The sequence below is a fragment of the Xanthomonas sp. NCPPB 2864 genome (assembly GCF_056675615.1).
Map to the genome: position 1 here is coordinate 743361 of NZ_JBWWVS010000001.1, position 56534 is coordinate 799894.

Below are 56534 nucleotides of genomic sequence, written 5' to 3' on the forward strand. Positions count from 1 at the left end.
TCGGCCTTGTTGCTGTCTTCGTAATCGGCCTGCCAGTCCTTGGACAGCTGCTGGAAGGACACCAGCAGGTCGTAACCCTGCAGCGCGCAGGCGCGGGTGATCGAGCCCAGCATCGAATGGAAGAACGGGTTGATCAGCGAATCGTCGGCGGTAGGGTCTTCGAAGAACAGCAGTGCCAGCGTGCCGGCATTGCGCAGCCGCAGCGACGAGGCGTTCTTGTCGACCTTGTAGTTCAATTCCTTGGCGATGCGCAGGATGCGCTTGCGGGTTTCTTCGTTGACCATCGGGCTGCCGCGCAGTGCGCGCGATACGGTCGGCTGCGACACGCCGGCCAGGTAGGCGATATCCAGCGAGGTGGCTTTACCCTTGATGGTCATGGTCGGCACTGGCAGCACAGGTGGCCGGCATCATGCCACGCGCCCGCCGGCCCCGTGCCGGCATGCGCAACACTGGGCTGATTGGTTTACCATTCGCTTCCAATACCCCTTGCGAGAAGGTGGCCCGCGCCCCGCGCCGGCCCAGCGTGCGACATGAGCACTACCACCGCCCACCGCTGATTCCGGCCGCGCCAGTCCGCAGGGCGCCCGCGCCGCGTTCGTTCCGCCCCACCTCTCGCCATACCCTTATCCGAGCCTGTCCCGTAGCGGGCAGACCTCCCTTGCCGCCGCCGCGCTGCAGCCAGCACAGACCTCATCCTTGCCCATGATCAACATCACGCTCCCCGACGGCAGCCGCCGCGAATTCGAATCCCCCGTCTCGGTGATGCAGGTCGCCCAGTCGATCGGCGCCGGCCTGGCCAAGGCCACCATCGCCGGCCAGGTCGACGGCCAGCTGGTCGATGCCAGCGACGTCATCGACCACGATGCCAGCCTGCGCATCATCACCGCCAAGGACGCCGAAGGTGTGGAGATCATCCGCCACTCCTGCGCGCATCTGGTCGGGCATGCGGTCAAGCAGCTGTACCCGGAGGTCAAGATGGTGATCGGCCCGGTCATCGCCGAAGGCTTCTACTACGACATCTACAGCGAACGCCCGTTCACGCCGGACGACATGGCCGCGATCGAGCAGCGCATGCAGGAATTGATCGCGCAGGACTACGACGTGATCAAGAAGGTCACCCCGCGCGCTGAGGTGATCGAGGTATTCGCCCAGCGCGGCGAGGAGTACAAGCTGCGCCTGATCGAGGACATGTCCGACGACATCACCGCGATGGGCCTGTACTACCACCAGGAATACGTGGACATGTGCCGCGGCCCGCACGTGCCCAACACGCGCTTCCTCAAGGCCTTCAAGCTGACCCGTATTTCCGGCGCCTACTGGCGCGGCGATGCCAAGAACGAGCAGCTGCAGCGCATCTACGGCACCGCCTGGGCCGACAAGAAGCAGCTGGACGCCTACATCCTGCGCATGGAAGAAGCCGACAAGCGCGACCATCGCCGCATCGGCAAGCAGCAGGACCTGTTCCATCTGCAGGAAGAGGCGCCGGGCCTGGTGTTCTGGCATCCCAAGGGCTGGTCGCTGTGGCAGGTGGTCGAGCAGTACATGCGCAAGGTCTATCGCGACAGCGGCTACGGCGAAGTGCGCTGCCCGCAGATCCTGGACGTGTCGCTGTGGCAGAAATCCGGCCACTGGGACAACTACCAGGACGCGATGTTCTTCACCGAGTCGGAGAAGCGCACCTATGCGGTCAAGCCAATGAATTGCCCGGGCCACGTGCAGGTGTTCAATCAGGGCCTGCACAGCTACCGCGACCTGCCGATCCGCTACGGCGAGTTCGGCGCCTGCCACCGCAACGAGCCCTCCGGCGCGCTGCACGGCATCCTGCGCGTGCGCGGCTTCACCCAGGACGACGGCCACGTGTTCTGCCTGGAATCGCAGATCGAAGCCGAAGTCACCGCGTTCCATCAGCAGGCACTGGCGGTCTACACCGCGTTTGGCTTTGAGGACATCGAGATCAAGATCGCGCTGCGTCCGGAAAAGCGCCTGGGCGACGACGTCACCTGGGACAAGGCCGAAGCCGCGCTGCGCAGCGCGCTGGGCGTCTGCGGGGTGGAGTGGCAGGAGTTGCCGGGCGAGGGCGCCTTCTACGGCCCCAAGATCGAGTACCACCTCAAGGACGCGATCGGCCGTACCTGGCAGCTGGGCACCATGCAGGTCGATTTCATGATGCCGGGCCGCCTCGGCGCCGAGTACGTGGACGAGCACAGCCAGAAGAAGCATCCGGTCATGCTGCACCGGGCGATCGTCGGCTCGATGGAGCGTTTCATCGGCATCTTGATCGAACACCACGCCGGCGCCTTCCCCGCCTGGCTCGCCCCGGTCCAGGTCGTTGTCGCAAATATCACCGACGCCCAGGCAGACTATGTCGACTCGGTTCGGAAAACCCTTGCAAATCAAGGCTTCCGTGTGAGCGCCGATTTGCGTAACGAGAAGATCGGATATAAGATTCGCGAGCATACGCTGCAACGCGTGCCTTATCTGCTCGTGGTCGGTGACCGCGAGAAGGAAAACGGCGCCGTCGCCGTGCGGACACGCTCGGGAGAGGACCTCGGGACCATGACGGTCTCGGCCTTCATCGAACGTCTGCAGGCAGAGCAGGCAGCGTGAGCCAACCCCGGCCGGTCTGGATGATCCGGATGCGCCGGTTCGATTCCCCTGGGAGATTGCAATATCAGTACCCCTGACAACAAACAGAACCGCAAGAACCAAGAAATCCGTGTGCCGCGCGTCCGCGTGATAGGCAGTGACGGTGAGATGGTCGGCGTGTTGTCGCGCGACGAAGCGCTCGCCAAGGCCGAGGAAGAAGGCCTGGATCTGGTCGAAATCCAGCCGCAGGCCGATCCGCCGGTCTGCAAGATCATGGATTTCGGCAAGTTCAAGTTCGAGCAGCAGAAAAAGGCCAACGAGGCCAAGAAGAAGACCAAGCAGGTCGAGATCAAGGAACTCAAGTTCCGTCCGGTCACCGACGAGGGTGACTACCAGATCAAGCTGCGCAACATGCGCCGCTTCCTGGAAGAGGGCGACAAGGTCAAGGTCAATATCCGCTTCCGTGGCCGTGAAATGAGCCACCAGGAGCTGGGGCGCGAAATGGCGTCCCGGATCGAGGCCGACCTGGGCGACGACATCGTCATCGAGTCGCGTCCGCGCCTGGAAGGGCGCCAGATGGTCATGATGATCGCGCCGAAGAAGAAGATCTGATCCCGCGCCAGGGCAGGCTCGACGGGCCAGCCCTGGCCGGCGACAGCATCCATTTGCAAGAATTCCCGGCAACGGGCATACTGCGCGGCCTGGTTTTGCCGGGGCGCCGCGCAAGCGGTACAGGACCTGTCCGGATCGTGTTCGATCAAGGACTTACAAGCAGGCAAGGGCAAGGATGGAAAGCGTGGTCGCAAGACTGCCGCCCGGGTCAGTGACAAAACACCATCAAGGACATTGCAATGCCCAAGATCAAGACCAACCGGGCGGCGGCCAAGCGTTTCCGCAAGACCGCCTCCGGCAAGTACAAGTGCGGCCACGCAAACCGTAGCCATATCCTCACGAAGAAAGCGACCAAGCGGAAGCGCAACCTGCGGCAGACGAACCACGTCCGTGCCGAGGACGCTGGCCGTCTCGATCGTATGCTTCCCTACCTCTGAGGACTGACCCATGGCACGAGTAAAGCGTGGCGTACAGGCGCGTCGCCGCCACAAGAAAATTCTGACCCTGGCGAAGGGTTACTACAACGCTCGCCGCAAGGTCTTCCGCGTTGCCAAGCAGGCAGTCATCAAGGCGCAGCAGTACGCCTACATTGGCCGCAAGCAGAAGAAGCGTAACTTCCGTTCGTTGTGGATCACCCGCATCAATGCGGCTGCCCGCATCAACGGCTTGAGCTATAGCCGTTTCATGAATGGCCTGCTCAAGGCTGGCATCACCCTGGACCGCAAGGTGCTGGCTGATATCGCCGTGCACGACGCCGCCGGCTTTGCCGCGCTGGCGGAGAAGGCCAAGGGCGCGCTGGCGGCGTAAATGCAGGTCCCTCTGCAAGAGCCCGCACATCCATGTGCGGACTTTTGAAGGGATAGCGTCTCGAAGGGGTTTGCGCATTCGTGTACAGGCCTCCGGCGAGGGCAAGCAGATATGCAGGGGGAAGGGCGCGAGTCCTTCCCCTTTTGCGTTTTTAGATGGCCGGCATCGCTGACTGGATGCCGGGCTAGACCAGATTTGAGTGGCAATGCGTTCCGGTGCATCCGGAAACACCGTTCGGTTGACGCAGTTGAGGCGCGAGTGCAATGAGTGAGATTCAATCCCTGACCGAGCGTGCGCTGGCCGATGTCGCCGCCGCGCAGACGCCGGACCAACTGGAAGCCTTGCGCGTCGCATTGCTCGGCAAGAGCGGCAGCATCACCGCCCAGCTCAAGCAGCTCGGCACGCTGCCGGCCGATCAGCGAAAGGCCGCTGGCGAAGCGATCAACCTGTCGCGCGATGCGCTGACCGCGGCGTTGTCCGAGCGCAAGCACACGCTGGAAAACGCCGCGCTGGACGCACGTCTGGCCGGGGAGCGTATCGATGTCACCTTGCCGGGGCGTCGCAGCGAACGCGGTGGATTGCACCCGGTTACGCGCACGCTTGAGCGCATCGTCGAGATCTTTGCGCGCCTGGGCTATGAGTTGTCCGATGGTCCGGAGATCGAGGACGACTGGCACAACTTCGAAGCCCTGAACTTTCCGCCGCACCATCCGGCGCGCGCAATGCACGACACGTTCTATTTCGGCGATGGCCGCCTGTTGCGCACCCACACCTCCGGCGTGCAGGTGCGTTACATGGATGCGCACAAACCGCCGCTGCGCATGATCGCGGCCGGCAAGGTGTACCGCTCCGATTCGGACCAGACCCATTCGCCGATGTTCCATCAGGTCGAAGGCCTGCTGGTCGACGAACACTCCAACTTCGCCGATCTCAAGGGCACCTTGTCCGAGTTCGTGCGGGCGTTCTTCGAGCGCGATTTCGAGATGCGCTTCCGCCCCAGCTATTTCCCGTTCGTGGAACCGGGCGCGGAAGTGGACATCGCCTGGCAGCAGCCGGACGGCAGCACCCGCTGGCTGGAAGTGCTCGGCTGCGGCATGGTGCACCCCAACGTGCTGCGCAGCGTCGGCATCGACCCGGAGCGCTACACCGGCTTCGCGTTCGGCCTGGGCGTGGAGCGCTTTGCGATGCTGCGCTACGGCGTCAACGACCTGCGCGCATTCTTCGAAAACGACGTGCGTTTTCTCAGGCAGTTCGCCTGACGGCGGGGGATTGGGGATTCGGGATTGGGGATTCGCAACGGCGCCCCGGTCCGCCCCAGACTCCGTCGACGCGTTTTAGCTAATCCCCAATCCCGAATCCCCAATCCCGGCTCCTCATGAAATTCTCTGAAAATTGGCTGCGCAGCCACGTTCCCATCCAGGCGAGCCGCGACGAGCTTGCCGCGACGCTGACGGCGATCGGTCTGGAGGTCGAAGAGGTCACGCCACTGGGCGAGGCGCTGGGGCAGGTGGTGGTGGCGCGTATCGTCGAGGCGGTGCGTCATCCGGAAGCCGATCGTCTGCAGGTCTGCAGTGTCGACGCAGGGCAGGGCGAGTTGCTGCAGATCGTGTGTGGCGCGCCCAATGCGCGTGCCGGTCTGGTTGCACCGCTGGCGCTGGTCGGTGCGCAGGTCGGCGCGCTCACCATCACTGCGGCCAAGCTGCGCGGGGTGGCGTCCAACGGCATGCTGTGCTCGGCCAAGGAGCTGGGGCTGGACAGCGATGCGTCCGGCCTGTTCGAGCTGCCCGACGATGCGCCGGTGGGTCAGGCGCTGGCCGAGTACCTGGGCCTGCCCGATGCCAGCATCGAGATCAAGCTGACGCCCAATCGCGCCGACTGCTTCAGCGTGCGCGGCATCGCTTTCGATGTGGCGGCCGCCTGCGCCAGCGCAGTGGTGGCCTTTGAAGCCGGTGCGGTGGCGCCGGTGTCCACGCGCACGCTGGCGGTGGAATTGCATGCCGGCAACGCTGCGCCGCGCTATTGCGGACGGGTGATCGAAGGTATCGACCCGGCCGCAACAACGCCGGTGTGGCTGGCCGAGCGGCTGCGTCGCAGCGGCGTGCGTCCGGTCTCGCTGCTGGTGGACATCACCCAGTACGTGATGCTGGAACTTGGCCAGCCGATGCATGCGTTCGATCTGGACACCCTGCAAGGCCCGATCGGCGTGCGCCATTCGCGCAGCGGCGAGCAGCTGGCGTTGCTGGACGGGCGGCAGGTCACGCTGGACGACAGCTTCCTGACCATCACCGATGCCGACCGCCCGGTCGCATTGGCCGGCCTGATGGGCGGCCTGGATACCCGCGTCACCGACACCACGCGCAACGTGTTCCTGGAGTCGGCTTACTTCGATCCGGCCGCAATCATGGGGCGTGGCCGCAAGTTCGGTCTGCATACCGATGCCGGGCATCGTTTCGAGCGTGGTGTGGATCCGGCATTGCCGCCACAGGCGATCGAAGTGGCGACGCGGCTGGTGCTGGAACTGGCCGGTGGTGCGCCGGGCCCAGTGGTGCATGCGCAATTGCCGGAGCATCTGCCACAGCCGGTGCGCATCCTGCTGCGGCGTGCGCGGATTGCGCGCGTGCTCGGTATCCAGATTGACGATGCCGAGGTCGTGCGCATTCTGGGTGCGCTTGGCATGCAGCTGGAGGCGGTTGCCGAAGGCTGGCAGGTGATGGCGCCGAGCCGTCGCTTCGATATCGCCATCGAAGAGGATCTGATCGAGGAACTGGCGCGTATCCACGGGTACGACCGCGTGCCGACCACGCTGCCGGGCGGCGCAAGCCGGATTGCGATGCCGAGCGAAACCCAGCTCGATGAGCTCAGCGTGCGGCGCCAGCTGGTGGCGCGCGAGCTGCAGGAAACCATCAATTACGCCTTCGTCGACGCCACCTTGCTGGAGCGCTGGCAGCTGACCGACGGCCTGGTGCCGTTGGCCAATCCGCTCAGCGCCGAGCTGGCGATCATGCGTCCGCGCCTGTTGCCGGGCCTGGTGGCGACGCTGGGCCGCAATGCCGCCCGCCAGGCCGGGCGGGTGCGCCTGTTCGAGCTGGGCAAGGTGTTCGCGGCCGCGTCCGATGCCGGCGCCGCCCCGCAGGAGTCGCAGCATGTCGCCGCGGCCGTGTGCGGCGATGCCCTGGCGCTGCAGTGGGGCGAGCCCGCGCGCAAAGTGGACTTCCACGATCTGAAGGGCGACCTGATGGCGCTGGCCGCGGCCAGTGGCGCGGGGCTGGAGTTCCAGCCCTCTGCCCAGCCCTTCGGGCATCCGGGGCGCTCGGCCGACATCCATCGCGATGGCGTGTGCATCGGCTGGATCGGGCAGGTGCATCCGCGCCTGGCCAAGGCATTGGACATCGACGTGGATGTGATCGCGTTCGAACTGCAGCTGACGGCGTTGGTCAAGCGTGCGCTGCCGCGTGCCGGCGAGCTGTCGCGGTTCCCCTCGGTGCGTCGCGATCTGGCCTTCCTGGTCCCGGAAGAGGTGAGCTGGGCGGCGCTGTCGAGCAGCGTGCGCACCACCGTCGGGCCGTTGTTGCGCGAGGTGCAGCTGTTCGACCGCTACGTCGGGCAGGGGGTCGAGCCAGGTTTCAAGAGTCTGGCTATGGGCTTGATTTTGCAGGATAACTCGCGCACTCTCACCGACCGGGACGTCGACGCAGTCGTTGCCGATGTGGTGGCCGTGATCGAGCGCGAACACCGCGCCCGGATCCGGAGTTGAGGCGGTAACCAGGGGATTGGCATGGCATTGACGAAAGCGGAGATGGCCGAACGTCTGTTCGACGAGGTCGGTCTGAACAAGCGCGAGGCAAAGGAATTTGTCGACGCGTTCTTCGATGTGCTGCGCGATGCGCTGGAGCAGGGCCGTCAAGTGAAGCTGTCCGGTTTCGGCAACTTCGATCTGCGGCGCAAGAATCAACGGCCCGGTCGCAATCCCAAGACCGGCGAGGAAATTCCGATCTCGGCCCGCACGGTGGTGACTTTCCGTCCGGGCCAGAAGCTCAAGGAGCGGGTGGAGGCTTATGCTGGATCCGGGCAGTAATCGCGAACTACCGCCAATCCCGGCCAAGCGCTACTTCACCATCGGCGAAGTCAGCGAGCTGTGCGACGTCAAGCCGCATGTGCTGCGCTATTGGGAAACCGAGTTTCCGAGCCTGGAACCGGTCAAGCGGCGCGGCAACCGGCGCTACTACCAGCGCCACGACGTGCTGATGGTGCGCCAGATCCGTGGCCTGCTGTACGAGCAGGGTTACACCATCGGCGGCGCACGCCTGCGTCTTGAAGGCGATGGCGCCAAGAGCGAGTCGGCGCTGAGCAACCAGATCATCAAACAGGTGCGCATGGAGCTGGAAGAGGTTCTGCAACTGCTGCGCCGCTAGGAAAACGTTTCACAAAGCCGCTATAATCGCAGGCCGCCCTCGCGGCGGACGCAACATCTTCGGGGTATAGCGCAGCCTGGTAGCGCACTAGTCTGGGGGACTAGTGGTCGTCGGTTCGAATCCGGCTACCCCGACCAAACACGGAGCCCATGTCTTCACGGACATGGGCTTTTTTGTTGCGCCGCACAATGCGATCGGCGGTCTGTCATACGCCTGACACGATATGTCCATCGGCATACTGCACAGCAGCATGAAATGCCTGGCCGAGCCCGTTTGGTTGCGGTTCTGTTCGCTATGGACCTGGGTCACGCAATGTCGCTAAGTCCCCGAAAATGCTCCAAATCATTGGCGGCGGATTCGTACTTGGATCACGTTTTGTTAACGCTGCAACGACGAACTTGAATCAATAGGCCAACGCCGTCAAAAAAATGGCGAGCAGCGTCTTGCGATGCGTTGGTTCTATGCCATAGTGCACTGCAACACGTCACACCTGTCGTGATCCCAAGCGTCTTGGGATGAATTTCTCTGTCGTACGTTCTTGCTGGCGTGTTGGCCGGTTGAATGCTGCGCGAGGTCCTGTCCCACCCAACCGAGGCAGCCAGCCACACGCATGAAAAAACTGATCGGACGATTTTGCCAAGGCCTCAGCCTGGCGTTGATCTGCTCGATGGCACTGGGCGCATGCAGCACCGGTCCGAAGATGGCCGATTCGCTGCCGCTTCCGGATCCGCTCGCGATGTCCGCCGTGCAACCGGAGTATCGACTTGCCCCAGGCGACTTGCTGTTGTTCAAGGTGTTCCAGGTCGACGATCTGGAGCGGCAGGTCCGCATCGATCAGAACGGCCACATCTCGCTGCCGTTGATCGGCGACGTCAAGGCAGCCGGCCTGGGTGTCGGCGAGCTGGAAAAGCTGGTGGCAGAACGCTACGCCGCCGGTTATCTGCAGCAGCCGCAGGTGTCGGTGTTCGTGCAGGAATCCAATGGTCGCCGGGTCACGGTGACCGGTGCGGTCGACGAGCCGGGCATCTATCCGGTGATCGGCGCCAACCTGACCCTGCAGCAGGCCATCGCGCAGGCCAAGGGCGTCAGCACCGTGGCCAGCCGCGGCAACGTCATCGTGTTTCGCACCGTCAACGGTCAAAAGATGATCGCCAGATTCGATCTGACCCAGATCGAGAAGGGGGCCAACCCGGATCCTGAGATCTACGGCGGCGACATCGTTGTGGTGTACCGCTCCGACGCACGCGTCTGGCTGCGCACCATGCTGGAACTGACCCCCCTTGTGATGGTGTGGCGCGCTTACCGATGAGTATGAATTCAGACAATCGTTCTTCCCCGTCTCATCGTCACGGGCATCTCGAGCTGGCCGACGTTGGCTTGCTCGACTACTGGCGCGCGCTGGTCTCACAGCGCTGGTTGATCATTCTGATCACCGTCGGGGCAGTGGCACTGGCGTTTGGCGTCACCCTGCTGATGCCGGAAAAATACCGCGCCACCAGCACGCTGCAGATCGAGCGCGACTCGCTCAACGTGGTGAATGTCGACAACCTGATGCCGGTGGAATCGCCGCAGGATCGCGATTTCTACCAGACCCAGTACCAGCTGCTGCAGAGCCGCTCGCTGGCCCGTGCGGTGATCCGCGAAGCCAAGCTCGATCAGGAGCCGGCGTTCAAGCAGCAGGTCGACGAAGCGCTGGAAAAGGCTGCTGCCAAGAATCCGGAAGCCGGCAAGTCGGTCGACTCGCGCCAGGCCATCATCGAGCGCAGCCTGACCGATACGCTGCTGGCCGGGCTGGTGGTCGAGCCGATCCTCAATTCGCGCCTGGTCTACGTCAACTACGATTCGCCGGACCCGGTGCTGGCTGCCAAGATCGCCAACACCTATACCAAGGTCTTCATCGTCAGCACGCAGGAACGCCGCATCAAGGCATCCTCGTTCGCGACCAAGTTCCTGGCCGAGCGCCTGGAGCAGTTGCGCGACAAGGTGGAGGACTCAGAGAAGAATTTGGTCTCCTATTCCACCGACGAGCAGATCGTGTCGGTGGGCGACGACAAGCCATCGCTTCCGGCGCAGAACCTCAGCGACCTCAATGCGATGTTGGCATCGGCGCAGGACGCCCGCATCAAGGCCGAGGCAGCCTGGCGTCAGGTCAGCAGCGGTGACGCGATGTCGCTGCCGCAGGTGCTGAGCAATCCGCTGATCCAGAGCCTGCGCGGCGAGCAGATCCGCTTGAACACCGAATATCAGCAAAAGCTGTCGACCTTCAAGCCTGACTATCCGGAAATGCAGCGTCTGAAGGCGCAGATCGAAGAGTCGCGTCGCCAGATCAATGGCGAGGTCCTCAATATCCGCCAGTCGCTGAAGGCGACCTACGACGCATCGGTGCATCAGGAGCAGCTGCTCAACCAGCGCATCGCCGGGTTGCGTAACGATGAGCTCGATCTGCAGAGCCGCAGCATCCGCTACAACATGCTCAAGCGCGACGTCGATACCAACCGCCAGCTCTACGATGCGCTCCTGCAGCGCTACAAGGAGATCGGTGTGGCGAGCAACGTCGGCGCCAACAACGTGACCATCATCGATACCGCAGACGTGCCTACGTCTAAGACTTCGCCGAAACTTAAACTGAACCTCGCTTTGGGCTTCATCTTTGGCGTATTCCTGGGTGTGGCTGTGGCACTGGTGCGCTACTTCCTGCGTGGCACGGCCGCGCAGACGCGGTTGGACTGACATCGTCGTGTTGCACAACGATGGTTAATTGAAGTGACAACTGATTCAGCGTGGAAAAGGTTGGATCCCGTATGTTTCGGGCTCCTTCGTTTGAAAGTTTGTCTCTGTTGAAACAAAGGGCTGTCGTGCGATCTGGGGTCGGTAGGTATTACCGCGGTGATCGCCCGACGGAGATGATTGAAAGCTCGCGTGCGTTTCGTATGTTCCCCCGCATGCGCCGTATCGAGTTTGGAGGACATCCCCATGCTTTTGGCAGACTTGAGTAGCGCGACTTACACCACATCCTCGCCGCGATTGTTGTCCAAGTATTCGGCTGCGGCCGATCTGGTCCTGCGCGTCTTCGACCTCACCATGGTCGTGGTCTCCGGGCTAATCGCCTATCGCATCGTCTTCGGCTCCTGGGTGCCTGCGGCACCGTACCGGGTCGCCATCGCCACCACGCTGTTGTACTCGGTGATCTGCTTTGCGCTGTTCCCGTTGTATCGCAGCTGGCGCGGTCGCGGGCTGTTGAGCGAGCTGATGGTGCTGGGCGGTGCATTCGGCGGCGTGTTTGCGCTGTTCGCGGTACATGCGCTGATCGTGCAGGTCGGCGAGCAGGTCTCGCGCGGCTGGATCGGCCTGTGGTTCGTCGGTGGGCTGGCCTCGCTGGTGGCGGCCCGCACGGTGCTGCGCGGCTTCCTGAATCACCTGCGTACCCAGGGTGTGGATGTGCAGCGGGTGGTGGTGGTCGGTCTGCGTCACCCGGTGATGAAGATCAATCACTACCTCAGCCGCAACCCCTGGGTCGGCATGAACCTGGTCGGTTATTTCCGCACACCGTACGACATTGCCGTGACCGAGCAGCGTCAGTCGCTGCCGTGCCTGGGCGATCCGGACGCGCTGATCGAGTACCTGAAGGACAACCAGGTCGAGCAGGTGTGGATCTCGCTGCCGCTGGGCGAACGTGACCACATCAAGCAGTTGCTGCAGCGCCTGGATCGCTATCCGATCAACGTGAAGCTGGTGCCGGACCTGTTCGACTTCGGTCTGTTGAACCAGTCCGGCGAGCAGATTGGCAACGTGCCGGTGATCAACTTGCGCCAGGGCGGTGTGGACCGCGACAACTACTTCGTGGTCGCCAAGGCGCTGCAGGACAAGATCCTGGCCGTGGTTGCGCTGATGGGCCTGTGGCCTTTGATGGCTGCGATTGCGGTCGGTGTGAAGATGAGTTCGCCGGGCCCGGTGTTCTTCCGCCAGCGTCGTCATGGCCTGGGTGGGCGCGAGTTCTACATGTTCAAGTTCCGCTCGATGCGTGTGCATGACGACCATGGCACCACCATCCAGCAGGCGACCAGGAACGACACCCGTATCACCCGTTTCGGTGCGTTCCTACGCCGCAGCAGCCTGGACGAGTTGCCGCAGATCTTCAACGTGCTCGGTGGCAGCATGTCGATCGTGGGGCCGCGCCCGCATGCCGCGCAGCACAACACCCATTACGAAAAGCTGATCAATCACTATATGCAGCGCCATTACGTCAAGCCGGGCATCACCGGTTGGGCGCAGGTCAATGGATTCCGTGGTGAAACCCCGGAGCTGCGCACCATGAAGAAGCGCATCCAGTACGACCTGGACTACATCCGTCGTTGGTCGCTGTGGCTGGATATCCGCATCATCGTGCTGACCGCAGTGCGTGTGCTCGGACAGAAGACCGCGTACTGATGATGGCGGGGAGTGTGCGACCTGGCGCGCCGAGCGCCGCGGGCGGCTGCATCGCAGCCGCCCCTCTCAAGCAGGCGTCTGCATGCTGATCCGAATGAGCGACGAGGCCCGCGTTCGCTGGCACAACCTGCTGATCGAGCTGACGCTGCTGGTCGGCGTCGGTTACAACCTGCTGCTGGCGCTGATCAACGCGAACGTGTTCACCGTACGTCCGGTGATCACTTACGCAGTCGAGTTCATGGTCTACGCCGCGTGTTTCCTGCTCGGCCTGGGTTCGATGAGCCGCAAGCGCATTGCATTGATCATCAGCGGCCTGGGGCTGATCGTCACCTTGATGTTCGTGCGCTTCCTGGTGAACTGGCAGATCGATCCGAAGTTCTTCCGCGACGCGCTGGTGGTGTTTGCGTTCGTGGTGCTTGGTTCGGCTTACACCGGGTCGGTGCCCAAGCTGTTCGTGCGCATGACCATCATCGTGTCGTTGGTTGCGGCGTTCGAACTGGCGATGCCCAGCGCCTATGGCGATCTGGTCAACCCGAAGAGCTTCTTCGTCAACGCGCGCGGCATGAGCGCGGAAGGGTTCTGGAACGAAGACAGCAACCTGTTCGTCAGCGCCACGCGTCCGGGCGAGCGCAACTTCCTGCCGGGCTCCAATCTTCCCCGCGCCTCCTCGATGTTCATCGAGCCGGTGACGATGGGTAACTACATCTGCTTCTTTACCGCGATCGTGCTGGTGTTCTGGCGCTGGATGCGTCCGGCGATGCTGATCCTGTCGGTCGGTTTGATCGGTTTCATGGTCGTGGCCTCCGACGGCCGACTTGCGGCGGGCACCTGCGTGCTGATGGTGCTGCTGTCGCCGCTATTGAAACGCCTGGATCAACGGTTGGCGTTCCTGGTCTTCCTGCTCGTGATCATGACGGCGTGGTTGCTGGTGTGGATCACCGGGATCACGGCCTATCAGGACAACACGATGGGCCGGATCTTCTTCACCGTCAATTCGATGAACAACCTGTCCTTCAACTCGTGGATGGGCCTGGATTTTGCGCAGGCGTACCGTTACTTCGACAGCGGCATTGCCTACTTCATCGCATCGCAGTCGATCGTCGGCGTGCTTGCATTCCTGCTGTCGTACTCGTTCCTGTTGTTGATGCCGAGCAAGGAAGGGCAGTTGTTCAAGAACCTGGCGATCTTTGCGTTCGCGCTGAGCCTGCTGGTGTCCAACGGCTACTTCTCGATCAAGACGTCGGCATTGTGGTGGTTCGTGTGCGGCTGCCTGTGGCACATGCGGCCGACCTGGTCTGCTGCCAGCGCTACGCAGCTGCCCAGACAGGATCCGGCCGACGAGGATGCGCGATTGCCACTGCCCGCGGGAGGTACGCGATGAGTGTGGCGGCAACGCAAGCACCACAACCGGTGGCACCGGTCGTCGGTGCGTCCGTTGCCACCGGCGGGCGCAGCCGCGACCCGCGTATCGATGCCACCAAGGCCCTGGCGATCCTGTTGGTGGTGTTCTGCCACGCCAAGGGCGTGCCGCATGCGATGACGTTGTTTGCCTACAGCTTCCACGTGCCGCTGTTTTTCATGGTGTCCGGCTGGCTGGCGGCGGGCTATGCGTCGCGGACCACCGGCTTGCCGCAGACCATCAGCAAGCAGGCACGCAGCCTGTTGCTGCCGTATGTGACGTTTTATCTGCTTGGCTACGCGTACTGGTTGCTTACGCGCAATATCGGCGAGAAGGCGGCGCGCTGGGGCAGCCATCCGTGGTGGGAGCCGATCGTCGCGATGTTCACCGGCATCGGCCCCGATCTGTATGTGCAGCCCCCGCTATGGTTCCTGCCGGTGATGCTGGTGACGGTGCTGAGCTATGTGGTGCTGCGCCGCTGGCTGTCGCCGGTGGTGATCGCGGTGGCGTCGTTGATCCTGGCCTGGTGCTGGATGCGCTGGTTTCCGGGCCAACAGGTCCGGCTTTTTTTTGGCCTGGACGTTCTACCGGTGTCGCTGTGTTTCTACGCGCTGGGCGCCTTGCTGATCCATGTTTCCGCACGTCTGCCGAGCTCCTTGCCGGTGAGCGCGCTGGCGACCGTGCTGCTGGCGTTGCCGGTGGCCTGGCTGGCCGATCGTAATGGCCGCATCGACGTCAACATGCTGGAGTTTGGCCGCAACCACGTCGGGTTTGTGGTCAGCGCAGTACTTGGCTCACTGATGGTGATCTGTGCCGCACGGTTGGTGCAGGGCTGGGCCTGGATACAGTGGATCGGCCGCAATACCTTGCTGATCCTGTGCACCCATATGCTGGTGTTCTTCGTGCTCTCCGGTGTTGCGGCGCTGGCCGGCGGATTCGCTGCCTCGCGCCCGGGCCTGGGCTGGGCAGTGTTCGTGACGGTGTTTGCGCTGCTCGCGTGCGTGCCGCTGCGCTGGTTGCTGATGCGTTTTGCGCCGTGGACCCTGGGTGCCCGCCCGGTGGCGGCATGAACGGCGCTGCGCCATGACCACCGCACCGTATTCCAACGCGGCCCGGCACGGCGGCCTGGGTGCCAAGGCTGCGCCGGCGCCTGCATTGACCCGCGATTGGCAGATCGATGCAGCAAAGGCGCTGGCGATCGTCCTGGTGGTGCTGGGGCATGCCAACGGCATGCCGGCCGCCTACAAGTTGTTCGCCTACAGTTTTCATGTGCCGCTGTTTTTCGTGCTGTCCGGCTGGGTCGGCGAGCGCTTCGGCCACCGCGCAATGACGGTGGCGACGATTGCGAAGTTGGCGCGCACGTTGCTGGTTCCCTATGTCGCGTTTTTCCTGGTGGCCTACGCCTGCTGGCTGCTGATGGGAGTGACCAGCCGCGCGGCGCATCCATCGCATGTGCTGCCGTGGTGGGATCCATTTGTGGGCCTGTTCTGGGCCAATGGCACGCGTCTGTACGTGCTTCCGGCGTTGTGGTTCCTGCCTGCCTTGTTCGTCACCACGCTGGCCTACATCGCCTTGCGCACGCGCCTGACGACGGCGGCCCTGGCGGCAGTCAGTTTGTTGCTCGCCTTGGCATGGGCGGGCTGGTTTCCGTCGTTGCACCTGCGGCTTCCGTTGGCGCTGGATGTATTGCCTGTCGCGCTGTTCTTCATCGCCGTGGGCGGATGGCTGTCGCGCTACGCCGATGCACTGCGCGCGCTTGGCGCCTCGGCATGGGTGTTGGCACTGCCGGTGCTGGCAGCAGCGTGGTGGTGGCTGGCCGGATGGAACGGGCAAGTGGATGTGAACAATCTGCAGTTCGGGCATTCCGCTGCGGTATTCCTGCTGGTCAGCCTGCTGGGTACCGCAATGACTTTGTGCGTGGCGTATTTCGTTCGACAGTGGCGTTGGCTGCAGTGGATCGGTGGCAATACCTTGCTGATCCTGTGCACGCACACATTGGTGTTTCTGGTGCTCACCAGTGTGGTGGCACGAACGGGTGTGATCGCTCGCAGCCTGATCGGCACACCGGCCTGGGCGATGGGCCTGAGCGCATTTGCTGTCGCGGTCAGCGTGCCGATGCGCGCGGTGCTGGTGCGCGTTGCACCATGGATGTTGGGATTGAAACGCAAATGACGAGCTTCCAGAATGATCAGCCGAGCATGCAGATGTGTCTGCGTCGCTGGCACAGGAGATTGGCGCAATGAAAGTGGTGCATGTCGTCCGCCAATTCCATCCTTCGATCGGGGGCATGGAGGAAGTCGTTCTCAATGTGGCCCGTCAACACCAGGCCACCAGTGCCGATACGGTGGAGGTCGTGACGCTGGATCGGGTGTTTACCGATCCGGGCGCGCAGCTTGCGCAGCAGGAGACGTATCAGGGCTTGCCGATCCGACGCATCGGTTATCGCGGCTCGTCGCGTTATCCGTTGGCGCCGTCCGTGCTGAGCGCGATCCGCTCGGCCGATCTGGTGCATCTGCATGGCATCGATTTTTTCTACGACTATCTGGCGCTGACCAAACCGCTGCATGGCAAGCCGATGGTGGTGTCCACGCACGGCGGCTTCTTCCACACCGCGTATGCCTCGCGGATGAAGCAGCTATGGTTTCAAACGCTCACCCGCACTTCGGCATTGGCGTATGCGCGGGTGATCGCCACCAGCGAGAACGACGGCGAGCTGTTCGCCAAGGTGGTGTCGCCGGCGCGTTTGCGGGTGATCGAAAACGGCGTGGATGTGGAGAAATACGCAGGGCAGGGCGCAGCCACGCCGGGACGGACCATGATGTATTTCGGCCGCTGGTCGGTGAACAAGGGCTTGATCGAAACCCTGGAGCTGCTGCAGGCGGTATTGCAGCGCGACCCGCAGTGGCGCCTGATCATCGCCGGGCGCGAATACGATTTGAACGAGGCCGACCTGCGCAAGGCGATCGCCGAGCGGGGCTTGCAGGACAAGGTGCAGCTCAGCATGTCGCCGTCGCAGGAGCAATTGCGCAGCCTGATGCAGCAGGCGCAGTTCTTCGTCTGCCTGTCGCGCCATGAAGGCTTCGGCATCGCTGCGGTCGAAGCGATGAGTGCCGGCCTGATTCCGATCCTCAGCGACATCCCGCCGTTCGTGCGTCTCGCCAGCGAATCGGGGCAGGGCGTGATCGTCAACCGCGACCGGATCGATGCGGCCGCAGAGCAGGTACAGACGCTAGCGCTGCAGGCGGATGCCGATTTCGATACGCGTCGTGCAGCGTCCATGGCGTATGTGAGCCGCTACGACTGGAAGCATGTGGTCGGGCGCTACGTCGACGAATACCACACCGCGTTGGGCACCCGCCGTACCCAGGAGGCAGTGCGATGAGCGCGCCTGCATCGGCAGCGAGTGCGCGTGCGTCCGCGCAGCCGCAGGTGACCGTGCTGTTCTCCACCGAGAAGCCCAATGCCAGCACCAATCCGTACCTGACCCAGCTTTACGCATCGCTGCCCGCTGCAGTGCAGCCGCGCTTCTTTTCGATGCGCGATGCGCTGTTGTCGCGCTACGACGTGCTGCATCTGCATTGGCCGGAATATCTGCTGCGCCATCCCAGCGCGATCGGCACCCTGGCCAAGCAGATGTGTGCGGCGCTGTTGCTGCTCAAGCTGCAGCTGACCGGCACGCCGGTGGTGCGCACCTTGCACAACCTGGCACCGCACGAGGATCGCGGCTGGCGCGAGCGCGGCCTGTTGCGCTGGATCGATCGGCTGACGCGTCGCTGGATCCGCATCAACGCGACCACGCCGCCGCGACCGCCATTCACTGACACCATCCTGCACGGCCATTATCGCGAGTGGTTTGCAAAGATGCCGCAAGGCACGCCGGTTCCGGGGCGGCTGCTGCATTTCGGTCTGATCCGCCCGTACAAGGGCGTGGAAACGCTGCTGGAGGTGATGCGTCAGGTCGACGATCCGCGCCTGAAGCTGCGTATTGTCGGCAACCCGGCCACGCCGCAGATGCGCAGCCTGGTGGAGGAGGCCTGCGCGCAGGATCCGCGTGTGAGTGCCTTGCTGGCTTATGTCGAAGAGCCGGTGCTGGCACGCGAAGTCAGCGAGGCCGAGCTGGTGGTGCTGCCGTACCGGCAGATGCACAACTCCGGCACCTTGTTGCTGGCGTTGTCGCTGGCGCGCCCGGTGCTGGCACCGTGGAGCGAATCCAATGCGGCGATTGCCGAAGAAGTGGGGCCGGGCTGGGTGTTTCTCTATGACGGCGAATTCGATGCGGCGCTGCTGACCGGCATGCTGGACCAGGTGCGTGCCGCGCCGCGCGGCCCGGCACCGGATCTCTCGCAACGCGACTGGCCACGGATCGGACAGCTGCACTACCGCACCTACCTGGAAGCGCTCGGCAAGGATGGAGACGCCGCGCTGTGACCGCAGAGATCCCGACGATGAATTCCCCCACGCCGCCGCCACAGCGCAGCCTCGGTTCGCGCGCCGCCGGCGGCGCAGCGGTGACCATGATCGGCCAGTCGGCCAAGATGGTCGTGCAGTTCGGCGGCATCATCCTGCTGGCGCGCCTGCTGACGCCTTACGACTACGGCCTGATGGCGATGGTCACCGCGATTGTCGGTGCGGCCGAGATCCTGCGCGATTTCGGCCTGTCTGCCGCTGCCGTGCAGGCCAAGCATGTCAGCCGCGAGCAGCGCGACAACCTGTTCTGGATCAACAGCGGCATCGGCTTGTCGCTGTCGGTGATGGTGTACGCCTCTGCCCATGTGATCGCCAACTTCTACAAGGAGCCGGCGCTGGTGACGATCTCCCAGGCGCTGGCGGTGACCTTCCTGATCAACGGCATGACCACGCAGTACCGCGCGCATCTGAGCCGCGGGCTGCGGTTTGGCCAGGTCGCGCTCAGCGATGTGGGATCGCAGGTGCTGGGCCTGGGCGCGGCCGTCGCTGCCGCCTTGCTGGGCTGGGGCTATTGGGCGCTGGTGGTGCAGCAGGTGGTGCAGGCGGTGGTCAATTTCATCATCGCGGCGAGCTGTGCACGCTGGTTGCCGGGCGGATACCAACGCTCGGCGCCGATGCGCGACTTCATGAGCTTCGGCTGGAACCTGATGGCCGCGCAGTTGCTGGGCTATGCCAGCCGCAACGTTGGCCAGGTCATCATCGGTTGGCGCACCGGCCCGGACGCACTGGGCCTGTACAACCGTGCGTTTCAGCTGTTGATGATGCCGTTGAATCAGATCAACGCGCCGGCCACCAGCGTGGCGTTGCCGGTGTTGTCGCAGCTGCAGGACGACCGCGAACGCTTCAGCGCCTTCCTGCTGCGCGGGCAGACGGTGATGGTGCATCTGATCGTTGCGCTGTTCGCCTTCGCCTGCGCGCTGGCCATGCCGCTGATCGTGCTGGTGCTGGGCGAGCAGTGGCGCGAGGCGGTGCCCCTGTTCCAGGTGCTGACGCTGGGCGGTATTTTCCAGACCGCGTCCTATGCAACCTACTGGGTGTTCCTTGCCAGGGGCCTGATGCGCGCGCAGTTGCTGTTCTCGCTGGTCAGCCGCATCGTGCTGATCGGCTGTATCTTCGTCGGCTCGCGCTGGGGCGCGATGGGCGTGGCGATCGGTTATTCGTTCGGCCTGCTGGTGACCTGGCCGTTGTCGCTGGTCTGGGTCGGCAAGATCTCCGACGCACCGGTGGCTGCACTGTTCACCAATGCGGTGCGCGCGATGACCGCGTACGGCGTGGCGGGCGTGTGCGCGTACTACGCATCCATCACCGTCGGTGGCCCGCTGTGGCAGCAGCTGGCCGTTGGTGCGGCCACGATGGCGGCGGTCTGTCTGCTGGCGTTGGCGATCTGGCCGGCGTTCCGTCGCGACGTCATTGCCATTCTCAACATCCGCAAGTTGCTGAGGCAGGCCAAGGCACGCCAATGAGATCGACATCGTCTTCGCCTGCGTTCCTGCATGCTTTCTCCCACTCATTCATAGGACACGGCCCATGAGCGATACACCCGCCGCCGCTTCCGGCATTCGCCGGCCTTGCTATCTGGTCCTGTCCGCCCACGATTACCGCACGCCACGGCGTGCGAATATCCACTTCATCACCGATCAACTCGCGCTGCGCGGCACCACGCGGTTTTTCTCGCTGCGCTATAGCCGGCTATCGCGCATGAAGGGCGACATGCGGCTGCCGCTGGACGACACCGCGAATACCGTGGTGTCGCACAAGGGCGTGGAGTGCTATCTGTGGCGCACGACGGTGCATCCGTTCAACACGCGCCGCGCCTGGCTGCGTTCTGTCGAAGATGCGATGTTCCGCTGGTATGCCGCGCATCCGCCACGTCAGCTGCTGGACTGGATGCGCGAGGCGGACGTGATCGTGTTCGAAAGCGGTATCGCGGTGGCCTTCATCGAGCTGGCCAAGCGCGTCAATCCGGCAGCGAAGCTGGTCTATCGCGCTTCCGACGGCCTGAGCACGATCAATGTCGCGTCCTATATCGAGCGCGAGTTCGATCGGGTTGCACCGACGCTGGATGTGATCGCATTGGTGTCGCCGGCAATGGCGGAGGAAGTGGCAAGCCGCGACAATGTGTATCACGTCGGTCACGGTGTGGATCACAACCTGGATCAGCTGGGCGACCCGTCGCCGTACGGCGAGGGCATCCATGCGGTCGCGGTGGGCTCGATGTTGTTCGATCCGGACTTCTTCGTGGTTGCCAGCAAGGCGTTCCCGCAGGTCACGTTCCATGTGATCGGCTCGGGCATGGGCCGGCATCCCGGCTATGGCGACAACGTGATCGTCTATGGCGAGATGAAGCACGCCGAGACCATCGGCTACATCAAGCACGCCCGTTTCGGGATCGCGCCGTACGCATCCGAGCAGGTGCCGGTGTATCTGGCCGATAGTTCGATGAAGTTGCTGCAATACGATTTCTTCGGCCTGCCTGCGGTGTGTCCGAATGCCGTCGTGGGGCCGTATCAATCGCGTTTCGGCTACACTCCCGGCAACGGTGAGTCGGTCATTGCGGCGATCAGTCGCGCGCTGGAAGCACCGCGCGTGCGTTACCGCCAATGCCTGAATTGGTCCGACACCACCGACCGCGTACTGAATCCAGGTGCGTATCCGGAAACCCGTTTGTACCCGCAGCAAGATGGCGCAGCGGTGCGTGCTTCTTCGGAGGCCGCGCTCTCGCACTGATGCAGCGCACCCAACTTTAGAAGGAGACTGCTCGTTATGGCCAATGCTTTGCTGCAGAAATGGATCGAACATGCGGAACGCCGTGCCTTGTTCTGGTGGCAGCCGAAGAACGCTGGCGTCAACATGGGCGATCATCTGTCCAAGGTGATTGTGTCCTGTGTGCTCTCCTTGCAGGACAAGACGCTGATCGAGAAGCGTGATCTCAGCAAGAAGCTGATCGCCATCGGGTCGGTGCTGCATTTTGCCAAGGACGGCGACACCGTCTGGGGCAGCGGCATCAACGGCAAGATTCCCGCCGAGCGAAATACCTTCAGCACGCTCGATGTGCGTGCAGTACGTGGTCCGAAGACGCGTCAGTTCCTGCTCGACCGCGGGATCGCGGTACCGGAAGTCTATGGCGACCCCGGTCTGCTGACACCGATGTTTTTCCCCGCCGATGCGCTGGGAACGGCGAACAAGCGCCCCTTCGCTATCGTTCCGCATTTCAACGAGCCGGTCGAGAAGTACAGCGCGTACGCGGACCATCTGGTATTTCCCAACGTCAAACCTGCAACCTTCATGAGTGCGTTGCTGGGCGCCGAGTTGGTGATCAGCAGTTCGCTGCACGGGCTGATTCTTGCCGAAGCGTACGGGATTCCGGCGGTGTACCTGGATTGGGGCAACGGCGAGGATCGTTTCAAGTACGACGACTACTACAACGGCACCGGACGCATGCAGTGGCACTCGGGCAACAGCGTGGAAGAGTGCCTGAAGCTTGGCGGTAACGGCGATTTTGACCTGGAGAAACTGCAGGCCGGGCTGCTGGCCGCGTTTCCTTACGACCTTTGGTGATTCGATGATGCACGGCCGGCAGGTGGATACGGAGACGACAGCAACCGCCAACACGGCGATGCCGCAGGGCGTGGTGATTCCGCTCGGCGGATTTCCGGTGCTCTCCACCACGCAGGAAGCGTTTGCACTGGAATTGTTTCACGCATTGGCCGCCCGGCAACCACGCCGGGTGTTTTTTGCCAACACCAATTTCATCGTGCAATGCCAGGCACTGCGGCTGCGCATGCGCGAGCCCAGCGTGCGCATCGTCAATGACGGCATCGGCATGGATCTGGCAGCGCGCCTGATCCATGGCCGCCGCTTTGCCGGCAACCTCAATGGCACCGACCTGATTCCGTATCTGTGTCGCGAGGCCGCGCAGCCGCTCAAGTTCTTCCTGCTCGGTGGTCGTCCGGGCGTGGGCAAGACCGCTGCCGCGACCTTGACTGGAACCCTGGGCCAGCAGGTGGTCGGCATGTGCGACGGCTACGGCGAATTTGCCGCCGCCGGCGAGGGCCTGGCCGAGCGCATCAATCGCTCGGGCGCCGATGTGCTGCTGGTGGCCTTCGGCAACCCGCTGCAGGAGCGCTGGATCCTCGATCACAGCCATGCCTTGAACGTGCCGCTGGTGTTCGGGGTCGGCGCGTTGCTGGATTTCCTGTCCGGCACCGCCAAGCGTGCGCCGGATTGGGTACGGCGCGTGCATATGGAATGGATGTACCGGCTGCTCAACGAGCCGCGTCGTTTGCTCAAGCGCTATAGCTGGGATCTGCTGGTGTTCTTCCGCACCTGCCTGCGTGCGGGCAAGCACCTGCCGTGATGCATGCGCGGCGTTGGCTGGCTTAGCATGTAGGCATGCATCCGACCGCCGCCAGCTTGATCCATTCGCTCGAACTCGCTCCGCATCCCGAGGGCGGGCATTTCCGTCGCGTGTACGCGTCCGCGCGCCAGGTGAGCGAGGGCGGTCAACCGCGCCCGGCGTTGACCGCCATCCGCTTCCTGCTCGCTGCCGGCGAATGCAGCGCCTGGCATCGCGTCGATGCGGAAGAAAGCTGGCATTGGCAGCAGGGCGATGCGCTGGAGCTATCGATCTACGACGAGGCCAGCGGACAGCTGCAACGCCTGATCCTGGATGCCGCCGAGCGCGGTGAGCCGATGCACGTGGTGCCGGCAGGGTGCTGGCAGGCGGCGCGGTCGCTTGGCGATTTCACCCTGGTGGGCTGCACGGTCTCGCCCGGATTCGTCTGGGAAGGATTCGCATTGCTCGACGGCGGCTCGCCACTGGCTGCGCACCTGGCCAGCCTGGATCCACGCTGAGCCATCCGCGGCTGCGGCGGCGAACATTTCCCTAACGCGGCCATGGCCGGCTTGGCGTAGTGTCCGCGTTCTCACACAGGGGGCGAGACGTGATGCGAGGCCAGCGGGCGGGGTGGGGCGTGGGAATGATGCTGGTATCGTTGCTGGCGTCGGCCAGCGATGGCACGCCGCCGCCGCCGGCCGCGCCATCGCCGCCGGCCGTGGTCGATCTGGAAGCGATGGTGGTGCGCGGCGTGCAGCCCGGCCCAGGCCTGTGGAAGGTCAGCAAGGGCGATCATGTGCTGTGGATCCTGGGCACCGTGTCGCCGCTGCCGAAGCGGCTGCAGTGGCAGTCGGCCGAGGTGGAAACGATCATCGGCCAATCGCAGCAGGTGCTGATGGCCCCGACCGTCCAGATCGATGCGGACATGGGGTTCTTCGGCAAACTGACCCTGTTGCCCTCGGCGATGAAGGCGATGAAGAACGAGGACGGCCGCGAACTGCGCGAGCTGCTGCCGGCCGATCTGTATGCGCGCTGGTCGGTTGCCAAGGCACGCTATCTCGGCAGCGACCGTGGGGTGGAGCGCAAGCGCCCGATGCTTGCCGCCGGCGAGTTGTATCAGGCGGCGATCAAACGCTCCGGCCTGGCGCGCTCGCCGGTGATCTGGTCGGTGGTGGAGCGTGCCGCCAAGCGCGCCGGGATCAAGCCGACCCCCACCGCGCTGGATTACAAGATCGCCGACCCGCGCCAGGCCATCAAGGAGTTCCGCGCCGGTGGCATGGACGATACCGCGTGCTTCCGCAGCATCCTGGTCACCGTCGAGCGCGACCTGCCCACGATGGTCGAGCGCGCCAACGCCTGGTCGGTGGGCGATATCGAGGCACTGCGCCAGTTGCCACGCGAGGATCCCCAGGCCGCCTGCATGAGCGCCCTGGCCAGTTCCGGCGCCGCCAGGAAGCGCGGCATCGACGATCTGGAACGGCGCATGCGCGAGCACTGGCTGAGCATCGCCACCACCGCGCTGCAACGCAATCGCAGCACCTTCGCGGTGCTGCCGATCAGCCGACTGACCGCAGCCGATGGCTATCTGGCGCGCTTGCAGGCGCTGGGATACGCGGTGGAAGCGCCCTGACACGTCGGCACGACTGCCCGGCGGTTGTGGTCTGGAACGAGGTGGCAATCGACTGACCGATCGCCGTCCTCGCAGGCAGGCGATGCGCATTGCGCGCTTCGGCGATCGATCGGCTCGGCCCACGCCAGCCACGGTATGCTGCGCGCCTTGTCCAACGAGACCTCCGTGTTGAACGCATTGCCGCTGCGCATTCTGGGCACCGGGCGCCATGTCCCCGCCACGGAGGTGACCTCGCAACAGCTGGATCAACGCTGGCAGCTGCCGGCAGGCACCACCTTGGCGCGCTCGGGAGTGGCCACGCGCCATTACGTGGGCGAGGGCGAGACGGCTTCGTCGATGGGTGCGGCGGCGGCGACCCAGGCGCTGGCAAGCGCGGGCATCGACCCCGGTCAGATCGATTGCCTGATCTCGGCCTGCAGCGTCATGGAGCAGCCGATTCCCTGCCAGGCGGTGCTGATCCAGCGCGCGCTCGGGCTGGGCGATTCGGGTATTCCGGCCTTCGACGTCAATGCGACCTGCCTGAGCTTTCTGGTGGCGCTGGACATGGCCGCGAACGCGTTGGCGCTCGGGCGCTACCGGTGCGTGTTGATCGTTTCCAGCGAGGTGGCATCGGGCGGGCTGGATGCATCGACGCCGGCCACCGCCGGCCTGTTTGGCGATGGCGCGGCCGCGGTGGTCGTGGGGCGCAGCGCCGCCGATGACGGCTCGGCACTGCTGTCCAGCCGCCTGTCCAGTTACGGCGATGGCGCGGAGCTGTGCCGCATTCGCGGCGGCGGCACCCGCTATCCACGCGGCGAAGAACAGTCGTCCGAGGCCTTGCGCAGCTTCAGCATGGATGGGCGCGGCGCCTACCGGTTCGCGGCGCGCCATCTGCCTGCGTTCTGGGAGCGGTTGCTGGGCGAGGCCGGCACCACCACGGCAGCGTTGCGCTGCCTGGTCCCGCACCAGGCCTCCGGTGGCGGCCTGGATCATGTGGTACAGGCGCTGGGGCTGCGCCCCGATCAGGTGATTCGCATCCTGCAGACCTCCGGCAACCAGGTCGCCGCCTCGCTGCCGCATGCCTTGCATCACGCCCGGATCGAACAGCGCATGCAGCGTGGCGATCTGGTTGCGCTGCTCGGCACCGGTGCCGGGCTGGCGATCGGCGGCATGGTGTTGCGGTACTAGGGCATGGCATGTTCCGACCAGGTCGCGCCCTGATGCCGCCGCGCGTGTCGCTCGAGTTGCTGCGCATCGGCCATTGCCGCCACTGCGAGCGCATGGTGCGTGCGGACGGCCACTGGCATGCCGTGGAATTCCCCGCGTTGAGCGTACTGATCCGGCATCCGCAGCGCGGCGCGCTGTTGTACGACACCGGGTATGCCGAGCATTTTTTCCGCGCGACCGATCCCTGGCCCGAGCGCCTGTATCGCTGGACCACGCCGGTGCACCTGCCCGCGCACGAAACGCTGGGCGCACAGCTGGCACGCCGTGGCGTGCAGCTGGAGGAGATCGCCTGGTGCCTGATTTCGCACTTCCATGCCGATCATGTCGGCGGTCTGCGCGATCTGCCCAACGCGCGCTTCCTGTGCCTGCGTGCCGACTATCAACAGCTGCGCGGTTGTTCGCGCCTCGGCGGCCTGCGGCATGCCTTGTTGCCGCAGCTATTGCCCGAGGATTTCGATCGGCGCCTGCAGTTTGCCGAGCAGGCGCCGTTGCGTGCGTTGACCGGCGCCTGGCAAGGGCTGGGCGCGGCCTACGATCTGTTCGAGGACGGCAGCGTGCTGGCCGTGCCGTTGCCCGGGCACGTGCCCGGGCAGATGGGCCTGTGGTTGCGCGATCAACACGACCGCGAGGTGTTGCTGTGCGCCGACGCGGTGTGGTCGTCGGCGACCTGGTCTGCACTGCAGTGGCCTGCCTGGCCCACACGTTTGTTGATGCACGATTGGCGCGCGTTCCGGCGCACCGTGCAGCAGCTGCATGCGCTGTCGCATGCACACCCGGAGTTGGCCATCCTGCCGTCGCACTGCCAACCCAGCCTTGACCGTTATCAACCGGAGTGGCGATGAGCCTGCGTATTCTCGTGACCGGGGCATCCGGCTTTGTCGGTGGTTCCTTCCTGCGACGTTTCCAGGGGCGGCCGGGTGTGGAGATCCACGGCATCGGGCGCCGCGCCAGCGAGCTGCCCAACTACCATCGTATCGATCTGAGCCAGCCGTTCTCGTTGCAGTGGCAGCCGGATGTGGTGATCCACGCTGCGGCATTGGCCTCGCCGTGGGGCACGCGCGCGCAGTTCCAGTTGCACAACGTCCAGGCCACTGCCAACGTCATCGACTTCTGCAAGCGCCATGGCTGCCCGCGTCTGCTGTATGTGTCGTCCAGTTCGGTGTTCTATCGCGAGGAGCATCAATACGACCTCAGCGAGGACAGCCCGATCGGGCCGGCGTTCGTCAACACCTACGCGCAGACCAAATACCTTGGCGAAACGCTGCTGGAGCAGTATCCGGGCGACAAATCCGTGCTGCGCCCGCGTGCGGTGTTCGGGCCGGGAGACACGGTGCTGTTCCCGCGCGTGATCGCCGCTGCGCGCAAGGGTGCGCTGCCACGCTTCGTCGGCCAGACGCAGCCGGTGATCGGCGACCTGATCTACATCGATACGCTGTGCGATTACCTCTATCGCGCTGCGACCGCGCCGCAGTTGCAGCCGGCCTACAACCTCACCAATGCGCAGCCGGTGGATCTGCAGCAGTTGCTGTTGGACCTGCTCACGCGCCTGCAGCTGCCGCTGCCGCGACGCGAGGTGCGCATCGCTACCGCACTGCGCATGGCCAGCGTGGTGGAAGCGGCGTATCGCGTGCTGCGCCTGCGCGGCGAGCCGCCGATCACGCGCTTCGGCGTGGGTGCATTTGCCTACTCCAAGACCTTCGACCCACGCCGCACGCTCGCCGATCTCGGGCCGCCCAGCGTCAGTCTGGAGCAAGGCATCGAGGCATTCGTGCGTTGGCAGGCGGCGCAGTGGGCGTAGTCGTTCCGACAGTGGCAGCTGCCTACCTGGCGGTGCTGATGGTCAAGACGGCTGCAGTGCTGTGGGTGCTGCGTGGTGCACGCGCACTGCCAGCGGGGGGCGCCAGCGCAACCCTGGCCGAGGTGGCGATCCTGCAGCCGGTGCTGGGGGGCGATGCGCATTTGCAGCAGGTGCTTGCGGCCAACCTGCAAGCGCTGCCGGATGCGCAGTTTGTCTGGTTGCTGGATGCAGACGACATCCCGGGAAATAGCGTTGCCGACGCCTTGGTCGCGCTGCATCCGCATACACGCATCCAGCGCATGCGGGTGCCGGCCGCGCCAGCCGGGATCAACCCCAAGGCCTGGAAGCTCGAGCACGCGCTGGCGCATGTGCGCGCGCCGATCAGCCTGGTCCTCGACGACGATGCACAGCTGAGCGCCAGCGCGCTCGCGCGCCTGCTGCAGGATCTGACCGACGCCGATATGGTCACCGCGTTGCCGTACTACCAGGACAGCGCCACGCTGCCAGGCCGGCTGCTGTCGCAATTCGTCAACAACAATGCGGCACTGACCTATCTGGGCTGGCTGCCGTTCGCCGCGCCGCTGACCATCAACGGCATGTGCTATGCCGCGCGTACCGAGCAACTGCGTGCCTGGGGCGGGTTTGCTGCGTTACTGCAGCAGCTCACCGACGATCTGGCCGTTGCCACCTTGGTGCGTGAGCGCGGCGGGCGACTCCGCCAATCCGTCGCGCCGGTGGCGATGCGCACCGCGATGCCGGATCTGGCCAGCTACGCACGCCAGATGCATCGATGGATGCTGTTCGCGTCGCTCCTGCTGCGTCGGCAGAGCGTGGGCGTGCGTTCGGCGATCGGCGTGCTACAGGGGCTGCCGCCGTTGCTGCTGCTGGCCTTGCTGGCCTGTGCCTGCGTGCAGGCGAGCTGGCCGGCGCTGGCCTGGGTGCTGGGCACCGTGCTGCTGCGTGCGCTGCTGCTGTGCCTGGTGCAATGGCGGGTGAGCGGTGCGGTGCGCCACCGTCCGCTGCTGTCGGTCGTTGCGGAGTGCCTGCAGCCGCTGCATCTGCTGCATGCGGCGCTGGTGCGCACGATCCGCTGGCGCACCCGGCGTTATCGCGTGTTGCCGGATGGGCGTTTCCGTGCGGACTGACGGCGCCAGCCTGCAGATCGCTTTCCTCACCGGGCAAAGCGATCCGGAGAGTTGCGCATTGAGCATGCAACAGCAGCATTTTCTGCAGCAGCTGCAAGGCCCGGGCCGGCGGCTGATCGACTGCAATTATCCGTATCGCTCCGCTAGTCCAACTTACCGGCACATGCCGCTGTGGCGTGCCAGCGTGTCCAACGCGCGCCAGTATCTGGCCGCGCGCGCCGCACGCGTTGCCGATGCAGATCGCATGCGCGTGGTGGCGCTGCTGGAGCAGGCGCCGACGACGGTACTGCTGGCCGGCAGTTGTGGCCTGCAGCTGCTGACAGCCTTACGGCTGCCGCAGGCGCTGCGCACGCGGCTTGCGGTGTTCGCCTATGGCCCGGTGTGCAATACGCCTGGCACGTTCGGGCAGCTGCGCGTCGTCCAGGGCAGCGGCGACTGGATCTCGCGCGCGCTGTTCGCCGGTGCGCCCGATCTGACGCCTGCCTGCGGGCATCTGCACTATCTGCGCGATGCGACAGTGCTGGCCGAGTGCCAGGCCTTCATCGCGCAGGTCGAGCAGGCAGTGCAGGGGAGGGAACATGCGCATTGATCTGATTGCGCCGCCGTATAGCGGGCATCTGCATCCGATCCTGGCGATCGCCCGGCAGCTGGCGCCACATCACGATGTCCAGGTCATCAGCACGCCGGAGGCACTGGCGCGCATCCGTGCATGCGGACTGAGCGCGGTCAGCGTGCTGGATGCGCAAGCGGATCGGCGCCTGCTCGATATCGCCAATCCACCGCATGCGGTAGGCCACAATCCCTTGCGGCTGCGCCGACAGTTGCACAGCGCGCTTGGCCTGATGGCGCGCGTGGGCGATGCGGTACGGCAGCGCTGGCGCGAGCGGAGGCCGGACCTGGTGATCGCCGATTTCACCTTGCCCAGCGCGGGGCTGGCAGCACAGGCGATGGGGATCGCCTGGTGGACCAGCATGCCGTCGCCATGCGTGATCGAAACCGGCGACGGGCCTCCGGCGTATTTCGGCGGCCTGCTTCCGCCATCCACGGCAGCGCAGCGGATCTGGCAGGCGATGGCGCGGCGGCTGACGCGTGGCTTCAAACGGAGTCTGCACCTGTGTTACCGCCGTCAGATGCGCGCATCCGGATTGCCGGCGATCTATCGCAGCGATCGCAGCGAGGCGGTGTATTCGCCGCACTGCATCCTGGCCTTGGGTCTGCCGTCGTTCGAGTTGGCACGGCGCTGGCCGGCGGCGGTGCGCTTCGTCGGGCCGCAGCTGTGCACGCCGCCAGCGGCGGTTGCGCCGCCGCAGTTCGTCCCCGGTCGTCGGCATGTGCTGGTGACGCTGGGCACCCATCTGCAATGGATCAAGCAGCGGATGGACCAGGTGCTGCGTGCGGTGGCGCTGCAGTTTCCGCAGGTGATCTTCCACTTCAGCGATGGCGATACCGCCGCGCCGCCAGCGCAGACGCACGGCAACTACCAGCGCCTGCCGTACGTGGACTACGCGCAGCAGCTGCATCGCTACGACCTAGTGGTCCACCACGGCGGTGCCGGCATCCTGTATGCCTGCCTGGCCGCGGGCTTGCCGTCGATCGTCTACCCGCTGGATTACGATCAGTTCGACCATGCCGCGCGCCTGCAGCGCGCAGGTGCGTCGTGGTGGCTGCGCGAGCTGGACGGCCTGCCTGCGCTGTTGCGCGAAGCACTTGCCGCCACCGAGCTGCCGGCGGGCGTGCGCAGATTGCAGGCAGAGCTGCACGGCATCGATGCGCAGGCGCGCATCCTGCGGCTGGTGGAGGCGTTTGCGCGTACCGGGGCGGTGCCGCAGGTCTAGTGCGTCATCGCGCGGGATCGGTCGTGTTGCGGGTCATTACATCGGCATCAGCACGCGGCATCCGTCATTGCCGACACAGGCAGGCGGTTTTGCACCCGCCTGCCGCAACTGCCGCCGTGTGTGACCCGCGCAGGCCTCAGCCTGCAGCGGCATTCAACGCGGGCGGCTTGCCTGCCATCAGCTGCGGCCAGCGCTTGAGCACCGCAGCGCGGATGCCTGCCTGGTCGATGCCGGCCTCGGCCAGCAGGTCTTCGCGGCTGGCGTGATGCTGGAAGCTGTCCGGCAGGCCCAGGTGCAGCATCGGCATGGTGACCGCTTCGGCGTTGAGCAACTCGGCCACGCCCGAGCCGGCGCCGCCGGCAACGACGTTGTCTTCGATGGTGACGAAGCCTTCGTGGCTCTTGGCCAGCTCCAGCAGCATGGCCTTATCGAGCGGTTTGACAAAGCGCATGTTGACCACGGTCAGGCCGAGTTCGCGGCCGACCGCTTCTGCGGCATCCACGCTGGCGCCGAAACCCAGCAGGGCGATGCGTGTGCCGCTGTGACGCAGCTGCGCCTTGCCGATCGGCAGGCTGGTGAGCGATGCATCGAGTGCGCTGCCCGGGCCGGTGCCGCGCGGGTAACGCACTGCCGCCGGGCCTTCGTAATGCACGCCGGTGGTGAGCATCTGACGGCATTCGGCCTCGTCGGCCGGCGCCATCACCACCATGTGCGGGACGCAGCGCAGGAAGCTCAGGTCCAGGTTGCCGGCGTGGGTGGCGCCATCCGGGCCGACCACGCCGCCGCGGTCGATCGCGAACAGCACGTCGAGCTTCTGCACCGCCACGTCGTGCACCAGCTGGTCGTAGCCGCGCTGCAGGAAGGTGGAGTAGATCGCCACCACCGGTTTGGCGCCCTGGGTCGCCATGCCGGCAGCCAGCGTCACCGCGTGTTGCTCGGCGATCGCCACGTCGAAATAGCGCTGCGGGTATTCCTTGCTGAAACGCACCAGGCCCGAGCCCTCGCGCATCGCCGGGGTGATCACCAGCAGCCTGGGTTCGGCCGCGGCCATGTCGCAGACCCAGTCGCTGAAGACATCGGTATAGGTCGGCTTCTTGGCGCCGGCCTTGGCGACCAGGCCCTTGCTCGGATCGAACGGGCCCACGGCGTGATAACCGATCTGGTCGCCTTCGGCCAGCTCGTAGCCCTTGCCCTTGGTGGTGATCACGTGCAGCAACTGCGGGCCCTTGAGCGTCTTCAGGGTCTTCAGTGCGCCGACCAGGCCGGGCAGGTCGTGGCCGTCGATCGGGCCGGTGTAGTGGAAGCCCATTTCCTCGAACAGCGTGGACGGCACGAACATGCCCTTCCAGTGTTCTTCCCAGCGCCGCACGAAGCGCGCGGTGGGATTGTTCTTCTTGTCGCCGAGGATTTTCTTGCCGCCCTCGCGGATGGCGTTGAGGGTGCGGCTGCCGCTGGCACGCCCCAGCATCTTGGTCAGCCCGCCGACCGCTTCGGAGATCGACATGCGGTTGTCGTTGAGGATCACCAGCAGGTTCGGCTCCGGGTCCATGCCGCCGGCGTGGTTGAGCGCCTCGTAGACCATGCCGGCGGTCATCGCGCCGTCGCCGATCACCGCCACCACCTTGCGCTCGTCGCCGCTGCGCTGCGCGGCGATCGCCATGCCCAGCGCGGCCGAGATCGAAGTCGAGGAATGCCCGACGCCGAAGGTGTCGTAGACGCTCTCTTCGCGCTTGGGGAACGGCGCCACGCCGTCCTTTTGCTTGACCGTGTGGATCTGGTCGCGGCGGCCGGTGAGGATCTTGTGCGGATAGGTCTGATGGCCCACATCCCACACCAGCTGATCGACCGGGGTCTGATACAGGTAGTGCAGGGCGACGGTGAGCTCGATCACGCCCAGCCCGGCCGCGAAATGCCCGCCGCTCTTGCCCACCGATTCGATGAGGTAGGCGCGCAGCTCTTCGGCGATCGCGGTCAGATCGGCCTCGTCGAAAGTGCGCAGATCGTCGGGGGTCTGGATGCGGGACAGGCGCGGATAGCGGGTGGAGTCGATCATCATCGTGTCAATGTTCTGAAGCCGTATTGTCCTCCCCATGCGAAGGCCCGGCAAGCAAACCGGTTCAGCTGTCAGCGGGAAGTGATGGCCGAGCGCGCTGGCAGCGCAGGCGGGCGCGCCGGGTTTCCAGGGCTGCGGCAATCTGCCGCACCTGGGTCAGCGGCCTGGGATAGGTCAGGGTTGCCTGGCCGTTGTATGGCTCGCGGATGAAGCCGGTGCCCAGGGGAGGACGGGTACGAGGCCATGCGAGGCAATGCGCCGTCGTGAGCCGATCGCTCGACACCGTCGATGATGCCTTTCTCTCGATCGGCCATTGCCAACGGTCGTATTTGGCGCTCGCAACATCACGCCGAGCCGGTATGGCGGACTACAGCGACAGTTTCGAGCGCTTGGGCAACTGCGCGCGCAGGAACGCCATCTGGTCGGAGAGGATGTTGCGGTTGGACAGGATCAGATGTTCGATCCAGCTCGGCCGGTACGGCACGGCCAGCAACGGCATATGCGCCTGCTGTGGCGTCCGGTTGGCCTTGCGCGAGTTGCACTGGAAGCAGGCGGTGACCACGTTTTCCCAGCTGTCGCGGCCGCCCTTGGACACCGGCATGACGTGATCGCGGGTCAGCTGCGGGCGACTGAAGTGCTGGCCGCAATACATGCACAGCTGCGCGTCGCGCGCGAACAGGGCGGTGTTGCTGAGGGTCGGCGTCGGGTCCAGCGCACGCGAACGCGCGTGCCCGCGTGCGGCGATGATGGGATGCAGTTCCAGCACGCTGCGCTCGCCGGTCAGGCGCGAGATGCCGCCATGGATCTGCATGCAGGGCTCGCCCAGCGTCCAGGACACCGCATCGCGTGCGTACAGACAGGCGGCGTCCTGCCAATTGATCCAGTCCAGCACGCGGCCATGCGCATCGAGCGACAGCAGGCGCAAGGTGGGAAGTTGCTGGATCGCAGCGACAGCGCTGCCCGCGACCGGAGCAGAAGAGCCTCCGGGGAAGATCACATCACCTGCGTGCGTGTCTGTCTCCATCGGGAAAACAGCTTATACCCGATCGTTGACAGTTTGTGTATCGCAGCGAATGGCTTTGGTGCGCGTCTTGCAATCATCGGTCGGCACGTCTCCGCGCAGCCACCCCGGCCGCCGCGCTGCGCAACCATGTTCTGACGCCTTGCAGGCCTTGCTTAGCCGTGTAGGAGCGCACCCGGGCGCGACGTCCTGCCGGTCGGTACTGCCTCGTCGCGGCCAGGTCCGCTGCTACGACCGCGGCGGAATCCAGGGATGTTGCCGTAGGCGCGCACCCGGGCGCGAGGTTTTGCCGATCGGTACTGCCTCGTCGCGGCCAGGTCCGCTCCTACGACGGCGGCGGAAATCCTGCGGTGTTGCCGTAGGAGCGCACCCGGGCGCGACGTCTTGCCGATCGGTACCACCTCGTCGCGGCCATGTCCGCTGCTACGACCGCGGCAGCCCACCGCGATGATGACGCTTGCTTAGGCTTCGCCGAACAATTCCGCTTCCAGCGTCATCAACGGCGCTGCGCCGCTGCGGATGGTGGCGGCATGGGTCAGCGTGCGCGGCAACATGCGTGCGAAGTAGAAGCGGGCGGTTTCGCGCTTGGCGCGCTTGAACTCCTCGCTGTGCGCGGAAGCATCGGCAGCGGCCACGCTGCGCGCCCACCAGTACGCCAGCAACACATAGCCGGAATAGAACAGGTAGTCGTAGCTGGCGGCACCGAGTTCGTCCGGGTTGCGGGCGGCGCGATCGAGCACGTCGCGGGTCAGCATCGCCCACTCGCTGCACTTGTCGCGCAGCGGCTTGATGAACTCGGCCAGCGCGGCATTGCCTTCCTGCGCATTGGCGAAGGTTTCCACATCGGCCAGGAACAGCTTGAGTCCCGCCGCCTGGCTGGCAGCGGTCTTGCGGCCGATCAGATCCAGCGCCTGGATGCCGGTGGTGCCTTCGTAGATGGTGGTGATGCGCGCGTCGCGGGCCAGCTGCTCCATACCGTATTCGCGGATATAGCCGTGGCCGCCGAAGCACTGCAGCGCGTGGTAGGTGTTCTCGATCGACCACTCGGTCTGGCAGGCCTTGGAGATTGGGGTGAGGAAGCTCACCAGGGTCTCGGCATCGGCGCGTTCCTGCTCGGAGGTGCCGCGGTGGGCCACATCGACCAGGCTGGCCGCGTGCAGCGCCAGCAGGCGGCTGCCTTCGGTCAGCGACTTGATGGTCAGCAGCATGCGGCGCACGTCCGGGTGCACGATGATCGGGTCGGCCGGCTTGTCGGGGAATTTGGCACCGCTGAGCGCGCGCGACTGCAGGCGCTCGCGGGTGTAGCGCAGCGCGTTCTGATACGCACGCTCGGACAGGCCGATGCCCTGCAGACCCACACTCAGGCGCGCGGTATTCATCATCGTAAACATGGCCTGCAGGCCCTTGTGCGGCTGGCCGACCAGATAGCCTTGCGCGCCTTCGAAGTTCATCACGCAGGTCACCGAGCCCTTGATGCCCATCTTGTGCTCGATCGAGCCGCAGTGCAGCGCATTACGTTCGCCCACGTTGCCGTCGCGGTCCACCTTGAACTTGGGGGTGACGAACAGCGAGATGCCCTTGGCGCCGGCCGGTGCGTCCGGCAACTTGGCCAGCACCAGATGCACGATGTTGTCGGTGAGGTCGTGCTCGCCGGCGGTGATGAAGATCTTGGTGCCGGTGATGGCATAGCTGCCGTCGGCGTTGGGCTCGGCGCGGGTCTTGAGCAGGCCCAGGTCGGTGCCGCAATGCGGCTCGGTCAGGCACATGGTGCCGGTCCAGCGGCCGTCGATCAGTGGCTTGAGGAAGACATCCTGCTGCCAGGTTTCGCCGTGCTGGCGCAGCGCTTCCATCGCGCCGTGCGACAGCAGCGGGAAGTTGCCCCAGGCCAGGTTGGCGGCGTTGATCATTTCGCTCAACGGTACGCCCAGCGTGTGCGGCATGCCCTGGCCACCGAACTGCGTCTCGGCGGTGAGCCCGTTCCAGCCGCCTTCCACGAACTGGTCGTAGGCCGCACGGAAGCCGGGTGGGGTGGTCACCGCATGGGTGCTCTTGTCGAAGGCACAGCCGATTTCGTCGCCGATGCTGTTGAGCGGCGCCAGCACCTGCGCGGTGAAGCGGCCGGCTTCTTCGAGCACGGCGTCGATGATGTCGGTGCTGGCGTCGGCATAGCCGAGCCGGGCGAACAGGGCCTGCGCGCCGAGCACGTCGTGCAGGGCAAAGCGGAAATCGGTCAGCGGGGCGGTGTAGCTGCTCATGCGGGATCCTTCAAACGAGTGCGGGAAGGCGTGCGCGTCAGCGCAGCACGCCGTTGAGGCCGGGGGCCGGGCTGAGCGTGTTACGTGATTCGACGCTGAAATCGCGCTGCTTCTTATCCTGCGGCGTCGCCCACACCGTGCCCTTGAGCGAGTAAGGCAGCGAGCGGCCGCCGGCGAGCACATCGGCCACGGTGAGGCGGCCCAGCGAGGTCGGCTGCACGCTGACGGTCACCACGTCGGCAGTTTCCGGGCCGATCGAGATACCGACGCTCTGGTCGAGCTTGCCGGCCAGCTGATCGCCGGCGGAAATCTCCAGCGCCACGCGCTCGAACTGCATCGGGATGCTGCTGTAGTTCTGCAGCCGCAGATCGACCGACCAGGAGCCATCGGCACGCACGGTCAGTTGCTGGATGCTGGCGGCTGGCTCGGACACGCGGCGGACCGCACCGCCGCAGGCGCTCAGCAGCAGGCCGCAGGCCAGCGACACGATCAGGAGACGGTAGGCACGACGCATGTACTGAGGTCCTTGGCGGGTGTAAGGCGGCGCCAAGAATACTACGCAGTACGGACGCTGCCTTGCTGCCTTGCGGCGTGTCCGTATGCAGGCGTTGCGGCACATCACGCGGCACGGCCTGCGTTCAGGCTGCTGGCGTCAACGCAAGGGCGCAGCCACGATCAGCGGCGACAGGTCATAGCCCATCTGCGTGGCCTGACGCTTGAGTTGCTCGAACTGCGCGCGCGGCATCTGTGGCGAGCGCGACAGGATCCACAGGTATTTGCGATCCGGCTCGCCGACCACCGCCCATTGGTAGTCCGGGTCGAGCGCGATCACCCAATAGTCGGCCCACACCAGCGGCAACCAGCTCAGCCACTCCGGCGCAAAGCGCACCTGCAGCTGCCCGGGCCGGCCCTCGACCGGCCGTGCCACTCCCTCGGCCTGGGTCAGCTCGCCATCGGCGCTGCGGCAGCCGTTGCGCACGCCGATCAAGCCATCGTCGCGCAAGGTGTAGCTGGCGGTGATGTCGCTGCGGCACTTCTTCTGGAACGACACCGGAAGATGCGCGATCTCGTGCCACTGCCCAGCGTAGCGGGAGATGTCCAGTTGCGGCACTGCGCGTACCGGCTGTTGGGCCGCGGCCATCAACGGCAGCAGCAAGGCGAACGACAACAGCAGGCAGGGCAGGCGCATGACATTCTCCTCGGGACCTGCGCAGGCTAGGCCATGCTGCCTTCCGCGCGGTGTGAACCGATGCAGGAAAGCGCGGTCGCCGCGCCGGCCCGCAACAAAGTTCATCGCAACGCTTGCTCAAACTGCGCCTGCTCGCTATGATGCGCGTCCTCGCAACGCAGGCAGCATGTTGCGATAGTGGCCGAGTAGCTCAGTTGGTAGAGCAGGGGATTGAAAATCCCCGTGTCGGCGGTTCGATTCCGTCCTCGGCCACCATTTCCACGCCTTCGTTCGCAAGGCGTCCCGGCAATCGCCGGATGTGCACACTCTCTTCCTTGTTTTGTCGATGCCACGTTGCGGCGACTGCTGCGGATGGACTTGTTGCGTTTGCCGGCAGACCTGGCGCCTGCGGCGGCGGTTTTCCACGTGGTCTTCAACTGCGCGTGGCGATACTTCCGGGCATGACGCACAGAACACTTCGACGCACGTTGATTCACGGCTACTGCGGTGAGTTCCGCGTGGAAACGATGGAAAGTCAGGCCCCTGGGCAGACGCAGTGGTCGTCGACGGCGTTCGTGTATCACCGCGACCATCCTTCGCCGATCGCCACGATCGAAGGCGCAGGGCAGGGCGAATACCGCGGCGATGCGCGCGAGCAGGCACTGCGCGTGGGTTCCTGTCTTGCCGAGTTTCTGGACCCGAAGGAATACCGGCTCTGACGACTTGGCGCCCGCTCTGCGGCGCCAGGCTCCGCCGATGCGCATGAGCGGGCGCCAGAAGCGCAAGGCCGATCCGTGCAGGCCGATCGCGCTGTCTGCCGATACGTCTGCACCCGAGTCACGCGGCAGAGACACTTAACCCTCTGCGGGCCACCAGTTGTCCATGTTGCGCCGGTAGACGAACAGGCGCGGCGCCTTGGCCACCTGCGCTGCGGCCTGGCGTTCGCCGGCGACCAACGAAAACCCGATGTCCGCCAGCATGCGCGAGAGCGCGTTGGCGTTGCCGCGGCCCGGATCGCTGATGACGATCTCGCACGAAGGCCTGGCCAGCGCGGGAATGAGGCTGGCCAACATGGTGGCGTGGCGGGTTTCGTACAGCACGTCGCTGGCGATGATCATGTCGAACTGGCCCATGTTCAGCGCGCCGGCGTCCCAGTCGAGCCGGCGATACGGCACCGAGTCCAGGGAGTTGAGTGCGGCGTTGTACGCCAGGAACACCTCTGCCAGTGGGTGATGATCGCTGGCGACCACGTCGGCGCCGCGCCGGCGCAACACCAGGCTGGCCAGCCCCAGGCCGCAGCCGAGTTCGAGAATGCGCCGGCCTTCGATCGGGCGCGTGGCCATTGCTTCGGCCAGTAGCTGGCCGGCAGGCCAGACCTGTCCGAACAGGCTCCACTGCGCCGAGGAGATGCCGGCATCGGCCGCACTCTCGTCCGGATCGGCGTATTGCTGTTTGTCGGCAAGTGCGCGGATGACGTAGGTCAGTTGCCCGAAGGTCAACTCGTGAATCTGGGTCTGGTAGCCCGGCATGGTGGCATCGCATGATTGCCAGAGCCTGCGCTGGCTGGAAAGACGCGCGCAACGGCGCCAGAACGGCCGAATGAAGCGCAAGAGCTGCTTGCTGCCTGCGCATGCTACGGTAAAACGACCGATGCTCCTGCCTGCCAATGCTCGCCCGCCGTGCCTTCATTAGCCTGCTTTCAGCAAGCGACGGCGCAGGCAATGGCGCACAGCGACGCGCTTGCAAGCAAGCCGGTGCCTGCGGCTATGGTCGCCGCATTCCACGGGCAAGGTGCGGCGATGAAGAACTGGATATTCCTGGCAATCGCGATCTGCGCAGAAGTCACCGCCACGGCGGCGCTCAAATCGAGCGAAGGCTTCACGCGCATGTGGCCATCGCTGCTCACCGTGCTGGGCTACGGCATTTCGTTCTATTTCCTGGCGCTGACGTTGCGCGTGATCCCGGTCGGCATCGCCTACGCCATGTGGTCGGGCGCGGGCATCGTGTTGATTTCGCTGGTGGCCTGGGCCGTGCACGGACAACGGCTGGATGCGCCGGCGCTGCTGGGCATGGGCCTGATCGTGGCCGGTGCGGTGGTCATCAACGTGTTTTCCAAGGTGGCGCCACATTAGCGCGTGCTGCCTGCCGCACGCCGGGTTGCATCGGCGGGCGCGGCCGTACGGGATAGGCTCATGGATGTGAGGAATCAACTCACCGGCCCCAACTAGACTATCGCCACGGGAATGGCCCCGCGGAGAACATGCACTTGAACGATCCTGGTAACGGAGAGCTGCGGGCGCCTCATATCAGCGAATCTCGCAGCCTGCCTGTGGAGAAGCATCGCTCGGATATCTTTTTTGCCGCGGTGGAAACCACGCGGATGCCGATGACGGTCACCGACCCGCACCTGCCCGACAATCCGATCGTGTTCGCCAACCGGGCATTCCTGGAAATGACCGGGTATTCGTCCGAGGAGATCATCGGCAACAACTGCCGTTTCCTGCAGGGCCCGGAAACCGATCCGGCCAGCGTGCAGGACGTGCGCGAGTCCATCGAGCAACGCCGCGAATTCGCCACCGAGGTGCTGAATTACCGCAAGGATGGCTCCTCGTTCTGGAACGCGCTGTTCGTCTCGCCGGTGTTCGACGAGCAAGGCAACCTGGTCTACTTCTTTGGTTCGCAGCTGGACGTGAGTCGTCGTCGCGATGCCGAGGACGCCTTGCGCCAGGCGCAGAAGATGGAAGCGCTGGGGCAGTTGACCGGCGGCATCGCGCACGATTTCAACAATCTGCTGCAGGTGATGTCCGGGCATCTGGAAGTGATCCAGATGATGGTCTCCGGCGATGCCGCCAGGAATGCCGAACGCATCGCCTTCAGCGCCGAACATGCCGCAACGGCCGCGGCCAAGGCGGCCACCCTGACCCAGCAATTGCTGGCGTTTTCGCGCAAGCAGAAATTGCGGGGGCGGGTGGTCAATCTCAATGGCCTGGTGTCGGGCATGAACAACATGGCCGAGCGCACGCTGGGGGGCGGCATCAGCCTGCGGCAGTCGCTGGAAGAGGGGCTGTGGAACTGCCAGATCGACACCACCCAGGCCGAAGTGGCGCTGTTGAATGTGCTGATCAATGCGCGCGATGCGATGGCGCAGTCCGAGCGCAAGGAAGTGACCGTGCAGACCCAGAACGTGGAAATCACCAGCCACGATCTGGCCATGCACCACCAGTTGGCGCCGGGTCGCTATGTGAGCATTGCCGTCAGCGACACGGGCTTGGGCATGCCGCCGGAGGTGGCCAGCCGCGTCATGGAGCCGTTTTTTACCACCAAGGACGAGGGGCAGGGCACAGGCCTGGGTCTGTCGATGGTGTACGGCTTCGTCAAGCAGTCCGGCGGCACCGTGCGCATCTACAGCGAAGTGGGCGAAGGCACCACGGTGCGGTTGTATTTCCCCGCATCCAACGAGTTCGAGAACGACCTGCAGGCCGTCAAGAGCCGTGCCATCGACAAGGGCGGCAGCGAAACCATCCTGGTGGTGGAAGACAAGCAGGACGTGGCGGTGGTGGCCAGGATGTTCCTGGAAAACGCCGGTTACCGCATTCTCTCTGCAGCCAGCGGGCGCGAGGCGATCGAGTTACTCGAGCAGCATGCGGAAGTGGATGCGCTGTTCACCGATCTGATCATGCCCGGCGGCATGAATGGCGTGGTGCTGGCCCGCGAGGCGCGGCGCATGCTGCCCAGGATCAAGGTCCTGCTGACCACCGGCTATGCCGATGCCAGCATTCAGCGCACCGACGTGGGCGGCGCGGAGTTCGACGTGGTCAACAAACCGTATACGCAGAAGGAGCTGCTCAAGCGGATCCGCATGCTGCTGGACGGGCCGACCGGCGTCGGTTGAGGCGCACGCATTCGGGCGGTGCGATTCAGGGCGGTGCGATGCCCTGAAGTCGCCTGCAGATGGTCGCTGCGGTCGTGTAGCGGCTGCTGCGTTGCAGGCCTATCCTTCGCTGCGCTCGCTCTGTCCTGTCTGACAACGGCTAAAGCCGCGGCCAGCAGTGCCCGGCCCGAAGGAAGTGTTGCGCATGATCTGGAGGGCAGATGTGATGCACGCCGATCCCGGTCACAGGCCGCGCCTGTCCGGCAGTGAGCGCAGTGGTCTGTTGGCCGGGCTGAATCCTGACGTGCTTACTCTTCGCTCATCGGCGCGACATAGCCATCCGGCTTGTCGGCGTTGCGTTCGAACAGGAACTTCCGCAATTCGGCTTCGAGAAATGCGCGGTGCTTGGGGTCGCGTGGCGACAGCCGGTTTTCGTTGATCAGCATGGTCTGATGCGCCAGCCAGGCCTGCCATGCGCTCTTGCCGATCTGCGCGAACACGCGCTGGCCGAGCTCGCCGGGATACGGCACAAAATCCAGGCCTTCGGTGTCGCATTGCTGGTACTGGCAGAACACGGTGCGGGACATGCGGATTCCTTTGAGTGCGCGCCTAGAGGGCGTCGAGCAGTTTGCGGATCGGCGCCGGCAAGCCCAGCGATGCGAGATCGGCGCGGGCGACCCAGCGCAGGTCGTCATTGTCGCGTACCGCCGGGCGCAGTGCGACCTTGCCGAGGCGCAAGGGCTGCAGATGCAGCCGGTAATGACTGAAGGTGTGCACGATCAGCGGCAGTTCGTCGGCGCGGTCGTAGTTGCCATCGATGTGTTTGTCGAACCATGCGCGCATGCCGCTGTCGGTCTCGGCCTGCGGCAGCGTCCACAGCGAGGCCCAGATGCCGGTCGGTGGGCGGCGCTGCAGCAGGATCTGCCTGTCAGCATTTTCCAGCAGCAAGGCGGTGGCTTCGCGCTCGGGCAACGCCTTGCCGGGCTTGGGCGTGGGCAGTGCCTCCACCAGTCCATCGCGGCGCGCCACGCAATCGTCCTGCAGCGGGCACAGCACGCAGGCCGGTTTGGCGCGTGTGCATAGCGTGGCGCCGAAATCCATCTGCGCCTGGGTGTAGTCGGCCAGGCGGCCGGCCGGCACCTGCGCCACATGCGTCGTCGCCAGTTGCCATAACTGCTTTTCGATCGCCGGCAGGCCGGGGTAGCCGGCAATGCCGTGGAAGCGCGTCAGCACGCGTTTGACGTTGCCGTCCATGATCGCGAAGCGGTCGTTCCAGGCCTGGCTGAGGATCGCGCCGGCGGTGCTGCGGCCGATGCCGGGCAACGCCAGCAAGGCATCGACATCGCGTGGCAGCTCGCCATCGTGCAGGGTGACACATTGCCGGGCTGCGGCATGCAGGTTGCGTGCGCGTGCGTAGTAGCCCAACCCGGCCCAGTGCGCCATCACGGTGTCGTTGTCGGCTGCGGCCAGGTCGGCCAGGGTCGGAAAGCGGGCGACGAACTTGTGGAAATACGGAATGACCACCGCAACCTGGGTCTGCTGCAGCATGATTTCCGACAACCACACCCGGTAAGGCGCGCGCGGATGTTGCCAGGGCAGGTCGTGGCGGCCGTGGCCGTCGAACCAGTGCAGCAGGCGGTCGACGAAGGCGTCAGCGGTGGCAGTGGCGTGATCGGCTGGCATGGGGTCTGCTGGCGAAGGAGGGCGATGACGGCGGGCGGATGACGCCCGGCTGTGCGCGTATGGCGGTAGGCCGATCAGTGCAGCGGAAACGCAAGTCCAACCCGGCATTGGTCGCAGAAGAAGCCTTCATCGCCAGGCCAGTGCGGTGCGGCCGGTGCATGGTAATGAACCAGCTCTGCATGGCGCCGCGCCTGCTTGCGCAACGCCGCCGGCAACGGCTGGGCGAACTCCAGCACACGCTTGGCGCGCGACCAGTCGCCGGACACGTCCCGCACCGTGCAGCCTAACTGCAGCGCCTGCGCGCACAGCGCTTGCAGATGCGGGCAGGCCTCTGCCACTCAGCTGCCCAGGGCTTCCGGCAACAACGCATCGACGAAGGCGACCGGGTCGAACACGCGTAGATCTTCCGGGCGCTCTCCGATGCCGGCGAAGCGGATCGGAATGCCGAACTCGCGCGCCAGTGCGAACACCACGCCGCCCTTGGCGGTGCCATCGAGCTTGGTGACGACCAGGCCGGTGACGCCGACCGCGGCATGGAACTGGCGCAGCTGCGAGATGGCGTTCTGACCGGTGGTGCCGTCGATGACCATCAGCACCTCGTGCGGTGCGGCGGCATCGATCTTGCCGAGCACGCGACGGATCTTGCCCAGCTCGTTCATCAGCCCGGTCTGGGTGTGCAGGCGGCCGGCGGTGTCGGCGATCAACACCTCGGTGCCGCGCGCCTTGGCGGCCTGCAGCGCGTCGAACGCCACCGAGGCGGCATCGGCATTCTGCCCCTGCGCGATCACGGCCACGCCGTTGCGATCGCCCCAGGCCTGCAGCTGCGCCACCGCCGCGGCGCGGAAGGTGTCGCCGGCGGCCAGCATCAGGCTGTTGCCGTCGTCCTTGAAGCGCTTGGCCAGCTTGCCGATGGTGGTGGTCTTGCCGACGCCGTTGACGCCGACGGTGAGCACCACGAAGGGCTTGGCCGAGCGGTCGATGACCAACGGTTTGGAAACCGGCTGCAGCAGCGCGATGAGATCGGCGCGCAAGGCCTTGAACATCGCCTGCGCATCGGCGAACTCGCGCGACTTCATGCGCTTGCGCAGCCCTTCGACCAGGGCGGTGGTCGCGCCGATGCCGACGTCGGCAGTGATCAGCGCGGTTTCGATCTCGTCGAGCAGGTCGTCGTCGAGCTTGGGGTTGCGCGAGAACAGACCGCCGAAGCTGCGCGCGAAGCTGCTGTTGCGCAGACGGTCGCGCCAGCCCGGCTTGCCGGCCGGGGCGGCCGGTAGCGCATCGCGCTGGCCGTTGATGCTGTCGTTGTCGGAACTGGCCGGCACTGGGGCGCTGATCACGGCCGGGGCGACGACGTTGGGCGCGGCGGTGGGCAACGGGGCGACGGCCGGTTGCACTGTGGGCGCAGCTGTTGCGGCGGCAGGTGTCACGACAGCGGGTGTAACCACAGCAGGCGTGGCAGCAGGCGTTGCAGTCGACGGTACGACGGCGGGCGCGGCGCCTTGTGCAGGCGTCGGCGCAGGCGTGCCTGCCGGCTGCGCGGGTACGCTGTGCGGCGGCACGACCACCGGTGGCGGCACCACTACCGTGGGAGCGTGCGGCGCGGCAGACGGAAGCGGATCGGGCAGCGCCTGCAAGGCCGCAGGCGCCGGCGTGGCCGGCGGCGTGGGTGCATTGGGGACTGCGGCAACGCTCTGCGCCTGGCCAGTGCGTGTGGCGATGTCCTGGGCAAGCTGGTCGGCCGGTGCCGCGGCAGGCGGCGTTGCGGCGGGCGTCGGCGTTACCGCATCGCTGCGCGCCGGTGCGGCAGGCGCGGGTGATGCTGGTGTGGCCGATGTGCCAGGTTCGGCAGTCGGCATTGCCTCGACCGGCGATGCCGGGGTGGCGGCAGACGGCGCGGTGGGGAATGCGGCTGCCAGTTCTTCCAGGCTATAGCGCGAGGTACGCGCGCTGTCGGGCGTGGTGGGCTTGTTACGGCGGAAAAAGCTGGCCATTGGCAACGCGGTAGGGGAAACCAGAAAGTCTACCATCCGGGCCCGGGGCCGCCTTGACGCGGCCTTCAGCGCGGCCCTGTCTGTGCCACCTCCTGCGCGTCGCGACAGCGGTGCAACGACCTGCGCAAACTACATCGCCGCAGTATCGCCAATGCTGCCGAATTCGGCATTTGTGCCAGCGGTGTGTCAGCGTGTGTTTGCGCGCCTACAACTGCCCCTTGAGCGCACGGTAATCGCGCGGGGTCATGCCGACGGTTGCCTTGAACTGACGCGCGAATGCGCTCTGGTCGGCAAAGCCGCAGCGTTGCCCGATGCTGGCGATGCTGTCGTCGCCGTACAGCAACCGCATCGCCGATTCGATCCGCAGCTTGGTCAGCAGTTGCTGCGGGGTCACCTGGAACACGCGGCGGAAGTGCCGTTCCAGCTGCGCCACCGACAGGCCGGCCAGGTCGGCCAGGCTCTGCACGCGCAGGTTGTCGCCGAAGTTGGCCTGCATGTGATCCATCACCTGGCTCAGGCGCTCGTACGCCGAGTGCCGGCTGTCGGGCTGGCCCAGATCGCGCGAAATGCCGACCACGCCAATCACTTCATTGGCCTCGCACAGCGGGCGCTTGAAGGTCAGACACCAGCCGGGCAGGCGGTTGGGATACAGATGCACCTCCAGCTGGTTGTCGATGAGCTCGCCACACAGCACGCGGCGGTCCTGCATCATGTAGCTGCCGCCCAGCGGCAGCGGGAACACTTCCAGTGGCGAGCGGCCGATGATTTCGCTGCGCAGTTTGCGTCCGAGCCGGCGCACCAGCGTCAGGTTGCAATGGGTGTAGCGGCCCTCGCTGTCCTTGATGAAGAACACCACGTCCGGCAGCGCATCGAACAGCGTCTGCATTTCCAGCGCGGGAAGGTTGAGGTCCATCGGCGTCATGGTGGCGGTCACGATTGACGGCTGCACGAAAGGCGCGGCCCTGTATTGATCCTAGCGCAAACGCGGGGCTGTGAAGCGGGTTGTCGATTGTGCGGATTTCCGCATTTGCAACTCGCATTGGACGCTAGTCGTCCGCTGGCCGGCAGTGGGAGCATGAGCCATGCACACCATCGACGTCATCGACTCCCATACGGCCGGCGAACCTACCCGCGTGGTCCTCTCCGGCTTCCCCGATCTGGGCGATGGCGATCTGGCGCAATGCCGCGAGCGGTTTGGCCGCGATTTCGACCAGTGGCGCAGCGCGATCGCCTGCGAACCGCGCGGCTCGGACACCATGGTCGGCGCCTTGCTGCTGCCGGCCCGCGACCCCAGCGCCTGCACCGGGGTGATCTTCTTCAACAACGTCGGCTACCTGGGCATGTGCGGGCACGGCACCATCGGCGTGGTGCGTACGCTGGCCGAGCTGGGGCGCATCGCGCCGGGCCAGCACCGCATCGAGACGCCGGTCGGCACGGTCGGCGTGGAACTGGCCGAAGACGGCACGGTATCGGTCGACAATGTCGACAGCTATCGCGTCGCGACCGAGGTGGACGTGGACGTGCCCGGTTACGGGCCGGTGCGTGGCGATGTGGCCTGGGGCGGCAACTGGTTCTTCATCACCGGGCAGGCGCCGTGTGCGCTGGACCTGGCACATCAGCGCGAGCTGACCGCCTATACCGAAGCGATCCGGCTGGCGCTGGAAGCGGCCGGCATCACCGGCGAGGCCGGCGGCGAGATCGACCATATCGAAATCAACGGCAGCGCACCGGACGGCAGCGGCGTGGCGCGCAACTTCGTGCTGTGCCCGGGGCTGGCCTACGACCGTTCGCCGTGCGGCACCGGCACCAGCGCCAAGCTGGCCTGCCTGGCCGCCGACGGCAAGCTGGCCGAAGGCGAGCGCTGGGTGCAGCAGGGCATTCTGGGCAGCGCCTTCGAAGGGAGCTATCGCCTGAGCGGGCGCGGCATTGCGCCACGCATCAGCGGGCATGCCTACATCACCGCGCGCGCGCAGCTGCTGATCGACCCGGCCGACCCGTTCGCCTGGGGCATCGTGGCCTGATGGACGAAGTGCGGCCCGCATCGGAGGGAGTTGGCAGCGCGCCGGCCGCCGATGCGGCGCCGTCGGCAGCGTCCACGCGACGCAGCTACGACCTGATCGTGGTGGGCGCGGGCATCGTCGGCGCGGCCTGCGCCGAGGCGGCCGCGTGCGAAGGGCTGCGCGTGGCGATCGTCGAGCCGGGGCCGATCGGCGGCGGTTCCACCGCGGCGGCGATGGGGCACCTGGTGGCGATGGACGACGACCCGGCCGAGCTGGCGTTGTCGGCGTATTCGCTGCGGCTGTGGGAGCGCTTCGCACAACTGGGCGAGGCCGAATTCAGCCGCTGCGGCACGCTGTGGGTGGCCCGCGATGCGCGCGAACTGGCGGCGGTGCCGGCCAAGATCGCGCGGCTGGCGGCGGCCGGCCTGCATGCCGACGCCATCGATGCCAGCCAGTTGTATGCACTGGAGCCGCAACTGGTGGCGGGCCTGGCCGGCGGCATGCGCGTGCCCGATGAGGCCGTGGTGTATCCGCCGCGGGTGGCGCGGCATCTGGTGAGCCTGGCCTGCAAGGCGGGCGCGCACCTGTTTGCCGGCCGCAAGGTGGAGCAGTTGCAGGCGCATGGGGTGCGTCTGGACGATGGCCAGCTGTTGGCCGGCCCGGTGCTGGTGGCCAGCGGGGTGGCCTTGCCGCAGTTGTTGCCGGAGCTGGCGCTACGCCCGCGCAAGGGCCATCTGGTCATCACCGATCGCCATCCTGGCTTGATCCGTCATCAGCTACTGGAACTGGGCTATGCCGATTCGGCGCATGGCGCCGACGCCACCAGCGTGGCCTTCAATGTGCAGCCGCGGCCGACCGGGCAGATATTGATCGGCTCCTCGCGCCAGTTCGGCGAGCACGACCGCGCGCTGTCGCTGCCGGTACTGCAGCAGATGCTGCAGCGCGCATTCGCCTATCTGCCGGTGCTGCGCGAGTTGCAGGCGATCCGGGTGTGGACCGGGCTGCGCCCGGCCACGCCGGACGGGCGCCCGTATCTCGGGGCGGTGCCCGGCCGGCGCGATGTGTGGGTAGCCGCCGGTCATGAGGGGCTGGGCGTCACCACGGCGCTGGGGAGCGCCCGGGTGATCGTGGACAGCCTGCTCGGGCGCACCCCGGCCATCGACCCCAGCCCGTACGCTCCGGCGCGCGCCGTGCATGGTGCAGCCGCATGAGCGCGACGGTGCGCCTGCACGTGGATGCGCAAGCGGTCGAGGTGCCGGCCGGCGCCAGCGTGGCCGCTGCGGTGGCGCAGGCGACGCTGCAGTTCCGGCAGTCGTGCAGCGGCCAGCCGCGCGCGCCGTTGTGCGGCATGGGCGTGTGTTTCGAATGCCGGGTGCGCATCGATGGCATCGGCCAGCAACGCGCCTGCCTGGTGGATGCGCGCGACGGCATGCAGGTACGCACCGATGGCTGAGCGCGTGCAGCATTTCGATGTGCTGGTGATCGGCGCCGGCCCGGCCGGCCTGGCGGCAGCGCAGGCAGCGGCCAGTCATGGCGTGCGGGTGGGCGTGGTCGACCTGCAGCCGCGTGCCGGCGGGCAGGTGTGGCGCAACGATGTGCGGCACGGCGCGCCGGCCGATGCGCGCGCGCTGTTGCGGCAGGTGCAGGGCGCTGCGTCGATCACGCTGCTGACGCAAACGCAGATCCTGCTGGCGCAGCCGGGCTGGCTGCTGGCCGATGGCCCGCACGGTTCCCTGCAACTGCATTACGCCGCCCTGGTGCTGGCCACCGGCGCGCGCGAATTGCTGCTGCCGTTTCCAGGCTGGACCTTGCCCGGCGTCACCGGCGCCGGCGCGGCGCAGGCGCTGGCCAAACAGGGCTGGCCGCTGGCCGGCAAGCGCGTGGTGGTCGCCGGCAGCGGCCCGCTGCTGCTGGCCAGTGCGGCCACCTTGCAACGGCATGGCGCGCAGGTGCTCTGCATGCACGAACAGACCTCTGCAGCTGCGTTGCGGCAGTTCGCATTGCAGCTGTGGCGCTGGCCGGGCAAGGCGGCGCAGGCGGTGGCGCTGCGCCTGCAATTGCGCGCGGTGGCGTATCGCGCCGGCAGCTTTGTCGTTGCCGCACACGGCGACACGCAACTGCGTGAAATCGAGATCGAAGGGCCGGCCGGCCGCACGCGTGTTGCCTGCGACCAGTTGGCGGTTGGCTATGGCCTGGTGCCGAACACCGAGCTCGCACAGTTGCTCGGTTGCCGGCTGGACGCGTACGGCGCGCATCAACAGGTGCATGTGGACGCACTGCTGCGCACCAGCGTGCGGCAGGTCTTTGCAGCGGGCGAGGCCTGCGGCATTGGCGGACGCGATTGCGCGCTGATCGAAGGTGCGATGGCCGGGCATATGGCTGCCGACGCGCCGGACGCTGCGCTGCGCCTGCAGCCGCGGCGACGTGCCGCGCGTGCGTTCGCCGGGGTGCTGCAACAGCAGTTCGCGCTTGATCCACGCATCCGCAGGCTGGCGCAGCCCGACACGCTGGTGTGCCGCTGCGAAGACGTGCCGCTGGGCGCGCTGGACAACTTCAACGATGCACGCGATGCCAAGCTCGCTTCGCGCTGCGGCATGGGCGCCTGTCAGGGCCGCATCTGCGGCACCGCGCTCGCCGAACTGGGGCGTTGCCCGCCCGCGCTTTCCACCGACGCCGGCCGCCGGCCGCCGTTGTTCCCGGTCCGCCTCGCGGCGCTGGCCGACCCGTTCACTTCCGACTCGCAAGGGAATCATCCATGAGTATTGCTGCGTTCTGGCATGGCGTGCTGCCGGCCATCACCACCCCGTTCACCGCCTCCGGCGAGATCGATCACGACTTCCTCGCCAAGCATGCCAATCAACTGGTGGATGCCGGCTGCACCGCGATCGTGCCGCTAGGCTCGCTGGGCGAGGCGGCCACCTTGAGCGTGGACGACAAGCTGGCCGTGCTCAAGACGCTGGTTAGCGCATTGAACGGCCGCGTGCCGGTGGTGCCGGGCATCGCCAGCCTGGCGACCGGCGAGGCGGTGGCACTGGCCAAGGCGGCCAAGGACCTCGGTTGCGGCGGGCTGATGGTGTTGCCGCCCTACGTCTACTCCACCGACTGGCGCGAGATGGGCGCGCATGTACGCGCGGTGATCGCCGCCACCGACCTGCCGGTGATCCTGTACAACAACCCGGTGGCCTACAAGACCGATTTCGGCCCGGCGCAGATCGCCGAGCTGGCCGCCGAATTCCCCAACCTGCAGGCAGTGAAGGAGTCCTCGGGCGACGTGCGCCGCTTCGCCGCGCTGCAGGAGCTGCTGGGCGATCGTCTGGCGCTGCTGGTGGGCATGGACGATGCCATCGTCGAAGGCCTGAGCATGGGCGCCAAGGGCTGGATCGCCGGCTTGGTCAACGCCTACCCGAAGGAATCGGTGCGCCTGTTCGAACTCGCGCGCGACGGTGGATACCCTGCGGCCAAGGAACTCTACGACTGGTTCCTGCCGCTGCTGCGCCTGGATACCGTGCCCAAGTTCGTGCAGTTGATCAAACTGGTGCAGGAAAAGGTCGGCCTGGGCAGCGAGCGCGTGCGCGCGCCGCGCCTGGTGGTCGACGGTGCCGAGCGCGAGGCCGCGCTCAAGGTCATCGACCACGCCATCGCCACTGCGCCCACACTGTCCTGACGATGAGCTCGCGCTGCACGCCACCGGATGAGCGCCGCGCACGGATGCACGCGCGGACGCGGTGGCCGGCGGAGCGCGAGGTGGGTCGATGAGGATGTCGCATCAGCGCGGCATCCTCGTCGTTTTTTGGTCGGCCGCTGCCGCACAGTGCGCAGGGTCTGTCCTCATGCAACCGAAGGTGCCGCAATGAACGAGACGCTCCAATCCCCTCCCGCACAGCAGGCCGAGGTGTTGCTGGCCGGCCGGTGGCAACCCAGCCGCGCGGCGAGCGCCAGCTTCCGTGCCGCCGACCCGAGCACGGGCGAGGCGATCGGGCCGCAGTTTCCGGTCAGCGGTGCGGAGGATGTCGAAACCGCGGTTGCGGCAGCGCAAGCGGTTGCAGCGGAACTTGCGGCAGCACCGGTCGAACGGATCGCCGCATTCCTGGACGCCTATGCCGACGCGCTGGATGCCGATGCCGACACCCTGGTCGCGCTTGCCCATGCAGAAACCGCATTGCCGGCGCCTACGCGCTTGCGTGGCAACGAGCTGCCGCGCACCAGCGGGCAGTTGCGTCAGGCCGCCCAGGCGGTGCGCAGCTATAGCTGGACCCAGCCCATCATCGACACCGCTGCCGATCTGCGTTCGCATCTGGCGCCGCTCGGCAAGCCGGTGGTGGTGTTTGGCCCGAACAATTTCCCGTTCGCCTTCAATGCGATTGCCGGCAGCGATTTCGCCTCGGCCATTGCCGCGCGCAACCCGGTGATCGCCAAGGCGCATCCGCTGCATCCGGCCACCAGCCAGCGCATGGCGCAGCTTGCGCACACAGGCTTGCTTGCGGCGGGCCTGCCGGCTGCGGCGGTGCAGTTGCTGTATCACGTCGACAACGCCACCGGCCTGCGGCTGGCCGGCGATGCGCGGCTGGGGGCGATCGGCTTCACCGGCAGCCGTGCGGGCGGGCTGGCGCTGAAGGCCGCCGCCGATGCGGCCGGCGTGCCGTTCTATGCCGAGCTGTCCAGCGTCAACCCGGTGTTCCTGCTGCCGGGCGCACTGGCCGAACGCGGCGCGGCGCTGGCGCAGGAATTCTTCTCCTCGTGCACGCTGGGCAGCGGCCAGTTCTGCACCAATCCCGGGGTGGTGGTGGTGCCACAGGGCGAGGCCGGCGATGCGTTCGTGGCCGCGACCACGGCGCACTTCGAAGCCGCCATGCCGATGGTGCTGTTTTCCAGCGCAGGCGTGGAAGGCGTGCAACACGGTGTGGCAGCGCTGCGCGCTGCCGGCGCCGCGCTGCTTGCCGGCGGGCATACCGGCGAAGACGGCTATCGCCATGCGCCGACCTTGTTGAGCGTGGATGCGCAGGCGTTCCTCACCAGCCCGCATGCGTTGCAGACCGAGGCCTTCGGCCCGGTGAGCCTGCTGGTGCGTGCACGCGACGTGGCGCAGATGACGCAGATCGCCGCTGCATTCGAAGGCAACCTCACCGGCACCTTGTACCGCGCGGCCGATGGCAGCGACGATGCGGCCTGGCAGGCCATCGCCCCGGTGCTGCGGGCGCGGGTGGGGCGCTTGATCAACAGCAAGATGCCGACCGGCGTGGCGGTGAGCGCGGCGCAGAACCATGGCGGGCCGTTTCCCAGCACCGGGCACCCGGGCTTCACCGCGGTGGGCATGCCCGGTTCGATCCGCCGCTTCGCCGCCCTGCACAGCTACGACGCGGTGCCGGACGCCTTGCTGCCGGCCGACTTGCGCCAGCGCAATCCGGGTGGCGTGGCGCGCCTGGTCGATGGGCAATGGAGCACCGCCGACCTTGGAGCCGGCGCATGAGCAGCCAGATCGGCGGGCTGTCGCTGGAACAGGCGCGCGCGCAATTGACGCCGTGGACGCAGCGCGCCGCGCCGATCGCCGCGCAGGAATACACACAGCGTATCGAACGCGCACGCCGCCTGATGCGTGCGCACGGCGTGGATGCGCTGTTGATCGGCGCTGGCACGTCGCTGCGTTATTTCACCGGCGTGCCCTGGGGCGCGAGCGAGCGGCTGGTCGCGCTGCTGCTCACGCTGGACGGCGACCCGGTGCTGATCTGCCCCGCGTTCGAAGAAGGCTCGCTGGATGCGGTGCTGAAGATCGCGGTCGCCAAACATCTGTGGGAAGAACACGAGGACCCGTACGCACTGGTGGTGCAGGTGATGGACGACCGCCACGCGCATGCACTGGCGCTGGATCCGGGCATCGCCTTTGCCGTACACACCGGCCTGCGCGCGCACCTGGGCACGGCGATCCGCGATGCCGCGGCCATCATCGACGGCTGCCGCATGTGCAAGTCACCGGCCGAGCTGGCGCTGATGCAGCAGGCCTGCGACATGACCTTGCTGGTGCAGCGGCTGGCCGCCGGCATCGCGCAGGAGGGCATCGGCACCGACCAGTTGGTGCGCTTCATCGACGAAGCGCATCGCGCGCTGGGCGCGGACAACGGCTCGACCTTCTGCATCGTGCAGTTCGGCCATGCCACCGCATTCCCGCACGGCATTCCCGGCGTGCAGCACCTGCGTGCAGGCGAGCTGGTGCTGATCGACACCGGCTGCACCGTGCAGGGCTACCACTCCGATATCACCCGCACCTGGATCTACGGCACGCCCGACGACGCGCAACGGCGCATCTGGGACCTGGAGCAGGCGGCGCAGGCAGCGGCGTTTGCGGCGATCCGCCCCGGGCTCGCCTGCGAAGCGGTGGACCAGGCCGCGCGCAGCGTGCTGGAGGCCGCTGGGCTGGGCCCGGACTACCGCTTGCCAGGATTGCCGCACCGCACCGGCCATGGCTGCGGCCTGGCGATCCACGAGGCGCCGTATCTGGTGCGCGGCAATGCGCAGCCGCTGCAGCCGGGCATGTGCGCCAGCAACGAGCCGATGATCGTGGTGCCCGGTGCGTTCGGGGTGCGCCTGGAAGACCACTTTTACGTCACCGATACCGACGCGCAGTGGTTTACGCCGCCGTCGCCGGCGATCGACCAACCGTTCGCATGAGCCGTTACAGGCTCACGCACGCGTAGGAGCGCGCCCGGGCGCGACGGGCAGTCCCGTTAAAGCCGTCGCGCTCAGGCGCGCTCCTACAGCCGCCATTGCATCTTGGAGTAACTGCATGAACCACCTGCGTCCCGTCGCCATCGGCCTGCTGGCCGCCGCCTTGTTCACAGCCTGCAAGCCGGCGCCGCCGGCAGCGGAAACGGCGGCTGCAGCCACCGCTGCGCCAACCGGCGAGCAAGCCGCCAAGGCCTTCGATGCGCTGCTGGACAAGCAATGGCAGTACCAGTTGCGGCACAACCCGGAGTTCGCCAGCATCATCGGCGACAAGCGGTACAACGATCGTTGGAGCGACTATTCGCTTCAGGCCGTGCAGGCCGAGCGCACGGCCACCGCCGAGCTGCTCACGCAATTCGAAGCGATCGACAGCAAGACGCTGGACGAGCAGCGCCAGCTCAGCCTGCAGATGATGCTCGGCCAGTTGCGCGACAAGCTGGAAGGCATCGACCTGAAGACCTATGCGATGCCGCTGGAGCCGATCGGCGGCATCCAGCTGGGGCTGGCCGGTTACGGCGATGCGTTTCCGTTCGAGAACGCCAAGGATTATCAGGACTACATCAAGCGCCTGCAGACGATTCCGACGGTGATCGACCAGGTGATCGCGGTGTCGCGGCAGGGCGCCAAGGAGGGGCTGGTGCAGCCGCGTTATCTGCTGGAGCGCCTGCCCGAGCAGATCGACAAGATCGCCGCGCTGACCGGCGAGCAGAGCCCGTTCGCCTCGCCGCTGAAAAAACTCGACGCCGCGGTGCCGTCCGAGCAGCGCGCTGCGCTGCGCACGCAGTTGCTTGCGGCGATCGAGCAGCAGGTGCGCCCGGCCTACACCAAGCTGGCCGCGTTCGTGCGCGACGAGTACGCCGCGCAAGGGCGTGCGCAGGAAGGGGTATGGTTGCTGCCCGATGGCGAACGCCGCTATCGCTACGCCATCCATACCCAGACCACCACCGACATGGCGCCGGAGGAGATCCATCAGATCGGCCTGAAGGAAGTGGCGCGCATCGAAGGCGAGATGACGGTGATCGCCAAGGCGCAGGGCTTTGCCGACCTGGCCAGCTTCCGCAAGGCGGTGGACACCGACAAGCGCCACTTCGCCAGCTCCGGCGAGCAGATCCTGCAGCAGTACCGCGATTACATCGCCGCGATGGAACCCGAGTTGCCCAAGCTGTTCGGTCACCTGCCGAAAACGCCGCTGGAAGTGCAGGCGATGCCGGCATTCCGACGCAGCGCGCCCGGCGCCGAGTACTGGCAGAGCAATCCGGAAGGCACCAAGCCGGCCATCGTCAAGGTCAACACCAGCGACTTCGCCAGCCGCACGCTGGTCAATATCGAAACCACCGCCTATCACGAGGGCGTGCCGGGCCATCACCTGCAGATCTCGCTTGCGCAGACGTTGCCATTGCCGCCGTTCCGCCAGCAGGCCGGCTACAACGCCTATATCGAAGGCTGGGCGCTGTACGCCGAGCGCCTGGGCAAGGAGATCGGTTTCTTCAAGGACCCGTACAACGACTACGGCCGGCTGTCCGGCGAGCTGTTGCGCGCCAATCGCCTGGTGCTCGACACCGGCGTGCATTACAAGCGCTGGAACCGCCAGCAGATGGTGGATTTCTTCCACGCGCATCCGTCCGATGACGAGCCCAGCATCCAGTCCGAAACCGATCGCTACATCGTCTGGCCGGGCCAGGCCTTGGGCTACAAGTTGGGGCAGCTGCAGATTCTTGCGCTGCGTGCGGAGGCGGAAAAAGAGCTCGGCGATCGCTTCGATGTGCGCGCCTTCCACGATGCGGTGCTCGGCGGCGGCGCAATGCCGCTGGCGATGCTGCAGCAGCGCGTGCGCCAGTGGATTGCACAGGCCAAGGCGGCGCCGGAGGCACGCGGATGAAGACCAGCAGTGTCTGGCGCGCGAGCGCATTGAGCGTGCTGATTGTTGCCAGCCTGGGCGGCACGGTGTCGCAAGCACAGGCCGCAGCACCTGCACCCGCAGCAAGCACGCAAGACAGTGCGGCGGAACGCTTCAAGGCGCTGTACACGCGCGAATGGCGCTGGCGGCAGGCGCAGCTGTCTGGCGCGGTGGATGAAGACAACCAGGCCACGCAGGACAGGCAGTCCGACCATCTGCCCAAGGTCGATGTGGCCACGCAAAACCTGCGCACCGCGTACTGGCAACAGACGTTGAAGGAGCTGGATGCGATTCCGGCAGCGCAGTTGCCGGCCGAAGATCAGGTGAGCTACCAGGTGTACCGGCAGCAGCTGCTGGTGCTGCTGGATCAGCAGCATTTTCGCGCCTGGGAAATGCCGTTCAACAGCGACTCGGCGTTCTGGAGCGACCTGGGCTTCAGTGCCGAAGCCAAGCTGCGCACGCGCGAGGACTACCAGCGCTATCTGAAGATGCTGGCCGATATCCCGCGCTATTTCGCCGAGCACACCGACAATATGCGTGCGGGCCTGGCGCGCGGTTTCAGCCAGCCCCGGGTGACCCTGACCGGGCGCGACCAGTCCATCGCCGACGTGGTGCAGGCCAAGGGCGAGGCCAATCCGTTCTACGCACCGTTCAAGCAGATGCCGGCCACGCTGCCTGCCGATGTGCAGGCGCAATTGCGCCAGCAGGCAGTGCAGACCATCGATACGCAGGTGCTGCCGGCCTACGCGAAGCTGCTGGACTTCATCCGCAACGAGTACCAACCGCGCGCGCGCACCACGCTGGCCGGCGAAGCCTTGCCGGACGGGCAGGCGTATTACCGCGCGCAGATCCGCGAATTCACCACGCTGGAGTTGAGCCCGGAGCAGATCCACCAGATCGGTCTGCAGGAAGTGGCCAAGCTGCGCACGCAGATGGATCAGACCATCGCCGCCAGCGGCTTCAAGGCACCGGCCGGGCAGGCAGTGTTTCCGGCCTTCCTGCAGTTCCTGCGCAGCGACCCGCAGTTCTATGCCAAGACGCCGGAACAGTTGCTCAAGCAGGCCGCCTGGATCGCCAAGCGCGTGGACGCCAAGGTGGGCGATTACATCGGCCGGCTGCCGCGCCGACGCTTCGCGATCGAACCGGTGCCGCCGGAGCTGGCGCCGTTCTACACCGGCGGGCGCGGTGGCCCGGGCATCTATCTGGTCAACACCTAC

General features: G+C 65.9%; 52 protein-coding genes and 2 tRNA genes (2 of these 54 cut by a window edge). 42 read left to right on the forward strand and 12 right to left on the reverse strand.

Features of this window, described 5'->3' with window-relative positions:
- Positions 1-377, reverse strand: partial view of a LacI family DNA-binding transcriptional regulator gene (locus tag AC1KVE_RS03120; RefSeq protein WP_065031740.1) — the beginning only. 745 nt of this gene lie to the left of the window's left edge; the window shows 377 of its 1122 coding nt (coding positions 1-377); the start codon lies at positions 375-377; the stop codon falls past the left edge of the window.
- A gap of 325 nt (positions 378-702) precedes the next feature.
- Here AC1KVE_RS03120 and thrS point away from each other — a divergent pair, with 325 nt between their 5' ends.
- The 29 genes from thrS to AC1KVE_RS03265 all read left to right on the forward strand — a co-directional run bounded on the left by thrS (position 703) and on the right by AC1KVE_RS03265 (position 30661).
- Positions 703-2607 carry a threonine--tRNA ligase gene (gene thrS / locus AC1KVE_RS03125; RefSeq protein ID WP_046343264.1) on the forward strand — a complete coding sequence of 635 codons (1905 nt, stop codon included), beginning with the start codon at positions 703-705 and terminating at the stop codon, positions 2605-2607.
- A 48-nt stretch (positions 2608-2655) separates the two neighbouring features.
- The gene (gene infC / locus AC1KVE_RS03130) at positions 2656-3198 is read left to right on the forward strand and encodes a translation initiation factor IF-3 (protein ID WP_080591364.1); all 543 of its coding nucleotides are present in this window, start codon (positions 2656-2658) and stop codon (positions 3196-3198) included.
- A gap of 239 nt (positions 3199-3437) precedes the next feature.
- Positions 3438-3635 (forward strand): 50S ribosomal protein L35, encoded by a 198-nt coding sequence (rpmI, locus tag AC1KVE_RS03135; protein WP_002811096.1) that lies wholly within the window; start codon positions 3438-3440, stop codon positions 3633-3635.
- A gap of 10 nt (positions 3636-3645) precedes the next feature.
- Positions 3646-4005, forward strand: a complete 360-nt coding sequence (gene rplT, locus AC1KVE_RS03140) for a 50S ribosomal protein L20 (protein ID WP_003484828.1) — start codon at positions 3646-3648, stop codon at positions 4003-4005.
- Positions 4006-4268: 263 nt separating this feature from the next.
- Positions 4269-5264: a phenylalanine--tRNA ligase subunit alpha gene (gene pheS / locus AC1KVE_RS03145; protein WP_016903312.1), complete on the forward strand. Its 996-nt coding sequence runs from the start codon at positions 4269-4271 to the stop codon at positions 5262-5264.
- A 116-nt stretch (positions 5265-5380) separates the two neighbouring features.
- On the forward strand, positions 5381-7759 hold the full coding sequence (pheT, locus tag AC1KVE_RS03150; protein WP_481091929.1) for a phenylalanine--tRNA ligase subunit beta: 2379 nt from the start codon (positions 5381-5383) through the stop codon (positions 7757-7759).
- Between the two features lie 21 nt (positions 7760-7780).
- Positions 7781-8080 carry an integration host factor subunit alpha gene (locus AC1KVE_RS03155; RefSeq protein ID WP_002811076.1) on the forward strand — a complete coding sequence of 100 codons (300 nt, stop codon included), beginning with the start codon at positions 7781-7783 and terminating at the stop codon, positions 8078-8080.
- Positions 8061-8417: a MerR family transcriptional regulator gene (locus AC1KVE_RS03160; RefSeq protein WP_005995911.1), complete on the forward strand. Its 357-nt coding sequence runs from the start codon at positions 8061-8063 to the stop codon at positions 8415-8417. Before AC1KVE_RS03155 ends, AC1KVE_RS03160 begins: the two co-directional genes overlap by 20 nt.
- Before the next feature lie 60 nt (positions 8418-8477).
- Positions 8478-8554, forward strand: a tRNA-Pro gene (locus AC1KVE_RS03165).
- Between the two features lie 473 nt (positions 8555-9027).
- Positions 9028-9726, forward strand: coding sequence for a polysaccharide biosynthesis/export family protein (locus tag AC1KVE_RS03170; protein WP_016903310.1), 699 nt, complete (start codon positions 9028-9030; stop codon positions 9724-9726).
- Entirely contained in the window at positions 9708-11147 is a 1440-nt protein-coding gene (locus tag AC1KVE_RS03175) for a GumC family protein (protein ID WP_179465573.1), read from the forward strand. The genes AC1KVE_RS03170 and AC1KVE_RS03175 overlap by 19 nt, the downstream gene beginning before the upstream one ends.
- Positions 11148-11390: 243 nt before the next feature.
- Entirely contained in the window at positions 11391-12845 is a 1455-nt protein-coding gene (locus AC1KVE_RS03180; protein WP_046343239.1) for an undecaprenyl-phosphate glucose phosphotransferase, read from the forward strand.
- Positions 12846-12939: 94 nt separating this feature from the next.
- Positions 12940-14226, forward strand: coding sequence for a polysaccharide biosynthesis protein GumE (locus tag AC1KVE_RS03185; RefSeq protein ID WP_180968686.1), 1287 nt, complete (start codon positions 12940-12942; stop codon positions 14224-14226).
- Positions 14223-15314 carry an acyltransferase family protein gene (locus tag AC1KVE_RS03190; RefSeq protein ID WP_184378592.1) on the forward strand — a complete coding sequence of 364 codons (1092 nt, stop codon included), beginning with the start codon at positions 14223-14225 and terminating at the stop codon, positions 15312-15314. The genes AC1KVE_RS03185 and AC1KVE_RS03190 overlap by 4 nt, the downstream gene beginning before the upstream one ends.
- Before the next feature lie 13 nt (positions 15315-15327).
- Positions 15328-16416 carry an acyltransferase family protein gene (locus AC1KVE_RS03195; RefSeq protein ID WP_481091928.1) on the forward strand — a complete coding sequence of 363 codons (1089 nt, stop codon included), beginning with the start codon at positions 15328-15330 and terminating at the stop codon, positions 16414-16416.
- Positions 16417-16483: 67 nt separating this feature from the next.
- Positions 16484-17626 carry a glycosyltransferase family 4 protein gene (locus AC1KVE_RS03200; RefSeq protein WP_440583935.1) on the forward strand — a complete coding sequence of 381 codons (1143 nt, stop codon included), beginning with the start codon at positions 16484-16486 and terminating at the stop codon, positions 17624-17626.
- Positions 17623-18672, forward strand: coding sequence for a glycosyltransferase (locus tag AC1KVE_RS03205; protein ID WP_126965996.1), 1050 nt, complete (start codon positions 17623-17625; stop codon positions 18670-18672). Before AC1KVE_RS03200 ends, AC1KVE_RS03205 begins: the two co-directional genes overlap by 4 nt.
- A 17-nt stretch (positions 18673-18689) precedes the next feature.
- Positions 18690-20174 (forward strand): lipopolysaccharide biosynthesis protein, encoded by a 1485-nt coding sequence (locus tag AC1KVE_RS03210; RefSeq protein ID WP_104542483.1) that lies wholly within the window; start codon positions 18690-18692, stop codon positions 20172-20174.
- A gap of 64 nt (positions 20175-20238) precedes the next feature.
- The gene (locus AC1KVE_RS03215; protein ID WP_039522113.1) at positions 20239-21438 is read left to right on the forward strand and encodes a GumK N-terminal domain-containing glycosyltransferase; all 1200 of its coding nucleotides are present in this window, start codon (positions 20239-20241) and stop codon (positions 21436-21438) included.
- A 36-nt stretch (positions 21439-21474) separates the two neighbouring features.
- Positions 21475-22269, forward strand: coding sequence for a polysaccharide pyruvyl transferase family protein (locus AC1KVE_RS03220; protein WP_039522111.1), 795 nt, complete (start codon positions 21475-21477; stop codon positions 22267-22269).
- A gap of 4 nt (positions 22270-22273) precedes the next feature.
- Positions 22274-23068: a WecB/TagA/CpsF family glycosyltransferase gene (locus AC1KVE_RS03225; RefSeq protein WP_046343222.1), complete on the forward strand. Its 795-nt coding sequence runs from the start codon at positions 22274-22276 to the stop codon at positions 23066-23068.
- A gap of 35 nt (positions 23069-23103) precedes the next feature.
- Positions 23104-23565 carry a cupin domain-containing protein gene (locus tag AC1KVE_RS03230; RefSeq protein ID WP_481091927.1) on the forward strand — a complete coding sequence of 154 codons (462 nt, stop codon included), beginning with the start codon at positions 23104-23106 and terminating at the stop codon, positions 23563-23565.
- A 92-nt stretch (positions 23566-23657) separates the two neighbouring features.
- Positions 23658-24677: a TraB/GumN family protein gene (locus AC1KVE_RS03235; protein WP_481091926.1), complete on the forward strand. Its 1020-nt coding sequence runs from the start codon at positions 23658-23660 to the stop codon at positions 24675-24677.
- A gap of 135 nt (positions 24678-24812) precedes the next feature.
- Positions 24813-25844 carry a 3-oxoacyl-[acyl-carrier-protein] synthase III C-terminal domain-containing protein gene (locus tag AC1KVE_RS03240; RefSeq protein WP_481091925.1) on the forward strand — a complete coding sequence of 344 codons (1032 nt, stop codon included), beginning with the start codon at positions 24813-24815 and terminating at the stop codon, positions 25842-25844.
- A 32-nt stretch (positions 25845-25876) separates the two neighbouring features.
- Positions 25877-26725 (forward strand): MBL fold metallo-hydrolase, encoded by an 849-nt coding sequence (locus AC1KVE_RS03245; protein WP_481092054.1) that lies wholly within the window; start codon positions 25877-25879, stop codon positions 26723-26725.
- Positions 26722-27681 carry an NAD-dependent epimerase/dehydratase family protein gene (locus AC1KVE_RS03250; RefSeq protein WP_481091924.1) on the forward strand — a complete coding sequence of 320 codons (960 nt, stop codon included), beginning with the start codon at positions 26722-26724 and terminating at the stop codon, positions 27679-27681. The genes AC1KVE_RS03245 and AC1KVE_RS03250 overlap by 4 nt, the downstream gene beginning before the upstream one ends.
- Positions 27672-28826, forward strand: coding sequence for a glycosyltransferase (locus AC1KVE_RS03255; RefSeq protein WP_481091923.1), 1155 nt, complete (start codon positions 27672-27674; stop codon positions 28824-28826). The genes AC1KVE_RS03250 and AC1KVE_RS03255 overlap by 10 nt, the downstream gene beginning before the upstream one ends.
- Entirely contained in the window at positions 28804-29415 is a 612-nt protein-coding gene (locus AC1KVE_RS03260; RefSeq protein ID WP_481091922.1) for a hypothetical protein, read from the forward strand. The genes AC1KVE_RS03255 and AC1KVE_RS03260 overlap by 23 nt, the downstream gene beginning before the upstream one ends.
- Positions 29405-30661 carry a glycosyltransferase gene (locus AC1KVE_RS03265; protein ID WP_481091921.1) on the forward strand — a complete coding sequence of 419 codons (1257 nt, stop codon included), beginning with the start codon at positions 29405-29407 and terminating at the stop codon, positions 30659-30661. The genes AC1KVE_RS03260 and AC1KVE_RS03265 overlap by 11 nt, the downstream gene beginning before the upstream one ends.
- Before the next feature lie 136 nt (positions 30662-30797).
- On the opposite strand, the gene dxs is transcribed toward AC1KVE_RS03265, so the two are convergent.
- The 5 genes from dxs to AC1KVE_RS03290 form a co-directional block, all read right to left on the reverse strand.
- Positions 30798-32714: a 1-deoxy-D-xylulose-5-phosphate synthase gene (gene dxs, locus AC1KVE_RS03270; protein ID WP_160954491.1), complete on the reverse strand. Its 1917-nt coding sequence runs from the start codon at positions 32712-32714 to the stop codon at positions 30798-30800.
- Between the two features lie 367 nt (positions 32715-33081).
- Positions 33082-33738 (reverse strand): HNH endonuclease, encoded by a 657-nt coding sequence (locus AC1KVE_RS03275; protein WP_039815122.1) that lies wholly within the window; start codon positions 33736-33738, stop codon positions 33082-33084.
- A gap of 458 nt (positions 33739-34196) precedes the next feature.
- Positions 34197-35990, reverse strand: coding sequence for an acyl-CoA dehydrogenase C-terminal domain-containing protein (locus tag AC1KVE_RS03280; RefSeq protein WP_481091920.1), 1794 nt, complete (start codon positions 35988-35990; stop codon positions 34197-34199).
- A gap of 37 nt (positions 35991-36027) precedes the next feature.
- Positions 36028-36504, reverse strand: a complete 477-nt coding sequence (locus AC1KVE_RS03285) for an LEA/WHy family protein (RefSeq protein WP_039522095.1) — start codon at positions 36502-36504, stop codon at positions 36028-36030.
- Between the two features lie 138 nt (positions 36505-36642).
- Positions 36643-37179: a lipocalin family protein gene (locus tag AC1KVE_RS03290; RefSeq protein ID WP_126966007.1), complete on the reverse strand. Its 537-nt coding sequence runs from the start codon at positions 37177-37179 to the stop codon at positions 36643-36645.
- Between the two features lie 179 nt (positions 37180-37358).
- On the opposite strand from AC1KVE_RS03290, the gene AC1KVE_RS03295 reads away from it, so the two are divergent.
- Together AC1KVE_RS03295 and AC1KVE_RS03300 are read left to right on the forward strand one after the other, a co-directional pair.
- Positions 37359-37434 (forward strand) — tRNA-Phe (locus AC1KVE_RS03295).
- A 251-nt stretch (positions 37435-37685) separates the two neighbouring features.
- Complete coding sequence (locus AC1KVE_RS03300) at positions 37686-37877, forward strand: hypothetical protein (RefSeq protein ID WP_080931335.1); 192 nt, start codon at positions 37686-37688, stop codon at positions 37875-37877.
- Between the two features lie 135 nt (positions 37878-38012).
- On the opposite strand, the gene AC1KVE_RS03305 is transcribed toward AC1KVE_RS03300, so the two are convergent.
- The gene (locus AC1KVE_RS03305; RefSeq protein WP_046343203.1) at positions 38013-38687 is read right to left on the reverse strand and encodes a class I SAM-dependent methyltransferase; all 675 of its coding nucleotides are present in this window, start codon (positions 38685-38687) and stop codon (positions 38013-38015) included.
- A gap of 270 nt (positions 38688-38957) precedes the next feature.
- Here AC1KVE_RS03305 and AC1KVE_RS03310 point away from each other — a divergent pair, with 270 nt between their 5' ends.
- Positions 38958-39290 carry an SMR family transporter gene (locus tag AC1KVE_RS03310; protein WP_039523025.1) on the forward strand — a complete coding sequence of 111 codons (333 nt, stop codon included), beginning with the start codon at positions 38958-38960 and terminating at the stop codon, positions 39288-39290.
- Positions 39291-39424: 134 nt separating this feature from the next.
- Positions 39425-41050 (forward strand): hybrid sensor histidine kinase/response regulator, encoded by a 1626-nt coding sequence (locus AC1KVE_RS03315; RefSeq protein ID WP_054592577.1) that lies wholly within the window; start codon positions 39425-39427, stop codon positions 41048-41050.
- 287 nt (positions 41051-41337) lie between these two features.
- On the opposite strand, the gene AC1KVE_RS03320 is transcribed toward AC1KVE_RS03315, so the two are convergent.
- The 5 genes from AC1KVE_RS03320 to AC1KVE_RS03340 all read right to left on the reverse strand — a co-directional run bounded on the left by AC1KVE_RS03320 (position 41338) and on the right by AC1KVE_RS03340 (position 45625).
- The gene (locus tag AC1KVE_RS03320; protein ID WP_054592578.1) at positions 41338-41616 is read right to left on the reverse strand and encodes an oxidative damage protection protein; all 279 of its coding nucleotides are present in this window, start codon (positions 41614-41616) and stop codon (positions 41338-41340) included.
- Between the two features lie 22 nt (positions 41617-41638).
- Positions 41639-42712, reverse strand: coding sequence for an A/G-specific adenine glycosylase (gene mutY / locus AC1KVE_RS03325; RefSeq protein WP_054592579.1), 1074 nt, complete (start codon positions 42710-42712; stop codon positions 41639-41641).
- A gap of 74 nt (positions 42713-42786) precedes the next feature.
- Positions 42787-42978, reverse strand: a complete 192-nt coding sequence (locus AC1KVE_RS03330) for a hypothetical protein (protein WP_481091919.1) — start codon at positions 42976-42978, stop codon at positions 42787-42789.
- A gap of 72 nt (positions 42979-43050) precedes the next feature.
- On the reverse strand, positions 43051-44703 hold the full coding sequence (gene ftsY, locus AC1KVE_RS03335) for a signal recognition particle-docking protein FtsY (RefSeq protein WP_481091918.1): 1653 nt from the start codon (positions 44701-44703) through the stop codon (positions 43051-43053).
- Positions 44704-44908: 205 nt separating this feature from the next.
- Positions 44909-45625, reverse strand: coding sequence for an AraC family transcriptional regulator (locus tag AC1KVE_RS03340; protein WP_024937898.1), 717 nt, complete (start codon positions 45623-45625; stop codon positions 44909-44911).
- Positions 45626-45785: 160 nt separating this feature from the next.
- Between AC1KVE_RS03340 and AC1KVE_RS03345 the strand changes: the two genes are divergently transcribed.
- The 9 genes from AC1KVE_RS03345 to AC1KVE_RS03385 form a co-directional block, all read left to right on the forward strand.
- Positions 45786-46724 carry a proline racemase family protein gene (locus AC1KVE_RS03345; protein WP_024937897.1) on the forward strand — a complete coding sequence of 313 codons (939 nt, stop codon included), beginning with the start codon at positions 45786-45788 and terminating at the stop codon, positions 46722-46724.
- A complete protein-coding gene (locus AC1KVE_RS03350; RefSeq protein WP_481091917.1) occupies positions 46724-47914 on the forward strand; it encodes an NAD(P)/FAD-dependent oxidoreductase in 1191 nt (396 codons plus the stop codon). The genes AC1KVE_RS03345 and AC1KVE_RS03350 overlap by 1 nt, the downstream gene beginning before the upstream one ends.
- Positions 47911-48156 carry a 2Fe-2S iron-sulfur cluster-binding protein gene (locus AC1KVE_RS03355; protein WP_024937895.1) on the forward strand — a complete coding sequence of 82 codons (246 nt, stop codon included), beginning with the start codon at positions 47911-47913 and terminating at the stop codon, positions 48154-48156. Before AC1KVE_RS03350 ends, AC1KVE_RS03355 begins: the two co-directional genes overlap by 4 nt.
- Complete coding sequence (locus AC1KVE_RS03360) at positions 48149-49462, forward strand: FAD-dependent oxidoreductase (protein WP_481091916.1); 1314 nt, start codon at positions 48149-48151, stop codon at positions 49460-49462. Before AC1KVE_RS03355 ends, AC1KVE_RS03360 begins: the two co-directional genes overlap by 8 nt.
- Positions 49459-50367 carry a dihydrodipicolinate synthase family protein gene (locus AC1KVE_RS03365; protein ID WP_065031659.1) on the forward strand — a complete coding sequence of 303 codons (909 nt, stop codon included), beginning with the start codon at positions 49459-49461 and terminating at the stop codon, positions 50365-50367. The genes AC1KVE_RS03360 and AC1KVE_RS03365 overlap by 4 nt, the downstream gene beginning before the upstream one ends.
- A 186-nt stretch (positions 50368-50553) precedes the next feature.
- Positions 50554-52170: an aldehyde dehydrogenase family protein gene (locus tag AC1KVE_RS03370; RefSeq protein ID WP_481091915.1), complete on the forward strand. Its 1617-nt coding sequence runs from the start codon at positions 50554-50556 to the stop codon at positions 52168-52170.
- Positions 52167-53366 carry a M24 family metallopeptidase gene (locus AC1KVE_RS03375; protein WP_481091914.1) on the forward strand — a complete coding sequence of 400 codons (1200 nt, stop codon included), beginning with the start codon at positions 52167-52169 and terminating at the stop codon, positions 53364-53366. The genes AC1KVE_RS03370 and AC1KVE_RS03375 overlap by 4 nt, the downstream gene beginning before the upstream one ends.
- A 115-nt stretch (positions 53367-53481) precedes the next feature.
- Positions 53482-55299 (forward strand): DUF885 domain-containing protein, encoded by a 1818-nt coding sequence (locus tag AC1KVE_RS03380; protein WP_481091913.1) that lies wholly within the window; start codon positions 53482-53484, stop codon positions 55297-55299.
- A protein-coding gene (locus AC1KVE_RS03385) for a DUF885 domain-containing protein (RefSeq protein WP_481091912.1) crosses the window boundary here: on the forward strand, positions 55296-56534 show its 5' portion. The gene runs 633 nt beyond the window's last position; the window shows 1239 of its 1872 coding nt (coding positions 1-1239); its start codon is at positions 55296-55298; its stop codon lies beyond the right edge, outside the window. Before AC1KVE_RS03380 ends, AC1KVE_RS03385 begins: the two co-directional genes overlap by 4 nt.

What these genes read in the sequence shown, in the direction of transcription:
- thrS (WP_046343264.1), top strand. Translation starts at nt 703, where the DNA reads ATGATCAACATCACGCTCCCCGACGGCAGCCGCCGCGAATTCGAATCC.
- rpmI (WP_002811096.1), top strand. Translation starts at nt 3,438, where the DNA reads ATGCCCAAGATCAAGACCAACCGGGCGGCGGCCAAGCGTTTCCGCAAG.
- rplT (WP_003484828.1), top strand. Translation starts at nt 3,646, where the DNA reads ATGGCACGAGTAAAGCGTGGCGTACAGGCGCGTCGCCGCCACAAGAAA.
- pheS (WP_016903312.1), top strand. Translation starts at nt 4,269, where the DNA reads ATGAGTGAGATTCAATCCCTGACCGAGCGTGCGCTGGCCGATGTCGCC.
- pheT (WP_481091929.1), top strand. Translation starts at nt 5,381, where the DNA reads ATGAAATTCTCTGAAAATTGGCTGCGCAGCCACGTTCCCATCCAGGCG.
- AC1KVE_RS03155 (WP_002811076.1), top strand. Translation starts at nt 7,781, where the DNA reads ATGGCATTGACGAAAGCGGAGATGGCCGAACGTCTGTTCGACGAGGTC.
- AC1KVE_RS03160 (WP_005995911.1), top strand. Translation starts at nt 8,061, where the DNA reads ATGCTGGATCCGGGCAGTAATCGCGAACTACCGCCAATCCCGGCCAAG.
- AC1KVE_RS03170 (WP_016903310.1), top strand. Translation starts at nt 9,028, where the DNA reads ATGAAAAAACTGATCGGACGATTTTGCCAAGGCCTCAGCCTGGCGTTG.
- AC1KVE_RS03180 (WP_046343239.1), top strand. Translation starts at nt 11,391, where the DNA reads ATGCTTTTGGCAGACTTGAGTAGCGCGACTTACACCACATCCTCGCCG.
- AC1KVE_RS03185 (WP_180968686.1), top strand. Translation starts at nt 12,940, where the DNA reads ATGAGCGACGAGGCCCGCGTTCGCTGGCACAACCTGCTGATCGAGCTG.
- AC1KVE_RS03190 (WP_184378592.1), top strand. Translation starts at nt 14,223, where the DNA reads ATGAGTGTGGCGGCAACGCAAGCACCACAACCGGTGGCACCGGTCGTC.
- AC1KVE_RS03195 (WP_481091928.1), top strand. Translation starts at nt 15,328, where the DNA reads ATGACCACCGCACCGTATTCCAACGCGGCCCGGCACGGCGGCCTGGGT.
- AC1KVE_RS03200 (WP_440583935.1), top strand. Translation starts at nt 16,484, where the DNA reads ATGAAAGTGGTGCATGTCGTCCGCCAATTCCATCCTTCGATCGGGGGC.
- AC1KVE_RS03205 (WP_126965996.1), top strand. Translation starts at nt 17,623, where the DNA reads ATGAGCGCGCCTGCATCGGCAGCGAGTGCGCGTGCGTCCGCGCAGCCG.
- AC1KVE_RS03210 (WP_104542483.1), top strand. Translation starts at nt 18,690, where the DNA reads ATGAATTCCCCCACGCCGCCGCCACAGCGCAGCCTCGGTTCGCGCGCC.
- AC1KVE_RS03215 (WP_039522113.1), top strand. Translation starts at nt 20,239, where the DNA reads ATGAGCGATACACCCGCCGCCGCTTCCGGCATTCGCCGGCCTTGCTAT.
- AC1KVE_RS03220 (WP_039522111.1), top strand. Translation starts at nt 21,475, where the DNA reads ATGGCCAATGCTTTGCTGCAGAAATGGATCGAACATGCGGAACGCCGT.
- AC1KVE_RS03225 (WP_046343222.1), top strand. Translation starts at nt 22,274, where the DNA reads ATGATGCACGGCCGGCAGGTGGATACGGAGACGACAGCAACCGCCAAC.
- AC1KVE_RS03230 (WP_481091927.1), top strand. Translation starts at nt 23,104, where the DNA reads ATGCATCCGACCGCCGCCAGCTTGATCCATTCGCTCGAACTCGCTCCG.
- AC1KVE_RS03235 (WP_481091926.1), top strand. Translation starts at nt 23,658, where the DNA reads ATGCGAGGCCAGCGGGCGGGGTGGGGCGTGGGAATGATGCTGGTATCG.
- AC1KVE_RS03240 (WP_481091925.1), top strand. Translation starts at nt 24,813, where the DNA reads ATGCTGCGCGCCTTGTCCAACGAGACCTCCGTGTTGAACGCATTGCCG.
- AC1KVE_RS03245 (WP_481092054.1), top strand. Translation starts at nt 25,877, where the DNA reads ATGCCGCCGCGCGTGTCGCTCGAGTTGCTGCGCATCGGCCATTGCCGC.
- AC1KVE_RS03250 (WP_481091924.1), top strand. Translation starts at nt 26,722, where the DNA reads ATGAGCCTGCGTATTCTCGTGACCGGGGCATCCGGCTTTGTCGGTGGT.
- AC1KVE_RS03260 (WP_481091922.1), top strand. Translation starts at nt 28,804, where the DNA reads ATGGGCGTTTCCGTGCGGACTGACGGCGCCAGCCTGCAGATCGCTTTC.
- AC1KVE_RS03265 (WP_481091921.1), top strand. Translation starts at nt 29,405, where the DNA reads ATGCGCATTGATCTGATTGCGCCGCCGTATAGCGGGCATCTGCATCCG.
- dxs (WP_160954491.1), bottom strand. Translation starts at nt 32,714, where the DNA reads ATGATCGACTCCACCCGCTATCCGCGCCTGTCCCGCATCCAGACCCCC.
- AC1KVE_RS03275 (WP_039815122.1), bottom strand. Translation starts at nt 33,738, where the DNA reads ATGGAGACAGACACGCACGCAGGTGATGTGATCTTCCCCGGAGGCTCT.
- AC1KVE_RS03280 (WP_481091920.1), bottom strand. Translation starts at nt 35,990, where the DNA reads ATGAGCAGCTACACCGCCCCGCTGACCGATTTCCGCTTTGCCCTGCAC.
- AC1KVE_RS03285 (WP_039522095.1), bottom strand. Translation starts at nt 36,504, where the DNA reads ATGCGTCGTGCCTACCGTCTCCTGATCGTGTCGCTGGCCTGCGGCCTG.
- AC1KVE_RS03290 (WP_126966007.1), bottom strand. Translation starts at nt 37,179, where the DNA reads ATGCGCCTGCCCTGCCTGCTGTTGTCGTTCGCCTTGCTGCTGCCGTTG.
- AC1KVE_RS03300 (WP_080931335.1), top strand. Translation starts at nt 37,686, where the DNA reads ATGGAAAGTCAGGCCCCTGGGCAGACGCAGTGGTCGTCGACGGCGTTC.
- AC1KVE_RS03305 (WP_046343203.1), bottom strand. Translation starts at nt 38,687, where the DNA reads ATGCCGGGCTACCAGACCCAGATTCACGAGTTGACCTTCGGGCAACTG.
- AC1KVE_RS03310 (WP_039523025.1), top strand. Translation starts at nt 38,958, where the DNA reads ATGAAGAACTGGATATTCCTGGCAATCGCGATCTGCGCAGAAGTCACC.
- AC1KVE_RS03320 (WP_054592578.1), bottom strand. Translation starts at nt 41,616, where the DNA reads ATGTCCCGCACCGTGTTCTGCCAGTACCAGCAATGCGACACCGAAGGC.
- mutY (WP_054592579.1), bottom strand. Translation starts at nt 42,712, where the DNA reads ATGCCAGCCGATCACGCCACTGCCACCGCTGACGCCTTCGTCGACCGC.
- ftsY (WP_481091918.1), bottom strand. Translation starts at nt 44,703, where the DNA reads ATGGCCAGCTTTTTCCGCCGTAACAAGCCCACCACGCCCGACAGCGCG.
- AC1KVE_RS03340 (WP_024937898.1), bottom strand. Translation starts at nt 45,625, where the DNA reads ATGACGCCGATGGACCTCAACCTTCCCGCGCTGGAAATGCAGACGCTG.
- AC1KVE_RS03345 (WP_024937897.1), top strand. Translation starts at nt 45,786, where the DNA reads ATGCACACCATCGACGTCATCGACTCCCATACGGCCGGCGAACCTACC.
- AC1KVE_RS03350 (WP_481091917.1), top strand. Translation starts at nt 46,724, where the DNA reads ATGGACGAAGTGCGGCCCGCATCGGAGGGAGTTGGCAGCGCGCCGGCC.
- AC1KVE_RS03355 (WP_024937895.1), top strand. Translation starts at nt 47,911, where the DNA reads ATGAGCGCGACGGTGCGCCTGCACGTGGATGCGCAAGCGGTCGAGGTG.
- AC1KVE_RS03360 (WP_481091916.1), top strand. Translation starts at nt 48,149, where the DNA reads ATGGCTGAGCGCGTGCAGCATTTCGATGTGCTGGTGATCGGCGCCGGC.
- AC1KVE_RS03365 (WP_065031659.1), top strand. Translation starts at nt 49,459, where the DNA reads ATGAGTATTGCTGCGTTCTGGCATGGCGTGCTGCCGGCCATCACCACC.
- AC1KVE_RS03370 (WP_481091915.1), top strand. Translation starts at nt 50,554, where the DNA reads ATGAACGAGACGCTCCAATCCCCTCCCGCACAGCAGGCCGAGGTGTTG.
- AC1KVE_RS03375 (WP_481091914.1), top strand. Translation starts at nt 52,167, where the DNA reads ATGAGCAGCCAGATCGGCGGGCTGTCGCTGGAACAGGCGCGCGCGCAA.
- AC1KVE_RS03380 (WP_481091913.1), top strand. Translation starts at nt 53,482, where the DNA reads ATGAACCACCTGCGTCCCGTCGCCATCGGCCTGCTGGCCGCCGCCTTG.